This is a genomic window from Serratia entomophila (assembly GCF_021462285.1).
Lineage (GTDB): Bacteria > Pseudomonadota > Gammaproteobacteria > Enterobacterales > Enterobacteriaceae > Serratia > Serratia entomophila.
Map to the genome: position 1 here is coordinate 2150599 of NZ_CP082787.1, position 55763 is coordinate 2206361.

A 55763-nucleotide genomic window follows, 5' to 3' on the forward strand; every position below is an offset into this window, starting at 1 on the left:
GTCTCTGCCGCCGCAACCCAGCCAGGAGATCGCAATGGAAAAGAAGATGAAAGCCGTGGTAATGACGGGCGCCAATCGCCCCTGGGAAGTGTGGCAGGTGCCGATGCCCAAAGCCGAACCGGGCCAGGTATTGGTGAAAGTGCGCGCTTCGGGCATGTGCTACACCGATGTGTGGTCAACGCAAGGTTACGGCGGGGACATCTACCCGCAGACGCCTGGCCATGAAGTCGTCGGCGACGTGATCGAAGTAGGCGCCGGCGTGCATACGCGCAAGGTGGGCGATCGCGTCGGCACTACCTGGGTTCAGTCCGCCTGCGGCCGCTGCGCCTACTGCCGCGAGAATCGGCCTCTGACGGGGCAAACGGCGATGAACTGCGTTTCACCGCGCACCACGGGGTTTGTCGCGCAGGGCGGGCATGCCGAATATATCGCCATCGCGGCGGAAGGCACCGTCCTGCTGCCGGATGAGCTGTCCTACGTAGACGCCGCGCCGATGATGTGCGCCGGTTACACCACCTGGAGCGGGCTGCGCGACGCGGCGCCGCAGCCCCACGAGAAGGTCGCCGTTCTGGGCATTGGCGGCCTGGGGCACGTTGCGCTGCAGCTTTCGCAAGCCTGCGGCTTCGAAACTATCGCCATCACGCATTCACCGGATAAACACGCGCTGGCAATGCAGCTGGGCGCCGATCGGGTGGTCGACTCGGGAAAGGCGCTGCTGGAGAGCGGCGGCGCGGACATTCTGTTGGTGACAACCAATGATTTTGACTCCGCGCAGGAGGCGATGACGGGGCTGAGGCCGGATGGCCGGGTGGTGCTTTGCGGGCTGGACTTCAGCAAGCCTTTTGCCATTTCGTCCGAGGGGGTGCCGTTCCATATGATGCGCCAGCGGGTGATAGGATCGACGCACGGCGGGCAGCAGTATCTGGGGGAGGTTCTCAACCTTGCGGCCAAGGGAAAAGTGAAACCGATCGTCGAGACGTTCTCGCTGGATCAGGCGGGGGAAGCCTATGAGCGCCTCGCCGCCGGCAAGATGCGTTTTCGCGGCGTGTTCGTGCCTTAAGCGGCGCGCAGGCAAAGGAAAACCAGGGCGCCGCCGGCGCCCTGGTCGAGAGCGGGTTAAGGTTTGTCGCCCTGCAGCAGCGCGGGCGGCGAGGGCAGGTTGGCGTCGGCGCGCAGTTTCCGCACCCGTTCGGCGCTGACGGTGGCGGCGGCCGGGTTGCCGAACTGGCGGCTGACGTAGTTGCTCAGTTCGGCGATCTGCGCGTCGTTCAGCTCTTCGGCGAACGACGGCATCAGGATCTCGCCCTGCCGCATGTCGCGATGCACGCCGTTGAGGATCACCGACACCAGATTCTTGCCGTCGGCGGCGCCGGTGCTGCCGTGGTTGAACAGCGCCGGGTAAGCGTGGAAGCCGCTGCCCTTGCCGGCGCCGTCCATGCCGTGGCAGGTCGCGCAGTTGCCGCTGAACAGCGTGGCGCCGGTTTGCGGATGTTCGCCGCTGCCGCGCAGCGCAAACACCGCCTGCGAAGGACTGCCCCAGCGGTCGCGCGGCCGGGTTTGCCGCTCATCGGCGATGGCCGGCACGCTGCGCAGATACACCGCCATCGCCTGCAGATCGGCTTCCGGCAGATACTGCAGGCTGTGCTCTATGGCTTCCGCCATCGGGCCAGAGGCCGAAGCGCGGCCCGGCACATGGCCGGTCTTCAGGTAGTTGACCAGATCCTGCTGCGACCAGCTGCCGATGCCGGCGTTGCGGTCCGGCGTGATGTTATAGGCGATCCAGCCGCCGAGATCGCCGCCGGCGAACGCTTTGTCCTGGTCCATGCCCATGGTCAGCGTGCGCGGGGTATGGCAGGTGCCGCAGTGCGCCAGCGCCTCCACCAGGTAGCGGCCCTGGTTCCACTGGGCGCTTTGCGTCGCGTCCGGGCGCAGTTCGCCAGGCTCGAAGTTGAACCACTTCCAGAAGCGCATGCCCCAGCGCTGGTTGAACGGGAAGGCGAGATCGGTTTGCGGCGTGGCCTGGGCCACCGCCGGCTGCGCCAGCAGGTAGGCCTTGATCGCCAGCACGTCTTCGCGGCTCATTTTGGTGAAGGCGTCGTACGGCATCGCCGGATACAGCTGCTGGCCGTCTTTGCCTACGCCGTCGCGCACCGAGGCGACAAATTCGTCGTCGCTCCAGCCGCCGATGCCGAACCGTTTATCGGCGGAGATGTTGGTGCCGTAAATCACGCCGAACGGCGTGCTGACCGGGTAGCCGCCGCCGAACGCCGGGCCGCCGGGCGCGGTGTGGCAGGCGGTGCAGTCGGCGGCGCGCGCCAGATATTCGCCGCGCTTGATAAGCTCGGCGTCGCTTTGCGCCCACAGTTGGCCGCTGACCAGCAGCGGCAACAGCGCCAGTAAGGTCTTTTTCACGCCATGCCTCCTTTCAGGCTGTCCAGCACCCGGTCGGCCATGTGCAACGCCAGCGCCACGCCGGTCAGGGTGGAGTTGACGGTGGAAGCGGAAGGCATGACGCCGGTGCCGGCGATGAACAGGTTCGGGTGATCGTGGCTGCGGCAGTCGCCGTCCACCACCGAGTCGCCGCCATCGGCGCCCATGATCATGGTGCCGGTGATATGCTGGTTGTTGTCGTAGACGCCGCGTTTGCTGTAGGCCGCTTCGGTGCCGCCCATCTGTTTGACGATGCGTTGGAAATCGAGCATCGACTGGTCGTAGCCGCGGTGCACGTATTCGGGGAATTGGTAATACACCTCCAGCTTGGGAATGCCCCAGGCGTCTTTTTCGGTCTTGCTCAGCTGCACGCGGTTTTCCGGCTCCGGCAGCATCTCCAGCAGGCACTTCAGCAGCACGTAACGTTCGGCCTGAAACGCCAGCTTGTCGTTCAGCGCCTTGCCGTAATAGCCCTGGCGGATCAGCCGTTCGGTGAGATAGCGCACCGGCGAGGTATTGGCCACGTCGACCCGCAGCGCCGAGCGTTCGGCACGGAAGGCACCGTCGCGCAGGTTGTTGATGCTGCCGGGGCGCATCGGCCCGCGGCCGAACCAGACAGGTTCGTCGGCGTAGAACTCCACCGAGCTGCCGGGATGGTCCATCAGGTTGCGGCCCACCATGCCGGAGCCGTTGGCGATGCCGTTCGGGTAGCGCTCGCTGCTGGACAGCAGCAGGATTTTCGGGCTTTCGATGCCGTTGGCGGTCAGCACGAAGCGCTTGCCGGTGACCCGGTGACTGGCCTTGTTGCGGTCGAGATAGTGCACCGCCACGATATTGCCCTGGCCGTCGGCCTCGATGCGGTGCACCACCGCATTGGCCAGGATGCGCACTCCGGCCGCCAGCGCCTTGCGGGCCGAGATGCCGCCGTGATACTGGGCGTCTATCGGGCACACCGGCATGCAGTTGTTATTGCCGCAGCAGGCCGGGCGGCCGTCGTAGGGCACGCTGTTGCGCGCCTGCGGGCCAATGCCCACTTCGTAGCCCAGGCCGGCGATGCGCTGTTTCAGGCGTTCGAAGCCGTAAGGCAACGGAATGCCCGGCAGCGGATACGGGCGCGAACGCGGCGAATCCAGGCTGCTGTCGCCGGAAACGCCCATCTGGTATTCCGCCTCGCAGTAATAGGGCTCCAGCTGTTCATAGCCGATCGGCCAGTCGCGCCCGACGCCATACAGGGTTTTCATCCGCATGTCGTTCGGCAGCAGACGGAACGCCTGCCCGGCCCAGTGCCAGGTGGTGCCGCCAACGCCGCGCAGATACTGGGCGCGGTAAGGATCCGGTCCCTTTTGAATCAGATAGTTGTTATCGCTCGGCACAAACTTCGGCTGCGGCGCCCAGGGTTCGGGCGGGAAGGGCTCGGTGAAATCCCCTTTGAACGGCGAATTGCGGAACAGCTCGACCGCCTCATCGCGCTTGATCTCCGGCCCGGATTCCAGCATCAACACCGAGGCGCCGGCCTGCGCCATTTTCAACGCCGCCAGGGAACCGGCGATGCCGGCGCCGATCACCACGATATCGGCACTTAATGAATCAGACATGGGCGTTCTCCTTGCGGGGCGGTTGCGTCCAGAAATCGGGCTCGCCGGGGCAGTAGCTCGGCGGCGTCAGAGAGCCGCGCACCAGCTGATAACTGACGATGTTCTCAAAGGCGATGCAGATCCGTTTGGTCGGGGCGCCGACCACGCCGAGATACCAGCCGCTCATCAGCGCCTCATACAGGTCGGCGAGGCGTTGCGGCTGCCGTTCAATCAGCGCATGCAAGGCTTCGCCGCGCAGATCGGCATGCTGAGCCAGCAGCTCGCCAAGCAGGGTTATTTGATGTTCAAGCTGTGGAAACAGCGGCCGTAACGCGGCGTGCAGCCGCTGCGCCAGCCGCGGGTCCGGCAGCGGTATGCCGGTCAGCAGGCGGGAAATGGCCAGGAAATTTTCCGGCATGGCGGCCGGTTGCGGCAGGGCGAAAGCGACGCGGCCCAGCAGGCTCTGGCCGACGGCGCCAGCCATCAACAGGCCAGCCGAACCGAGCACCAGCCGGCGGCGAGAAAGTGCGATCATCAGGGGCGGCTCCTTGAACTGAGTAGTAGGTCCGTGGTTATTTCAGCGCGCCGGCCGCGGTGGCGGACGCCTGGTTGTCAGTCTCCTGCTTCGGCGTGCTGACGCCGACTGCGCCGACCACTTCACCGTTCAGCGTCAGCGGGTAACCGCCGCCCAGCGCGACCGCGTGCGGAATGCTCAACACGGTGGTTTCGCCGCCCTGCAGGCGCTGCATAAATTTCAGCGAAGGGGTGCGGTACAGCGCCGACGTGCGCGCTTTGCCGATCGACGCGTCGACGCAGCCGGGGGGCGCGCCATCGAAGCGCTGGAAGGCCAGCAGGCTGCCGGCGCTATCGACTACCGCCGCACAGCCGGTGCTGTTTTGCGCTTTCAGGCTGGATTGCACGCTGGCGATCGCCAGGTTGGCCTGGGCGTTGTCCAACTGCGGGTGCAGGGCGGCTGCGGCATGGCCGCTGGCCAGCGCCAGCAAGGCTGCGGCGCTCAGAGGGATGAGATGTTTCATGCGTTGTTTTTCCAGTGCAAAGGGAAGGCAGCTTCCCTGGGGGTAATGTTATAGTTAGCTTGCTATGAATCTTTTGGTACAAAATACGCAGTTGCTGAGTTGTTAACAATGATTGGCGTATGAAAAATTATGGTTTTTTTGATGTTAATCACCGGGTGGGTAAATTTTGTTCAGCGCCGTCTGCCAAACGAAAGGCGTCAGTTGCGAATAGGCGAGATCTTGCGCCCGCATGGCGTCAACCAGCCCCTGCTGCGTTTCGACGGTAGCCAGGCTCTGGTGGGGTTCTATCCCGACGTCGCGCAGCGTCTGCACCACCTCACGCATCTCTTCGGCCCGCCGCTTGCCGTGTTCCGCCACCCGGCCGATCAGGTAGTGGGGAAGCTGCTCGTCCCAGCCGAGCGACGGGAAACTGGCGTGCAGCGACGCCAGCACCGGCTGATCCACGCCGTAGCGCTGGGCGGCGCGCAGACACTCGGTAGTCAGCGCCTCCAGCCCTTTGATCATCACGCTGCGGCACATTTTGATCGCCGAAGCTTCACCGACGCTGGCGCTGTAGACCCGGCTGTTGAACCCCAACGCATTAAGCCGCGCGCCGATTTCCGCCGCATCGGCACCGCCCAGCAGCAGCGGAGTTTTGAGGCGTTGCGGCGGCACCGGCGCCATCACCGCCACGTCGATATAGCCTGCGCCGCCGGCGGTCACCGCCTCCGCGGCGGCGCGTTTGGTATTGGGTGCGACGGAGTTGAGATCCAGCCAGGTTTGCCCCGCCCGCAGCAGCGGCGCGCACTGCTGCGCCACCGCCAGCGCGTTGGCGGCGGTGACGGCGGAAAACACCAGGTCGGCGCCTGCCAGCGCCTGCGGGAGCGAAGAGGCCAGCACGGCGCCGCAGGCCGCCGCTTTCTGCGCCATGGCAAGCGAAAGTTGGCTGTCATAGGCGCAAACGGCGAGGTGCTGCGCCCGCAGCTCCTGCGCCAGAATGCCGCCCACTTCGCCGAAGCCGATCAGCGCCACTGAAGGTAGAGTCGGGTTCATAGATTCTCCTGGATTATTCTGGCCATACCGCGCCGGGTATGCAGACCTGGCCGGCAAATATCAGCCGCGCGCTGCGCAGCAGCCCGGCACCCCGCAGCGAATCGGCGCCTTCGCGCGCCGGATCGCGCTGCAGCAGCACGCCGAACTCGCCGCTGGGATGCTCGACGCTCAGGCGCAGCTCGGCGGCGTCGCCAACGCGGGCCAGCCCCTGCGCCACGCTGCCGGGGATCAGGCAGGCGGTGGCGACGCTGACCGCACCGAGCACGCCAATCGAGGCATGGCAGCGGTGCGGGATGAAGGTACGGCTGCTGATCGCGCCGCCGTGGCGCGCCTCGGCGATCAGGGTCATTTTCGGTACCGTGCGTTGGCTGACGTCGCCCAGGTTCATTAGCGGCCCGGCCTGCAGGCGAATGCTTTCCAGCCGCGCCTTCAGTTCCGCATCCGCATCCAACTGCTCGCGGCTTTCATAGCCGCTGCGGCCCAGATCCGCCGCGCGCACCAGCACCACCGGCATGCCGTTGTCGATACAGGTCACGGCGACGCCGTCAAAACTGTTTTGCGGGCGGCCGGTCGGCAGCAGGGCGCCGCAGCTGGAGCCGGCGATGTCGTTGAAGGTCAGCGCGATTTCCGCCGCGCGGCCGGGAACGCCGTCTATCGCCAGCTCGCCGTCGTACCGCACTTCACCGGCGGGCGTGGCGATGCGCGCCAGCGCAGTCTGGCCGGTGTTCTGCATGAAGATGCGCACTTCGGTCACTTCGTCGCCGGCGCTGACCAGCCCGCGCTCAATGGCGAAGGGGCCGACCGCCGCCAGAATGTTGCCGCAGTTCTGCCCGTAGTCGACCTGCGGACGATCGACGCCGACCTGAGCGAACAGGTAGTCGACGTCGGCGTCCGGGCGGGCGGAACGCTTGACTATCGCTACCTTACTGGTCAGCGGATCGGCGCCGCCGAGGCCGTCGATTTGCCGCAGATCCGGCGAACCCATCACCGCCAGCAGCACGGCGTCACGTTGCGCGGGCTCGGCGGGCAGATCGTCTGCGAGGAAGAAGGCGCCTTTTGACGTGCCGCCGCGCATCAGCAGGCAAGGGATTCGGCGTTGGCGCATATCAATCCTCCAGCAGGTCGGCTGAGTCGTAATATTTCAGGCCTTTTTCCGCCAGCCGCGGCCGCATCCGGTAGATATCCAGCCCCAGTTCACCGTTGGCCATGCGCAGCCGCTTGCTCTCTTCCAATTCCGCGCGTTGGCGGCTGGCCGCCAGCACGCCCTCGGCTTCCGGCTGGCGCACCACCACCACGCCGTCGTCATCGGCGACGATCGCATCGCCGGGGTAGATAAGCTGCCCGGCGCACACCAGCGGCACGTTGACCGAGCCGAGCGTCTCCTTCACCGTGCCCTGGGCGTAAACCGCCCGTGACCACACCGGGAAGCCCATTTCGCGCAGCGTGCGGGTATCGCGCACGCCGAGGTCGGCCACCAGGCCGCGCACGCCGCGCGCTTTGAGCGAGGTGGCCAGCAGGTCGCCGAAGTAGCCGTCGCCACAGGGGGAGGTCGGCGCGACCACCAGAATATCGCCCGGCCGGCACTGTTCCACCGCCACGTGGAACATCCAGTTATCGCCCGGCGCCACCAGCACCGTCACCGCGCTGCCGGCGATGGCCAGATCTTGCTGAATCGGGCGAATGGCCGGATCCAGCAGCCCTTTGCGGCCCTGCGCTTCATGTACCGTCGCCACGCCGAAAGCCGCCAGCCCATCAAGGGTGCTGCCGCCGGCGCGCGGAATATTGCGGATAACCACGCCTTTTTTGCCGATGATGCTCATGCCAGCTCCCCCGTAACCCGAGGGAAGATGCTCTGATAGCCTTCGCCGTAGATGATGTTTTTGCTGCTGGTGATGCCGACGTTGCGCTTGGCCTGCACGCCACGCTGTTGGGCGACGCGGGTGTAGTATTCCCACAGGTGCTCCTGGCCGGCCATGCATTGGATGGCCTGGTACTTTTTGTCCCACACCTCGGTGATGTCCAGCAGCACGTCCGGTTTCCACTCGCACTGTTCCGGCTGGTGCGGTTCGAACAGGTAGACCGGCGGCGCGCCGACGATCGGCTCACCCGGCCGGTAGCCTTCGGCCTGGGCGATGATGCGCGCCTCCTGCGTCAGGTGGGTGGCCAGCGGATGGTCGTAGTTATAGGGATCTTTCAGTGAATGCGTCAGCACGAAGTGCGGCTGCACCCGGCGGAACACGTCCGCCAGGCGGAACAGCGCCTCTTTGTCGGCGCGCAGCGGGTAGTCGCCCATGTCGAAAAATTCGATGCTGGCGCCGAGGATCTCGGCGGCGGCCTGCGCCTCCTCGCGGCGTGCAGCCTTCACCCGTTGTTCGGTCATTTCGCCCTTGCGCCACAGTTTGGCGGATTCGCCGCGTTCGCCAAACGACAGGCAGACCACGTGCACCTGATAGCCGAGCCGGCCGTGCAGCGCGATAGCGCCGCCGGCGCGCCAGACAAAGTCGGCGGAATGGGCGCTGACCACCAGGGCGGTTTTGTTCGGGGTTGCATCACTCATTTTCGGGTTCCTTCGGTCTCGGGGATTCACTCCATGCTGGCAGCTCCGGCCGGCGGCGGATAATTCATTTGATTGCAGCAGGTATGCGTTTTATTTATATTGCCAGCAGGCCGAAGCGGGGAGGATAGAATGGAATATGACGAAAGTGCGCTGACAAACCTGATGCAAATCAGGGCATTCAGCCAGGTGGTGGCGCAGGGCAGCGTATCGCGCGCCGCCGCCGAGCTATTCAGAACTCAGTCGGCCATCACCCGTTCGATCCGCGATCTGGAGCTGCGGCTGGCGGTGCCGCTGTTCGAGCGCCATGCCAGCGGCATGCTGTTGACCGACTTCGGCAAGTGCGTGCTGCCGCGCGCCCGGCGGGCGATAGCCGAGCTGCATCAGATCCCGGCGCTGCTGCACCGCCTGCAGGGCAAAGGGACGGCGCGCGGCGACGCCGAGCCGCTGTACCTGTTCAACGTGCGGCGGCTGCAGATTTTTGTCTGCCTGTGCGAAACCCGCCATATGCAAACCGTCGCCACGCTGCTCGGCCTGAGCCAGCCGGCGATCAGCGCCGCGCTGAAGGTGCTGGAAAACGGCGCCGGCGTGGCGCTGCTGGAACGCACGCCGCACGGCATGGTGCCGTCGCTGGCCGGGCGCGAGATCGAACCCAACGTGCGCCGCGCGCTGAATGAGCTGCAGCACATTCCCGCCGACATCGCCGCGCGTCGCGGGGTGCTGGAAGGGCGGGTGCGGGTCGGCGCGCTGCCGCTGGGCCGCACGCGGCTTCTGCCGCAGGCCATTGTGCAGCTGACGTCGCGCTACCCCGGCGTCAGCGTGGTCACCAACGAAAGCGCGTTTGACGCGCTGGCCAGCGAGCTGCGTTCCGGCGATATCGACTTCATCTTCGGTGCGCTGCGGGCCAGCGACTACGCCGCCGATGTCTACAACGAGACGCTGTTCACCGAGGCGATGGTGCTGCTGGCGCGGCGCGGTCATCCGCTGGCGCAGCCGGGCCTGCAGCCAGGGCAGCTGAAGGAGGCGCGCTGGGTATTGCCGCGTTCGGCCACGCCGGCGCGGCGTTTGCTGGATGATTGTTTTCTGGCGATGGAGATACCGGTGGCCAACCCGGTGGTGGAAACCGGCGATCTGGCGCTGGTGCGCGGGCTGCTGCTGAATTCCGACATGCTGGCTGCGGTCTCCGCGCATCAGCTGGAGCATGAGTTGGCCTCCGGCGAACTGGTGCGGCTGCCGCTGGCGCTGCCCGATACCGAGCGCGCCATCGGGCTGACCTGCCGCACCGGCAGCCTGCACTCACCGGCGGCGCAGGCGCTGATCGACTGTCTGCGCCAGGTGTGCGCCGCTTAGAGCTGCGCAGCCTGCATCAGCGCGTAGCGGTAGCCCTGAATGCCGAAACCGCAGATCACGCCGTGGGCCACGTCGGACAGATAGGAATGGTGGCGAAACGGCTCCCGCTTGTGCACGTTGGTGATATGCACTTCGAACAGCGGCAGCGCCACGGCTGTGACGGCGTCACGTATCGCCACCGAGGTGTGGGTCCAGGCCGCCGGGTTGATCACCAACGCCTGCGCCTGGCCGCGGGTTTGCTGGATCCAGTCAATCATTTCCCCCTCGTGGTTGGTCTGGCGAAACTCGAGGTTAACCTCCAGCTCGGCGGCGGTGTCGCGGCACAGCCGTTCGATGGTCGCCAGCGTATTATGGCCATAGGTTTCCGGTTCGCGGGTGCCCAGCAGATTGAGGTTGGGGCCGTTGAGCACGTAAATGGTCTTCATGGTTTTTCTCCGGGTTAATCGGCAAAGCCAAACAGCCTCTGCGGCGTTTGCCATAAAATCTGTCGGCGGGTGGGGGCGTCAGGGAACAGCTGCTCCGCCAGCATCAGCAGCGTGCCCATGTCCATCCGTTCGGTGGCGCGCAGGAATGGCCAGTCCGACCCCCACATGCATTTTTCACCGCCGTAGGCGCTCAGCAGCGCCTGCAGGTAAGGCTGGCCGTCGCTGAACGGATAGCGCTGACGGGAAAACTTCGCCAGCCCCGACAGCTTGACGTAGGTGTGTTCACGCTGCGCGAGCGACAGCAACGCCTGAAACGCCGGCTGTTGCAGGCCGGCGCGCACGTCCGGCCGCCCCGAGTGGTCGAACAGCAGCCGGGTGCGGCTGCGCGCCAGCAGCGGCATCAGCGCCGGCAGTTGGTCGTCCTGCACCTGAATTTGCGCGTACATGCCCAGCTCCGCCAAACGGCCCATCAGCCCGTCCAGCCGCAGAAAAGGTTCGACGCCGAGCATCGCCACGTTGAGCGCGATGCCAACCACCCCCTGCGCCTGCAGGCTCGCCAGCGTCTGGCTGTCGGCGTCGCGCGGCACCACCGCGATGCCCTTGTGGCGGCCTTCGCCTTCTGCCAGCGCCGCCAGCAGATAGCGGTTGTCGGTGTTGTAGGCCGAGGTGGGGCCGACGATCAGCGAATGGCGGATGCCGTAGGCCTGCATCACCGCGCGGTAATGTTCGAGCGTAGCCAGCTCGTGGCCCGCCGGGTGATAGCCGCTGTCCGCCGCGTAGGGAAAGCGCTGCGGATCGAAGATGTGATGGTGACAGTCGATTTTAGGCTGATCGAAAATGCTCATTTCGCCGCTTTCCCCGCTACCGAATACAGCACCTGTTGATTGCGCGTTTGCTGGAACTCCTCCAGCGTCTGGCCGCGCATCGCCGAGTAGATATGCAGATTGGAGACGCCGACTACCGCACCGAGTTTTTCCAGCAGGAAGAAGCTGACGCCGTAGTGGATCAGCCCGCGCCAGTCGAGGTCGCGCAGCAGCCGCTGTTCCTCGGCGCTGAGTTGCGCTTCGTCGAACAGCGCCTGTTGCGCCGTATTGAAGCGCTCGCGCCAGGCTGGCTGAATCAGCCGGTGCAGGAAGCGATTGATGCGGATCGCCTTCAGGCTGCGGGCGTGGGTGAACGGATAGGTGCCCGGCAGTTGCTCCACGCCCGCCAGCTGCAGGTTGATTTTGTCGCGCTGGCGCTGGTGCACGTCAACCGGCGCTTCGCGCGCCTGGTTCTCGAGGATCAGCGTGGCGATGCCGGTCATCGACGGCAGGTAATAGGCCTGATGGAGTTTTTCGACGTTGGCCGACAGCGCGCCGCGCATAATCAGCCACATGATCACCTCGGCGCCCTCCAGCCCGCCCAGGGTGGCGTATTCCGCCAGGGTAATTTCGGTCAGACGTTCCGGATCGTTGACCAGCATGTCGATAAACTGCGCGTCCCATTCCGGGTTGTTGAAACCGCAGCGTTCACCGTGCACCTGGTGCGAGACGCCGCCGGTGGCCACCACCGCCACGCGCAGCTCCTCGGGGAAGCTTTCGATCGCCCGGCGCAGCGCCTGGCCGAGTTTAAAACAGCGGCGGGCGGAGGGAATGGGGAACTGCAGTACGCCGACCTGCAGCGGCACCACCTGCATCGGCCAGCCGTCCTGCCAGGGCAGCAGGGCGGAAAGCGGCGAAAACAGCCCGTGGTCGAGCGGCTTGTCCTGGAAAAACGACATGTCGAATTCGTCTGCCATCAGGCTGGCGCCGATATGCTGGGACAGCGCCGCATGGCCCTGAATGGGCGGCAGGTCGCGCGGGCCGCCGCCTTCATCGGCCACCGCATAACTGTCGTCGATGCCCAGCACGAAGGCCGAATAGTGATCGAAGAAAAACGAGGTGACGTGGTCGTTGAACACGTACAGCAGCACGTCGGGCCGTTTCTCTTCCAGCCACTGCCGCATCGGCGCGAAGCCGTCGAAAATCGGCGCCCAGGCGCTCTCGTGCTGCTTGTTGTGGTCCACCGCAAAACCGATGGTCGGGGTGTGAGACACCGCCAGTCCGCCAATGATCTTAGCCATCCTGTACCTCTGTTTGCAAAGAATTACCGGTTGTTCATGGTGCGCGACAGCGCGGGCAAATCGTTGAGCCCGATGCCTTTGACCATTTCCGCCGGATGCGCTTTCTGATGATTAATGATAGTGATCGCCGCCAGCAACGCCGGGATCGCCAGAATAATGAAAATGCTGGTGGCGCCGGGGAAGATTCCCAGCAGCACGCCGCCCATCGACGAGCTGATGATCGCGCCGCTGCGGCCGATGCCGTGCATCCAGCTGACGCCGGTGGCGCGCATTTCGGTGGGGTAAAACGCCGGGGAGAACGCCTGCAGGCCGGTTTGCGCGCCGTTGATGCACACGCCGCTGGCGAACACCAGCGCCGCCAGCACCGTCGGGCCAAAGCCCCAGATGCCCTGCGACAGCAGGCAGCACATGCCCATCAGGTAGAACAGACCGATCACCCGTTTGGCGACGAAGCGGTCCATCAGCCCGCCGACCATCAGCCCGCCCAGGGTGCCGCCCAGCTGGAACAGACCGGCGATGATGGCGGCGCGCTCCAGCGAGAAGCCGGCGCCGCGCACGATGGTCGGCAGCCAGCCGTTCAGCAGGTAGATAACGAACAACCCCATAAAGTAGGTCAGCCACAGCACCAGCGTGCCTTTGGCGTAGCCGTTGCTGAACAGCTGCAGCACCCGGGCCTTTTTCGGCATCACCGGCGTTTTCAGCACGAAGGTGGTGCCGGCGCTGAACACCCCGCCGGCACGGCGCAGGATCTGGGCGATTTTGTCCTTGTGGTGGTTGCGTACCACCATGTACAGCGTCGATTCCGGCAGGATCCAGATCAGCAGCGGCAGCATCAGCAGCGGCATGATGCCGCCGAGGAACAGTACCGCCTTCCAGCCGTAGTGCGGCAGCATGCCGGCGGCGATAAACCCGCCGGCGCCGGAGCCGATGTTGAAGCCGCTGTACATCAGGGTGATCATCAACCCGCGGCGGCGTTCCGGCATGTATTCCGACACCAGCGTCACGCAGTTGGGCATCACTGCGCCCAGCCCCAGGCCGGTAAGAAAGCGCAGCAGCGCCATTTCCAGCGGGGTGCGGGCGAAGGTGCTGAGCAGGCTGAACAGCGCGAAGCACAGGACCGACAGCAGCAGCACTTTTTTGCGGCCGAAACGGTCGGAGTAGGGGCCGGCGATCAGCGCGCCCAACGCCACGCCGAACATGGCGGCGCCGAGGATCGGGCCCATTTCGGCGCGCGAAATGCCCCAGTCTTCGATCAGCGCAGGCGCAATAAAACCCATCACCGCGGCGTCATATCCATCGAACATGATGATGATGAAGCACAGCAGCAGCACCAGCCACTGATAACCGGAGATGGGGCGGGAATCGATCCACGCTTTGACGTCGACAATGTTGTGGTTGCTCATCGGGTACGCTCTCTGTTTTTTTTATTAATCTGTGATCGGATTAAAACTTTGGCCGCAGGCCGGAAACGTAAGAAATGAGCGCCAGTGCGTGTCGTTAGAATATTTATATCATTTTATTTATTTAAAACATGTAATTATAAAAATAATTGTCGGCAGCTCAGCTACCAACTTAGGGACTGTGGCGGTGAGTGTCTGCCGGAAAATGATTAACGAGGTATGAGTTTTGTTTATTTATGGGGAGTGAAAATAAAAAAGGGCGCCATCAGGCGCCCGGATAAAACGGTGGGGAATTTACAGCTTGGGCCCGGCGCTTACCAGCTTTTCGCCCGCCGGGGTGACGGTGTATTTGGCGAAGTTGTCGATAAAGCGCTGCGCCAGATCCTGTGCCTTTTCCTGCCACAGCGACTCGTCAGCGTAGGTTTTGCGGGGATCGAGAATCGACGGATCGACACCCGGCAGCGCAGTCGGCACTGCCAGGCCGAAGATAGGCAGGGTGAAGGTCTCGGCGTTTTCGATTTCCCCGTTCAGGATGGCGTCGATGATGCCGCGGGTATCCTTGATCGAGATGCGTTTGCCGCTGCCGTTCCAACCGGTGTTCACCAGGTAAGCCTGCGCGCCGGCGGCTTCCATGCGTTTCACCAGCACTTCGGCGTATTGGGTCGGGTGCAGCGTCAGGAACGCCGCGCCGAAGCAGGCGGAGAAGGTGGGCGTCGGCGTCGTGATGCCGCGTTCGGTGCCCGCCAGCTTGGCGGTGAAGCCCGACAGGAAGTGATACTGAGTCTGTTCCGGCGTCAGGCGCGATACCGGCGGCAGCACGCCGAAGGCGTCGGCGGTCAGGAAGATTATCTTGCGCGCGTGGCCGGCTTTCGACACCGGTTTGACGATGTTGTCGATATGGTAGATCGGATAAGAGACGCGGGTGTTTTCGGTTTTGCTTGCGTCGTCGAAGTCGATGCTGCCGTCGGCCAGCACCTGCACGTTTTCCAGCAAGGCGTCGCGACGGATCGCCTGATAGATTTCCGGCTCGGCCTGTGCAGACAGCTTGATGGTCTTGGCGTAGCAGCCGCCCTCGAAGTTGAATACCCCGTCGTCGTCCCAGCCGTGCTCGTCGTCGCCGATCAGTTGGCGGTTGGGATCGGTGGAGAGGGTGGTTTTGCCGGTGCCGGACAGGCCGAAGAATACCGCTACGTCGCCTTCCTCGCCCACGTTGGCCGAACAGTGCATCGATGCGATGCCCTGCAGCGGCAGCAGATAGTTCATGATCGAGAACAGGCCCTTTTTCATTTCGCCGCCGTACCAGGTACCGCCGATCAGCTGGATGCGCTCGGTCAGGTTGAAGGCGACGAAGTTCTCGGAATGCAGGCCCTGCTGCTGCCAGTCCGGGTTGGTGCACTTGGCGCCGTTCATCACCACGAAGTCCGGTTCGAAATCGGCCAGTTCTGCATCGGTCGGCCGGATAAACATGTTTTTGACGAAGTGCGCCTGCCAGGCCACCTCGGTAATAAAGCGCACCTTCAGGCGGGTATCGGCGTTGGCGCCGCAGAAGGCGTCCACCACGAACAGGCGCTTGCCGGACAGCTGATTGCCCACCAGGGTTTTCAGCCGTTGCCACACCTCCGGCGACAGCGGCTGGTTGTCGTTTTTACCGGTGCCGTTATCGGACCACCACACGGTGTCGCGCGTGGTGTCGTCGCGCACGATGTATTTATCTTTGGGCGAGCGGCCGGTGAATTCGCTGGTGTCGACATTGACCGCGCCCAGCTGGGTCAGGGTGCCGCGCTCCAGCGGCGGCAGGTCGGCGCGGGTTTCCTCGGCGAACAGCTGCTCGTAGCTGGGGTTATGGACGATCTCGGTGGCCTGGGAAATGCCGTAACGGGTGAGAGTCTGTGGGGTAACAGCGCGTGAAGACATATTCTACTTCCTTATTAGTCATATTATGCCTTAATGCTGAGCGGTGCCGCGCGCAGGATTAAGGTTCGGATAAAGCTGACCGGATTCAGCTAATTGCGTTTCCGGTTCTCATTAATAAACAGGGGGCTTTGACGTCCCCCCTATAGCATAGCAGCGAATTTAAGCCTGCTTACTTTAATTACAAAATGCTGACGATAATTAATTAAAACTAACATTAGCTGAAGGTCACAATATTGAATTCCTGCGGCGTAATTTAGTTCTGCTATTTTATTTTTTATCATATCTTCGGTGCTGTCTAGCGTTTTATTCCTTATTAGAAAAACCAAAATTCGCAATGGGATTTTTCATAATTAGCTGTTTTGACTTGATAAAATTTTTTCATCACGGTGAGGCAATGCCTACCGTACCCAACAGGTGTCAGCAGGGTGAATAATGAAACAGATAAATGCAGAAATGGCCTGTGAGAAGAATGTGCCGTCGCCTGACTCATCAGGAATAATTAACCAAATCCGCCAGATAGATATCGGTGCGGTGCCGATTGCGCTGTTTGTCACTATTTGCGCGATTGTTGCCGTTTCGGCCTACGCTAACTTCCTGCCGAAGAATATGATCGGCGGCCTGGCGGTGATTATGACGCTGGGGTTTGCGCTGGCGCAGCTGGGCAAAAGTATGCCGTTGCTGCGCGATATCGGCGGGCCGGCCATTTTGTGCCTGATGGTGCCGTCGGTGCTGGTGTATTTCAATGTGTTCCAGCCAAACGTGATGGCGACGGTGCATCTGCTGATGAAAGACGCCAATTTGCTGTATTTCGTCATCGCCAGCCTGGTGGTCGGCAGCATACTCGGCATGAACCGGGTGATCCTGATCCAGGGCATGGTGCGCATGTTTGTGCCGTTGGTGGTGGGGACGGTGACGGCGGTGGTGACCGGGCTGCTGGTGGGCAAGCTGTTCGGCTTCACCTTCTATCACACCTTCTTCTTTATCATTGTGCCGATCGTCGGCGGCGGCATCGGCGAGGGTATTTTGCCGCTGTCGCTGGCCTATTCCGCCATTTTGGGCGGCGGGCCGGACCTGTACGTCGCGCAGTTGGCGCCTGCGGCGGTGCTGGGCAATATCTTCGCCATCGTCACCGCCGGAGTGCTGGCGCGCATCGGTATGCAGCGCAAGGCGCTGAGCGGCGACGGCATGCTGATTCGCTCCGCCCAGGAAAATGCGGTGTTCGCCATCAAGGAAACCGGCGGCAACGTCGATTTTCAGCTGATGGGCGGCGGGTTGTTGGTGATTTGCGCTTTCTTTATCGTCGGCGGCCTGTTTGAGCATATCCTGCATATTCCCGGACCGGTGCTGATGATCCTGTTTGCCGTATTGTGCAAATACTGCCGCGTGATACCGGCTTCGATGGAAACCGGGGCGCACAGCTTTTACAAGTTCGTCTCCACGGCGCTGGTATGGCCGCTGATGATTGGCCTGGGCATGCTGTACGTGCCTTTGGAGAGCGTGGTGGCGGTGTTCTCGCTCGGCTACGTGGTGGTGTGCGGTTCCGTGGTGCTGTCGATGGGGTTGGTGAGCTTCCTGATCGCGCCCTATCTGAAGATGTTCCCGGTAGAAGCGGCGATCGTTACCTGTTGCCACAGCGGCCTGGGCGGCACCGGCGACGTGGCTATCCTGTCGGCGTCCAACCGCATGGAGCTGATGCCCTTTGCCCAAATCGCCACGCGCATCGGCGGCGCTTCCACCGTAATCGGCGCGACGTTATTGCTTGGTTGGTTAGTTTGAGCCCAGAGAAACTTATGGTTCACCGGGGTTGGATTGCCCCGGTTTTGCGGTTCCGGTTCTCATTAATAAAACGGGAGGCCTTAGCTTCCCGCTATAATATAGCAGCGAATTGAAGCTTGCTTACTTTAATTACAAAATGCTGACGATGGTTAATTAAAACCAACATTGGTTTAGGGCGTAACATGGAATTTCCGCGGCATAATTCACTGCTCCATTTTTATCATCTCTTCGGTGCCGTCTAGCGTTTTATTCCTTATTGGGAAAACCAAAATCCGCCATGGGATTTTTCATAATTCGATGTTTTTACTTGATAACATTCTTTCTTCGCGCTGAGCTGCAGCCTGCCGTACCCCACGCTGGTCAGCAGGGTGAATGATGAAACAGATAAATGCAGGGATGGCCGCCGTGCGTCATGCTGTTTACCGGATGACGATAATGTTCATTTTCGGACGATCTCGATAGAGATTAGGATTTCTTTGCATTCAAAGTGCACAGTATATCCATCACGATGCCAATCGGATGCTGCAGCTGCGCGCTGTCAGCAAAAATTCGAACACGTGGAAGGCTTCGAACATTTGGAGAGGTTGATCTATGGGTGAACATGTGGATGTACTAATCATCGGCGCAGGGATCTCGGGTATAGATGCGGCCTACCATTTGCGGCAAACATGCCCTGATCGAAGCATTCTCATGCTGGATGCCATGGATGGCTTTGGCGGTACCTGGTGGACGCATCGTTACCCAGGAGCGCGTTCCGATAGCGACTTGTTCACCTACGGTTACTCATTCAAACCCTGGCGCGGCGCTTCTATTGCGACTGCCGAGGAGATCCGCAATTACCTCGGTGAAGTCATTGCGGAAAATGATCTGGGCCGACATATCCGTTACGGGCATCGGGTGATGGCAGCGAACTGGTCGACCCAAGACAGGTGTTGGAGCGTGGAAGCGATCCGAACCGATACCGGCGAAATATTGCAATTCACGGCCGGGTTTCTGTGGCTGTGTCCTGGTTACTACCGCCATCAGCAGGGACATGTTCCAGACTGGCCGGAGCTGGAGCGCTTCGCGGGGGCGGTCATTCACCCGCAGAACTGGCCGCAAGATCTGAGTTGGAAGGGGAAAAGAATCGTCGTGATAGGTTCGGGCGCCACGGCGGCGACCCTTATTCCTGCGTTAACCGGGGAGGCGGAGCACGTCACGTTATTGCAGCGGTCGCCCACATTTTTTGTCGTCGAGCCAGCGGAACACGCGCTGGCGGCACCGCTGCGTGCGCTGGGGATCCCTGAGGAGTGGACGTACGAGATCCTGCGCCGGGCCTATATCGCACAGAATCTCGAGCTCAACAGGATGTCGCTGGAGCAACCAGAAGATCTGCGCAAGCAGCTGCTGGATGCGGTCCGCGCCCAGCTCCCCGACGATTTCGACGTAGAAAAGCATTTTAGCCCTCGCTACCGGCCACAGCAACAGAGGCTGGCATTTGTTCCCGGAGGCGATTTTTTTGTGCCTTTGCGTGACGGCAAGGCCTCCGTTATTACGGACAGGATCGTGCGTTTCAACGAAAAGGGGATCGTCCTGTCTTCGGGGGAATTTCTGGAGGCCGATATCGTGGTGACGGCGACGGGCTTCAACCTTTGTCTTTTCGGCGATGTGCTCTTCAGTATCGATGAGAAACCGGTGGACTTTACCGAGCACGTTACCTATCGGGGATTGATGATCAACGATGTTCCAAACATGGCGTACACCCTGGGCTATTTGCGTACCAGTTGGACCATGCGCGCGGAACTGGTGAGCGAGTTCGTTTGTCGACTGCTCGGATACATGGACGAGCGAGAGGCAAAGACGGTCGTTCCCGTACTGCGCCCTCAGGAAGAGAACATGCCGCATCTGCCATTCTGCGACCCGAATAATTTCAATCCGGGGTACATCATGCGCTCCCAGCACATTATGTATCGGCAAGGCGACCACGCCCCCTGGCAGAGTCTGCGCGAATACGCGGAAGAACGCCACGAGTTTCCTGCAGCGACGCTGGACGATGGCATTCTGACTTACGGTTGAACCGAGTATAAGGAGGCCAAATGTCCGTAGATCCACATATTGCCGCTTTCCTCGATGCGTTGGCGAAGTCCGGCGAAAAGAAGTTATATGAAGGCACGCCTGAAGAGGCGCGAGCCGGCTATCGTGCCTTGGCGGCCAGCTTGCATCCGCCTGGCGCGACGGTTCCCGTTGGCAGCGTTGAAAATATTGTTGTTGATGGTGCATCTGGGGAGTTGCATGCAAGAGTCTACCGTCCCGATGGAAGCGGGCCATTTCCTACCACTGCATTTTTCCACGGCGGTGGCTGGGTTATCGGCGATCTCGACACGCACGACAACGTCTGCCGAGAGATCTGTCGATGGAGCCGGGTCGTTGTCGTGTCGGTAGCGTACCGACTGGCGCCAGAGCATCCGTTTCCGGCGGCGGTCGACGACGCCATCGCCGCGATGCGGTGGGTGGTTGACCATGCGCCCGCTCTCGGGGGCAATCGCCTTGTGGCCGTCGCCGGAGATAGCGCGGGAGGCAATCTGTCGGCGGTGGTGGCTCAAGCTTTCCATGCGGACGGCGTCGAATTGGCCGGCCAATTCTTGATCTATCCCGCGACCGATCTACCGGGTATCCATCATCAATCCTGGCGGCAGAATGCGACGGGCTATCTGCTCGATAAACCGTTGATCGAATGGTTCCTGCGCCATTATTCCGCTGAAGCGCGAAACTTTGAAGATCCCCGGATAACGCCTATTCATGCCGGTGATTTTTCCGGACTCTGTGCGGCAGTCATCGTAACCGCGCAATTTGATCCATTGAGGGACGTCGGCCTGGACTATGGAGAAGCGTTGCGTGCTGCGCGAGTGCCCGTTCATATCGAGCGGTGTCAGGGGCTAATACATGGCTTTTTCGAAATGGGGCAGCTATCGCCAGAGGCCCGGCGCGCGATCGAACGTAGTTGCAAGCGATTTGGCGAAGTGATTCGTGCAGCGCGGTGAACCGGCATGTGCAATCGAATTATGTTGGCGACGCCCGTACCCGCGGAGCGATCGGCCTGGTCAGCCGCTTTAAGCGGGTGATTTCGTGCTGGCATAACGGCTACAGGCAACAAAAATAGTGCAATTAGGGTAAAAACCCGACAATTCCTATTAATATCGTCATATTAGCCTGACATAGTAGCGCGCAGAAGGCCGGGCTTGCATACCTCGGGCTTCTGCCGAATCGCCAACCATTCCGGTTGGCGATTCACTTTCCGTCTTTCAACATGTTAATCGCCGCGCCGATCAGAATACGGTGTTCGATGTCGTGGCTCTCCGCCAACTGCTGCGCCAGATATTTTGCCAGCGTTTCTACCGATAAAACCTCGCCGCGATGACGCAGCTGCATCACACCGTCGCCGATCAACCGGGCGACTTCATCCCAGACCGGCTTTATCTCCTGTTCCGAGAACATCATCATTTACCTCGGCTGGTTGATTTTTGGTCAATGTAGCAGTTGAGCCGGGGCTTCGCCACCGCAGCGGTCGCAGTATCTAAAACAGGAAGTATAAAAAACAAGGCATCAGTATTTCTTCTGCTTTTTACGTTCAATACTTGATGTGAGGAATATCAGGAGGGCGAATGATGAAACTGGTCGATCAACTGGCGGAGTACTACCGCCTGAGCCGCAAGGCCGAAGTGCAAAACCGGCTATGCCGGCTGTGGCTGCCGCAGGGGGAGGCGCGCGTTGCGTATCTGCGTGAACTGTTGGAACCTGAGGCGCGGCGGCATTAACCGAAGGCTATCGCCGCCCAACGCAACAGCAGCAGCGCCAGGCAGATCAGCAGCAGGATCAGGAACATTTTCCAATGTTTGGTGCGCATTCGTTTGGTTGCCAAGCGGACCCCCTTAGCTGAAATACCAACCGGCAATCGCCACGATGGCCACCACTACCACCAGCGCAATGACTTTTAACAGATCGCTGAAGGTGTCATCGGGATCTTTGTCGTCTTGCTTCATTTTACCGCCTGGCCGTCCGCCATGAGTGGATATGCTTCACAGTATGCCTGCTGCGCCGGCCCAGGCCCAGCGCTTTAGGGTAAAAACCCGTAAAGCCGCTGAACACAAAACCTGCGGCCGGTGATGCGGCAGGTGCAGGCGGCGGTGAATACGTTGTACTATCCTGTCTGCATTAATGATTCACTCAATAAGGTAAAGCAATGGCGACGGCAATTCCGCAAAAATACGAACACACAGAGCGTTGGGCATTCGGCGACACCGAGCAACAGGCCGACGAGGTGGTGCAACTGATCCTCAACGGCACCAAGACCGCGACCTGCTCCAATCTGGACGGGGAAGGCGTTCCGCTGGCCGGCGACGTGTTCCTGGTGGTCAATGGCAAGGGCGATCCGGTGTGTGCGGTAGAGCTGACCGCCGTAGAGATGCAAACCTACGATCAGGTCGGTGAGGCGCATGCCTATGCCGAAGGCGAGGGTGACCGTTCGCTGGCGCACTGGCGTAAAGAGCTGCAGCGTTTCTTTGAAGAATACGATCTGTTCTCGCCGGATATGACGCTGGTGCTGATGAACTTTAAAGTCGTCGACAGGTTTTAAATCATGCGGGCCGTGCCCTATGTTTGCCAGTGGGCAACGCCGGAATTGGCGGCCGATCTGATTGCCGGGCGCGCAACCCTGGCGCAAGACGCCAACTGGGCGCGCAGCGGCGCCCGCGATCGGGCGGAATACGTCGAGTGGGCTAACCACGTGTGCGGCATGGCCTGTTTGAAAATGGTGTTGAGCCACCGCGACGGCGAAGCGCCGCCCCTGCTGGAGCTGGCGCGCCGCAGCCTGCCTTACGGCGCCTATGTGCGTGAGGGTGAGCGGATCAAGGGGCTGATCTATGCGCCTTTCGTCGACTACGTGCGCGAGCAGTTTGCGCTGCAGGCGGAGGTTAAGGTGGGGGTGCCGGCGGAGGAATTGCCGCAGTTGCTGAACCACTACGGCTATTTTATCGCTTCGGTGCATCCGTCCATTCGCCGGCCCGAAAGCGCGCCGCCACAGCGGGGCGGTCACCTGGTGTTAGTCACCGCCGCTGAACGGGGCTGCGTTACCTTCCACAATCCTTCGGGCGACAGCCCGGCGACTCGCCAACAGGTAACGCTCTCGTTGGGGCAGTTTGGCCGCTTTTTCGCCGGCCGCGGCATCGCCATCACATAAAAAAACGCGCTGTTTTCATCGAGGACAGCGCGTCGTCAGTTTTGCCGGTAAGCCCTCATTCCAGCCGCATCACCCAGGCGTCCGCCTGGCGATCATAATGCTGCTTGTACAGCAGCGACTGCTTGCCGTCGAGCGTGGCCGGAATGCTGGTATGTTCATCCCATCCGTCCAACTGCATGCACAGATCGGGATCCGACTTGCACGGGATGGCCAGGGTGCTGGTCCGTTCGGTTGAGGCGCTCAGATGGGCGTCATCGACCTCAAAGCTGCCTATTTTTACGACGGTTTTGCTCATGGAAACTCCTTGCTCAATCAAGTGGTAGGAGGTAAGACCAGTTAAGGGTCGTCCGTATGAGCATAGCTAAATGAGCAAAAAATGCCACATAAAAAATACAGTCTGGCAACAATTGGCTTTCGCGACTAGCAGTGGCGCTTAATATTCAACCACAAAGCTGAGGTTGTCCTGATAGGTGCCAACGGCCCTTTCGGTTTGCGCCGCGTTCACCGCGGCCTTATACGGGATACTCTGCGCCAGCCCGCTCCCCGCGCCGCTTTGTTTGTTGGTGCTGTCCCAGACGGTGGTGCTGTTGGGCAGGTAGATTTGATACTGCATAAAGTTGGCGGTGCCGCTTTTCATCTGCCGCCAGCCGGTGACCGGATTATTGCCGTTGGTAAAATAGGTGACGTAGCCTTCGGTTTTGGTGCAGGTCAGGGTGATGCTCTGGTTCACCGGGTTGAACTGGCCCACCAGGGCCATGCTGCCGAAGTTGACGTTCGGCGCGGTGCCGATCAGGCAATCTTTGGTGATCGCCACGCTAACGGTCACCGTGCTGGTTTTGTTGACGCCGTCCCACCAGATGCAAAGCCCCAATACGCCCAGCCCACAGATATGGTAATTCCAGGTCAGGTTGACGGTATCGGTATAGGTGCCGGCGCGCACGTTGGCGCCGGCGGTGGTTCTGGCGTACATCGGGAAGTTGACGTTGGAGGAGATGAGGATCAGCGACAGCAAATTCAGCGAGCTGTAGTCGATAGTCTGCCCGACGGTGTAGGGGTATTGGTAATTGGCGTCCGGATAAATCAGATAAGCGATTTGATCGCCGGAGCCGTCGGTATTGGCCATCGCCATATTGTGGGTGGTGGAGGCGATTTTCACCGTCACGGTATTTTGCGACAGCAGCGACAGCCCCAAACCGGTGCAGTTAAGCCCCGCGGTGCCCTGGGCGCTGATTTGGCCGTTATACACCACGAAGGAGCTGCTGCCGGGCAGGGTAATGGTGCCGTTGGTGGTGGCGCAGTCGGCCAGCGCGCGCTGGCAGGTGAACAGCAACAAACTCAGCAGTATGGCTTTCAATCCCCGAAACATGATGATTCTCCGTAGTGGGTTTACCGGCAGACGATCGGGCCGACGCGCTGAATACCCTGGCTTTTCGCCAGGCTGAATTCCGCCTGGCAGGCCGGGCCGCCGTCGGCGGGGATCACGCTTAACCGGTTATGCTGTTGCACCGGATCGATATAGGCCATGCCGTCCCAGCCGACATAGCTTTGCTGATTGCCGCCGATCACCGCCACCTGGCTGCCGTTGGCCAGCGGTTGGCCCTGCGCGTCCACCAATTCGACGTCTGCGGCGGAGATAGGCTGGATCGGGAATTCAACCAGGAAGCCGCTGTGGTCGCGGATCGCTACGGTTTTTTCCACCGTTGGCAGGGCGACGTCGGCGGGCAGGGTCAGCGGATCGATCTGGAACCTGGCGTGGTAATAAGAGGTGACCGTCGGCACCAGCAGGTAGCCCTGGGCATTGGTCACGCCGATAAGCTGGTTTTCGTAGCGCACCGGGATATCGGGGTAGCCCTGGGTGGAAACCAGCGCAAAGGCATCGTTAATGGTGTTGGTGGCGTACAGACCACCGTTCATCGCCACCAGCGAACCGCTGATTTCTCCCCAGCGGTTGTAGTCGTCGCGCGTGCCGTACATGCCGGCCCGGGCTTCCAGCGTGCGGGCGCGCCAGGTCAGGTCGGCCTGCCGATAAGCGCCGCTGTCCTGGCCGTCGGCATAGGCCAGGTTCCAACCCAGGCCGCCGTCGGTCGGTGCGGCGCGGCTGTAGCTGACGCGCTCGCTCCAACGGTTGCGATTGTCGCGGGCGGCGCCGAGGCTGGCGGTGCCCCAGCTGTCGAACGGAATGGAGAGTTGCAGCTGCGCGCTGTAGCCGCTGCTGCCTATTTCGCGGTTGACCGAGGCGTACAGGCTGGTATTGCCCCACAGCGACAGGCTATAGGAAAAATTCACCAGCCGGGTGCGCTGGCCGATGGCGTCGCGCACGTCGAAATAGCCGGCACCAATGCTGCCCAGGCGGCTGAGGCTGACGCTGCCGGTTAGCTGGTCGGTACGGCGGCTCAGCCGATAGTCGCTCTTATACACCGAGATATCGCCGAAGCCGGCGCTGCGCAGCACACGCTGTGCGTTGAGGCTGAAGCGCTGATTGCTGTAGGTGTAGCCAAAGCTGCTTTGATCGCCGTGCGTGCTGGCATAGCGGTAAACCGGCTGCGGATCCGGCGAGGGCAGAGGCCTGCCGGTCAGCGGATCATATTCATTCTGCCGCACGATCGGCGGGCCGCCGTCGAAGGCGTTATCGCCCGCCTGGCTGTAGCTGTAAGAAGCGTTGAATACCCCCAACTGACCGACGCGAAAATCCGCGCCCAGGCCGCCGACCGCCAGCGCCGCCGCGCCTTCCGCTCGGCCTTCCATCGTTAACCAATCAGTGACGCCGTAACGGCCACTGGCGCTGGCCACCCATTGCCCGTAGTCTGCTGATTCAATGCCGTAATTGCGCCGCAGCGCGCCGGCGGAAACGCTGAAGTCGCTCATACCGGTTTGCAGCAGGTTGCTGGCGACGTAGAACGGCACTGTGGTGCTGACCTGGCGGCCCAGCGCATCGGTGGTGACCACCGTCGCCTGGCCGGCGCCGTTGATGTAGGGCACGCTGTCGAGGGTGAACGGCCCGGGATTGATGCTGGTGGTGCTGTTTTTGTAGCTGTTGATATACAGATCGACGCTGCTCGGTAACGCGGCCTGGCCGGAAAACTGCGGCAGCGGGTAGGTGATGAGGTCCGGGCGCACCGCGAAGTTGCGCGACAGCTGCAGGCCGCCGATGCGCACCGCGCTGCTCCACGGCAACGACCCGGTGGTGAGATCGCCGGCGGTGAGGCTCAGCAGCCGCCGATCGTCATTGTAATGCCACTGGCTGTCGTAGCGGATGTAGCGGCCGCCGCCGCTGTCGCCGGCGGCACCGTTGAAGGCGCTGCGGAAAATGCCGGTATTGGCAATCACGCCGAAGCCGTCGAACAACCGCTGCTCGCTCCAGGCGGACAGGTAACCGGGGCGCCCGTTGGCGTTGCTCTGGTTGGCGTAGACGTCGTAGTTGAACAGCATGCCGAGGCTGCTTTGCGCCGGCAGCGGCTGCATCGGGTGTTGAGCGCCGATTCTTTGCTGCGGCAGCCAGTCGTTGGGCACGTTGATCAGCAGCTGCTGGCTTTCGCCGCTGTAGCTGACATCGACCTTGTTCAGCAGATCGACCGCGACGTCCTTCGCCTGTTGGTCGGCGACCGGCAGCCCGGCGTCAATCAGCTGTTGCGGCGTCATGTAATAATGGCCGCCGCGGTAATTGACCGGCACCACCTTCCCGGTCTGGCGGCCGTTCACCACCGGCTCCAGATACAGCGTGGCGTCCGGCATGGTGATGGCGCTGGGCGGCGGCGGCAGGTCGTCGGCATGGCCAAACGGCAGCCAGACGCCGGCCGCTATGCCCAGCACGACGAGCGCCAGCGGCTTCAGCCTGAATTGCCGCATCGACAGCATCCCTGTTAACCGCACTTGAGCCTCAGTGGGACGAAAGGGTTACGGGCTGTTTGTTGTCATTGACCGTCGCCTGCAGCGCGCCGCCGCTAAAGTTGCCGGCGGGCGGCAGGGCGAAACGCATCTGCGATCCGGGCAGCACGTAGCCCATTAGCCCGGGATTCAGGGTCTTGCCCTGCAGCGTGACTTTGGAAATGCGCGCATGCACCGCACCCTGGTTGCGCACCTCCAGCCAACGCTGGCTGCTTTGCTGCAGCAAGCGGTAGCTAAGCTGCGGTTGGCTGGCGCTGGCGTAGTCGCGCGGTTTTTCGCTGTCCTGTTTGGTCCAAATGCCTTTGCCGCTGACAAACAGCGGCACCGAGTAGCGCATCTGGAACTTCAGCCCCATCTGCGCGCCGTCGGGCGTAGCGCCGCTTGACTGATCCTTGATCGGCACTTCATCGATCAGCACGCGATAGGCGCGTTCCTGGCCGGCAGCGGGCGCAGACTGTTTGATCAAACGGATAAGCTGGCGCTTGCCCGGAGCGATCGAGGCTACCGGCGGGCTGGCGATCACCTCGCTCTGGTTGCGATAATCGTCTTTGCCGGCGGTTTGTTGCCAGCCAAGCACGCGGATTTGCATATAGACCGGCTTGCTGTCGCGATTTTCCAGCCACAGCGCGGTAGCCTGTTGTTGATCCTCAATGACCGGATCAATGGGCCAGATCAGAATGGACGCGGCGGCCAGCGCCTGCGACGAACCTGCCAGCAGCAGCGCCGCGGTCAGCGGCAGACGGAAGGAATTGCGCATAACTAAATCCTTATTCCAAAAAACTTAATAAGTTACCGTCAGTAAGACCGTATCGCTGTATACGCCACTGGTGGGCAGGATACTGGTCGAAAACAGACGGGCGTAAACCTTGATTTCCTGGGTGCTGCCGGTGGCGGAAAGGGTCTGCGCCGTTCCGCCGTTGCCGCCATCGCCCCACAGGGTGGAGTAGTTGCTGTCCTGATAGAGCTGGTAAAGCAGGGTTTCGGCCGTGGTGGCGTTCTGCAATTTGCGCCCGGCGGCAATGGAGCCGGTGATATGGTTGCCGATGCCCAGCGCCAGCGTGACGCTCAACCCGGGGTTGCAGCGCAGCTGCACCGAACCGGCGCCGACGCTGGAAACGATGCTGACGTTGCTGCTCAGAGAGGATATTTGGCCGAAGTTCAGGCTGCCGAAGGTGGTGACGTCGCTGACGCCGCTGCCCAGCACGCAGCCTTTCACCACGGATGCGTTGACGGTAAACGGCTGGCTCTTGCTCAGATCGTTGACGCCGGTGTCAGCCAGGGCCGCGGACAGCGGCAGACAGAATGCCAACCCGTAAATTGAAACGCGCATCGCCATTACCAATTGATCGTAACCTGTACCGTATCGGTGTAGCTGCCGACGGCGGGAGTGGTTTGAACCGGGATCATGCCATACACCGGCAGCCAGTTATCCGCGCCGTTGGCGGTTTGCGCTACCCCGGTCAAATTGTCCCAGACGGTGCTGTGGGCGGCGCTGGTGTACAGGTTGTAATACACCCGCTGCCCGGCGCCGCTCTGCAGGTAGCGGGCAGCGGTATTGCCGCTTTGTCCGCCGTCAAGCAAAACGCTATAGCTGGTGCCGTTGTTGCACTTAACCCGAATGGCGCCGGCGTTTTGCTGCCCGGCGACGCTGACGGCGGTGCTGAGAAAGTACAGCGTGCCGAAGTTCAGCGAGCCGAAACTGATGCTGCCGCCCGACGAACTTCCGGCCTCGCAGGCGCTCACCAGGGTAGCGCTGACGCCAATAGTGGCGGTTTTGCTGTCAGCCATCGCCGCCAGGCTGAACGCCAGCGCGCCGCAGCAGAAAAGCGCCCGCCGCACCTTTACCAGGTGACCGTCATGGTGACGGTATCGTCATAGGTGTCCGCGGCAGGCGTGGCTCCGGCGGCCGGTACGCGGCCATAGACGATCAGCGGCACCGCCGCCCCGGTGCCGGTGCCGCTCAGCGCCGCGGCGCCGGAGCCCCAGGCGGTTGAACGCGCGGAGTCCTGATACAGGTTGTAATTGATGAAGGCGCCGGCGCTGCTGGCCATGCGGCGTTGGTTGCCGGTGGTGACGTGCAGGCCATTGTTCAGCGCCACCGTATAGTTGGTGCCGGTAGTGCAGGTGAGCGACAGCGTGCCGGCGCCGCCCGAACCGGTGGCGCTGGCGTCGATAATGTTGGCCAGCGAAGAATAGGTGCCGAAGCTAATGGAGCCGAAGTCGTTGACGGAGCCGCTGCTGTTTCCGCCGCCCACCACGCAACCGGCGCCGATGGTTAAGGTCACCCCCAGATTGCCCTGAATGGTGCCCGCTGCATTGGCCGCGCCGTTGGCGCACAGCAGGGTGGCCACCGAGGTCAATGCCATCAGAGTTTTTTTCATATTATTTTCCTTGCCGTATTAAGAGAAGCCCGCAAAGACGCCACCCAGAGCTGAGTTAAACGCATTAATTTACCTACAGCTTAATTAATAGGATAAGAATTAGGAATTGTCTTGATAAAAGGCTAAAAACTTTCTTTATTTTGCACGAATGCCGCATTTAGGGGACTGCGACGGGGAAATACTGACGGGGCTAAATGATTAGAATAATAATAGATGAGAGTAGGAATATTATTAGCGTTATTTTTTTTCCGGGAGCAGTGCCCCCGGCATTTAAAATGGTTACAGATGAAAATCCAATGCGCCGTCGCGTACCAACTCACGCGGCAAATTGTTTTTTATCCGGCTGCCGATGCGTTTGGCGATACCCAGCGGCTGTTGCTGATAGGTGACGATGCACTCGTCTCCTTCCGGCGGGTGTTCCGGGTACAGATCGCGGCCGTGGTACCACTCCTGCGCCAGCGCGGCGTCCAGTTCAAAGCACCGTTGGCTTTCGGCGCTCGCCAGCGCAATCACCGCCTCATGCTGCCAGCGGAAGCCTTTGGGGAAACGCTCAGCCAGCTTCAGGCCGATGCGTGAAAAACGCACTTTGGCCGTCAGCGGTTCCAGCTCCGCCGGGAACAGCCAGATTTCTTTGTCGCGCGCCCACAGCCGGCCGGCGTCGTCCCAGGCCAAGCCCGATGCCGCCGCGGCCGAGGCGACCTCGGCGGAGTCTTTGCCGGACAGCGGGCTGAACGGGAATTTACCCAGCTTGTAGTTCGGTTTCGCCAACGGCGCGACGCTGTGGTTCTTGCGCAACCGCGCCACGAAAAAGCCTTCGCTGTCGTAGATCTGCGGGAAGACGTGCAGGAAGCCTTCTGCGGTCAGCGCCTGGCGCGCGCCGGGGAACAGTTCGCCCAGCGGTTCTACGCTCACCGCATCGCCATAGGTCGCCAGCAGCCATGCCACCACCTGCTGGTTTTCCTGCGCATTAAGCGTGCAGGTGGAATAGACCATCACGCCGCCCGGCGCCAGAGCGTGGAAAGCGCTGTCGATCAGCTCGCGCTGGGTATCGGCAATGGCGGCGACGCTTTCCGGCGACCAGTTGCTCATGGCGTCCGGATCCTTGCGCACCACACCTTCGCCGGAGCAGGGGGCATCCAGCAAAATGGCGTCAAAGCTTTCCGGCAGCGCCGCGCCGAACACCCGGCCGTCAAAATGGGTCAGCGCGGCGTTTTTCACGCCGCAGCGGCTGATGTTGGCGTGCAGCACCTTCACCCGGCTGGCGGAGTATTCGTTGGCGACGATGCCGCCCTGGTTGTTCATCAGCGCGGCGATCTGGGTGGTTTTGGAACCCGGCGCCGCCGCAACGTCCAGTACCCGCTTCGGTGTCTCGCGGCCGGCGAACAGCGCGCTGACCGGCAGCATGGAGCTGGCTTCCTGAATATAAAACAGGCCGCTCAGGTGTTCGGCAGCGCTGCCCAACCGCAGTTCTTCATCTTCGCGTTCGATCCAGAAGCCCTCGGCACACCAGGGGATCGGCTCCAGCCGCCAGTCGTAGCCCTGCACCAGCGTCAAAAAATCGGCGACGGCGATCTTCAGAGTATTAACCCGCAGGCTGCGGCGCAGCGGGCGCTGGCAGGCGGCGATAAAATCGTCCATCGACAATGCGGCGGGCATGATGGCGCGGGTCGCGTCGAGGAAAGCGGGGGGCAGAAAAACGGAGGCGGATTTGGCCACGGGGCGAACTCTCAGGCAGCAATATAGATAAGGGCGGGAGTGTACCACAAAGCGGAAAAAAACAGGGGCCCGGCATGCCGGGCCCCTGCGGAAATACGGGGTTAATTGCGCGGAATGGCGGTGCCCCAGGTTCTCCAGTCTTTCGGCTCTTCCGGATTCAGCAGGAAGTGCTTGTTCGGTACCGCCTGCGGCGCCACCGGAATGGTCGGCGGCGTAGCGAAGGCGATGCCGCCGCGAATAAACTGTTGGAAGGTGCCGCTCTTGATCACGCCGCCGGTCAGGCCGAACTGCAGGTTATAACCCGAGGCCAGCCAGAACACGCTGTTGTTGCGCACCAGATATTGGTATTTCTTGCTGATGCGCAGCGCGACGTGCACCCGGTCGGACATGGCGCCCAGGTAGAATCCGGTAATGGTGCCAACCTCCACGCCGCGGAACAGCACCGGCGTGCCTATCTGCAGCGAGCCGGTCTCAGCGGCGTCGAGGATCACGCTCAGGCCGTCGAGATAGCGCGAGTCGGTGATGCTGGCCTGCTGCAGCTCGAAGGTGCGCAGTTCGCGGCCGCGGCCCGGTTCCACGTTGATATAAGGCTGCAGCAGGGTATCGAGGTTGCTGACGCCGGCGGCGGAGATTTCCGGCGAAACGATCGAGAAGCGGCTGCCGAAACGCGCGAAGTTCTGCACGTATTCCGGATAGAGCACCGCTTTGGCCAGCACTTCGTTGCGTTCCGGCGCCAGCTGCAGCGATTCCACCTGGCCGACGTCGATGCCGAGATAGCGCAACGGCATGCCCGCCGACAGCTTGCTGGCGTCGTAGGTTTTCAGGATAATCTGGCTGCCCACCGCGCGTGCGGCGGTTTCGCTGGCGTACAGCACCCGGTTTGCGCCCTTGTTCAGGGTTACGCCCTGCAGGTTATCGAAGCTGATGGCGCCTTTCAGCGCGCGGTTAAGCGGCGAAGCCTGCACCGTCAGTCCGTTGCCGTTCAGCTGCACTTTGGCGCCGCCCTCGGCCCAGAAGATGCTTTCGCGGGTCAGCAGTTTGCGATATTCCGGGCTGATGTAGACGTCCACTTCGAATTCATTGGCCTTCGGGCGCACGTTGACGATTTCGCCCACCTGGAACTTGCGGTACAGCACCACGGAGCCGGCCTGCACATCCGGCAGGCTGACGGCGCTCAGCGTCAGGGTTGGAGCAGGGTTGTTGCCGACGATGCCGGCCTCGGCTTTCTCGGCGTTGGCGTACAGCGGGTACTGGCCGCCCGGTTCACCTTTGCTGCCGGGAATAATGCGCACGCCGCCGTCGATCCACTCCTGTGCGCTGGCGCCGAGCACTTCCATACCGTCCAGCCCCAGCTTGACGTCGACGCGGCTGTTGACCACGAACTTGCTGTCCTTGTGCAGCAGGCTGCGATACTGGGCGTCTACCGCGGCGGTGAACACCACGCCGCTGCCGGTCAGGGTGCGGCTCATGATTTGGCCGACCTTGACGCCGTGCACGATCAGCGGCTGGCCGACGTCGATGCCGTAGCTCTGCGGCGCATTCAGCGTCACGGTCAGCACGCCCGGCTGCTGCAGCAAGGTCTCGTTGCTGTCCAGCACGTTGAAATGCTGCTGCGGCTCGCCGTCGCCCGGCACCAGTTCCAGAGTGGTGCCGGTCAGCAGTTGGCTGAGCTTGGCGTCGCTGAGGCTGATGCGTGGGCTGCGCATCACGATGCGGGTGCCGCTGCGCATCAGATCCACCACCGACGGATCTATGGTCAGTTCACCGGTGACCTTGCTGTCCTGCTGCAGCGTCAGCTTGGTCAGCGTGCCCACCTGCAGCCCCTGATACATCAGCGGCGTGCGGTTTTCGCTCAGGTTGTTGCCGCTCGGCAGATCCAGCTGAATGTTGACGCCGCGCTGGCTGTGGGCCAGATCGGGATACAGGGTGTAGCTTTGATCGGCCTTGGCCTGTTGGCCGTCGGGCGGGGAGTCGAAGGCGATGGCGCCGTTGACCAGCGCCGCCAGGCTTTCCATCTGCACCGACGCGCCGGACAGGCTGAAGTCGCCCTTAAAGCCGGACACGTTCCAGAAACGGCTGCTGCCCTTCACCAGGTTGGCGAAGCGGCGATCGATCAGTACGTCGATGGTCACGCCCTTGTTGTCTTCGGCGATGGTGTAATCATACACCTTGCCGACCGGGATTTTGCGGTAGTACACCAGCGAACCGGTATTGAGCGAGCCCAGATCGCTGGCGTGCAGGTGGATCATCAGCTCGCCGGTGTTCAGCCGATATTTCGGTTGGGTATCGAGCGCGGTAAAGTGGGTCTGCGCTTTGCCGCTGCCGGGCATCATGCCGATGTAGTTGCCGCCGACCAGCGCATCCAGCCCGGACACCCCGGCCAGTGAAGCCTTGGGGGTCACCAGCCAAAACTGGGTGCCGTCGCGCAGCGAATCTTCCAGATCGCTCTTGATGCTGGCTTCCACCACGATGCTGCGCAAATCCTTGCTCAGGCTGATCTTCTGCACCGTGCCGACGTCCACCCCCTGGTAACGCACCGGGGTGCGGCCGGCGACGATGCCCGCCGCCGACTGGAAGTCGATGGTGACGGTGGCGCCGCGCTCCTGGACATTGTTATAGACCAGCCACCCGGCGATCAGCAGGGCGATAAACGGCAGTAACCAAAATGGTGAAATGCGGCGCTTGTTTTTGACCCGCGCTTCAGTCGGTGTAGTCGGCGTTTCCTGTTGCATGTGCATCCCAAATCAATCGGCTATCCAGCCACTCAGCGGCAAGAATAGTTAAAATGACCGCCGAACCAAAGTAAAAGGCGGCCGGCCCCATAGTAAAAGATAACAGCTGGTCGCGATTGACCAGTGACATCATCAAAGCGATAACAAACAGATCGAGCATCGACCAGCGGCCGATCCAGGTCACCAGCCGCAGCAGGCGAATGCGCGTCTTCAGGCTGTGCGACGTCTTGAAATGGATGCTGAACAGCAGAGTGAGCAGCACGAGCACCTTGGTAAACGGCACCAGCACGCTGGCGATAAACACGATGGCGGCGATCGGCACGTTGCCGGAAGTCGCCAGCGAGACCACGCCGGAGAAGATGGTGTCTTCCAGGCGCGCGCCGTTGGCGTAGATGATTGAGATCGGCAGCAGGTTGGCGGGGATCAGCAGAATCATGGCCGAAATCAGCGCCGCCCAGGTTTTTTGCAGGCTGTAAGGCTGGCGATGGCACATCGGCACATGGCAGCGCGGGCAGCGGCCGCGTTCATCAGGGTAGCCGGTGTAGTGGCACGACAGGCAAACGTGCAGCGCCGCCGGCGGGCCTTCCGGTTGTTCCTGCGGGTAGTAGCGCTCCCACAGCTGCTCGAGGTTGATGTGGATCAGCGTCAGGATGCTCAGCAGCGTCAACGACAGGTAGGCGATCAGTGCGCTGCCCGCTTGAATATCGGCGTAGTCCTGCACTTTAATCGCCGCCACCGCCATGCCGATCAGGTAAATGTCGAGCATCACCCATTCTTTCAACCGTTCCAGCATCAGCATCACCGGGCGCAGGTTCATGCCGAGCGCGTGGCCGAAGCGCAGATAAAGCAGCGACAACGCCAGCGTCAGCGGCGCGCCGATGGTGCAGAACGCCACCATGCTGGCGGTGATGGGATCGCCCTGGCGGCTCATCTGCCAGATGCCTTCCAGCAGGCTGGCGTCGATGCGGGTACCGAGCAGGCGGATGCTGATCAGCGGTTCGGCAAAGGCGAACGGCATCAGCAACAGCATGGCGATCGCCATGGCGGTCAGGCGGGTCATCGACCAGTCGCGGCCGTGCACCACCTTGGCGTTGCAGCGCGGGCAGTAGGCCGCCTGATTGCCGCTCAGCGGTGGCAACACAAACAGCAGGTCGCATTCGCAACAACGCTGGTGGCGAGCCTTGGAAAGGGGGCCGGTGATCGCGTGTATCTTCATCATGACAAAAGCTGCTCTGAAGCTCGCCGGAGTTCTTAGCGTAGCTGAAAAATAAGCCTGCCAGTGCCTCATAAGGTAAAGCGCCGGGCGGCAAAACAGGGTAAACAGGGTTTCTGAGCGGCAAACATACCCTGACCGACGGGGTTTTGTGAAGCGGCAGATGAATAACCTTGTGGCTATACGCATTTAATGCTTATTTTATAGAGCCTAAGCGTTAGGCTTCTGGCCATCTCTATTGTTTTAATGGTTAACACATGACAAAAGAACAATTCTACGCGGAATTAAAACGTGATTTGAGCGCGCTGTTAGACGGGGAAACCAACTTTATCGCCGCGCTTTCCAACGCCAGCGCGTTGATCAACGAACGGCTGGACGACGTGAACTGGGCCGGTTTTTACCTGATGGAGGGCAACCAGCTGGTGTTGGGGCCGTTCCAGGGCAAAATCGCCTGCGTGCGCATTCCGGTCGGCAAAGGGGTGTGCGGCACCGCAGTGGCGGAAAACCGCGTGCAGCGCGTCGGCGATGTCCATGAATTTCCGGGCCATATCGCCTGCGACGCGGCCAGCAATGCAGAAATCGTACTGCCGCTGCACGTCGGCGGCCGGGTTATCGGCGTTCTTGATATCGACAGCACAGTTTATCAACGCTTCGACGAAGCGGACGAACTGGGGCTGAAAGCAGTGGTGGCGGGGCTTTGCGCGCAGCTGGAACAGTGTGATAGTGCGAAATATGTCACTGTAACGGCAAGTTGATCTACGGTTAACGTGGCATTTACCGATGGCGTCATTATAATGACGCCTGTTCATGCCTGCGCTGGTTGGCAAACCCGTTGTAATCAGGAAATTTCATGGAAAATCAACCTAAGTTGAACTCTAGTAAAGAAGTCATTGCTTTTCTTGCCGAGCGTTTTCCGCTCTGCTTTAGCGCCGAAGGCGAAGCTCGCCCGCTGAAAATCGGTATTTTTCAGGATTTGGTAGAGCGCGTGCAGGGGGAAGAGAACCTCAGCAAAACGCAATTGCGTTCTGCCCTGCGCCTGTACACCTCAAGCTGGCGGTACCTGTACGGCGTCAAGGTTGGCGCGCAGCGCGTCGATCTGGACGGCAACCCGTGCGGTGAACTGGAGCAGCAGCATGTCGATCATGCTCGCCAGCAGCTTGAAGAAGCCAAAGCGCGCGTTCAGGCACAGCGTGCCGAACAAAACGCCAAAAAGCGTGAGGCCGCCGGTGAATCCGCCGAGGCAGAGCCACGCCGCGCGCGCCCAGCCGGTAAAAAGCCCGCTGCACGCCGCGAAGGCGGAGCCGCGCCGGAGAACCGCAAGCCACGCCCACAAACTCGCCCACAGCAAGCTCGTCAACCTCGTGCAGCAAAAGAGGAAAACCAGCCGCGTTATGCGCCAGTCACGGATATCTCTAAACTGCAAATTGGCCAGGAAATCAAAGTCAGAGCAGGTAAGAGCGCGATGGATGCTACCGTACTCGAAATCGCTAAAGATGGCGTACGTGTGCAGCTCTCTTCCGGTCTGGCGATGATTGTGCGCGCAGAACACTTGCAGTTCTGATACGGAGGCCAACCAAGGCATGAACAAATTTGTCAGATTAACAGCGGTCGCGGGTCTGTTGTGGGCGGGTGTCAGTTACGGAGCGGAACCAGCCAACATCCGCCTCGATCAGCTGCCTCAACTGCATCAGGAACCTCAGCACGCTACGGTGAGTGAGCGCGTAACCTCGCGCTTCACTCGCTCCCATTACCGCCAGTTTGCCCTCGACGCGGACTTTTCGGGCAAGATCTTCGATCGCTACCTGAATATGCTGGACTACAGCCATAACGTGCTGCTGGCATCCGACGTGGCGCAATTCGCCGCCAAACGAACCCAGGTCGGCGAAGAGCTGAAAAGCGGTAAGCTGGATACGTTTTACGCCCTGTACAATCTGGCACAGAAACGCCGTTTTGAGCGTTATACCTATGCGCTGTCGTTGCTGGAAAAGCCAATGAACTTTACCGGCAACGGCACTATCGATCTCGACCGCAGCAAAGCGCCGTGGCCGAAAGACGCGGCCGAGCTGGACAGCCTGTGGGACGCCAAAGTCACCTATGACGAGCTGAACCTGAAGCTGACCGGCAAGACCGAAAAAGAAATCCACGACACGCTGGCCAAGCGCTATCAGTTCGCCATCAAGCGCCTGACGCAAAGCAACAGCGAAGACGTGTTCCAGCTGGCGATGAATGCCTTCGCGCACGAAATCGACCCGCACACCAACTATCTGTCTCCGCGCAACACCGAACAGTTCAACACCGAGATGAGCCTGTCGCTGGAAGGCATCGGCGCGGTGCTGCAGATGGACGATGACTACACGCTGATCAACTCTATGGTGCCGGGCGGCCCGGCGGCGAAGAGCAAGGCGATCACCGTGGGTGACCGCATCGTCGGCGTCGGCCAGGCGGGCAAGGCCATGGTGGACGTGATCGGCTGGCGTCTGGACGACGTGGTGTCCCTGATCAAAGGGCCGAAGGGCAGCAAGGTGCGCCTGGAAATCCTGCCGGCCGGTAAAGGCACCAAGACCCGCGTCGTCACCCTGACTCGCGAGCGCATCCGCCTGGAAGACCGCGCGGTGAAAATGACCATCAAGACCGTCGGCAAAGAGAAGGTGGCGGTGCTCGACATCCCCGGCTTCTACGTCGGCCTGACCGATGATGTGAAAGTGCAGCTGCAGAAGATGGCCAAGCAGAACGTCAAGAGCGTGATCATCGACCTGCGCACCAACGGCGGCGGCGCGCTGACCGAAGCGGTGTCGCTGTCCGGCCTGTTCATTCCGAGCGGCCCGGTGGTGCAGGTGCGCGACAACAACGGTAAAGTGCGCGAAGACGCCGACACCGACGGCGTGACCTACTACAAAGGCCCGCTGGTGGTGCTGGTTGACCGCTTCAGCGCGTCCGCTTCCGAGATCTTCGCGGCGGCGATGCAGGATTACGGCCGTGCGCTGATCGTCGGCGAACCGACCTTCGGTAAAGGCACCGTGCAGCAGTACCGTTCGCTGAACCGCATTTACGATCAGATGCTGCGCCCAGAGTGGCCGGCGCTGGGTTCGGTGCAATACACCATCCAGAAATTCTATCGCGTGAACGGCGGCAGCACCCAGCGTAAAGGGGTGACTCCGGACATTCTGATGCCGACCGGCGTCGATCCGGCGGAAACCGGCGAAGCGTTTGAAGACAACGCCATGCCGTGGGACAGCATCAATGCGGCGACCTACAGCAAAACCGGCGACATGACGACGTTCGAACCCGAACTGCTGAAAGATCACGAGCAACGCATCGCCAAGGATCCTGAGTTCCAGTACATTGCGCAGGATATCGCGCATTACAAGGCGCTGAAGGACAAACGCAACATGGTGTCGCTCAATCTGGCCGTGCGCGAGAAAGAGAACCATGACGACGACGCGACCCGCCTGCAACGCATTAACGATCGCCTGCAGCGCGCCGGCAAGAAACCGCTGAAGTCGTTGGACGATCTGCCGAAGGATTACCAGGAACCGGATCCGTACCTGGATGAAACCGTGCATATCGCGCTGGACCTGGCGCATCTTGAAAAAGATCAGCCGGTTCAGCAACCCGCGGCAGCCAAGTAAGGCCGAGGCACTATCACTAAAAACGCACCCGAGGGTGCGTTTTTTTATGGCGGCGGCCAGGCCGCAGGAGAGAGGCAATGAGAGGCGAAATGACGAGTGCCATGCGCAATACGCTGCGGCTGGAGGCCCTGCTGGTGCTGGCCGTCTGCGTAGCGGCTTATCAGCACCTGCATTTGGGCTGGGGCCGGTTTGCGCTGTGTTTCCTGTTGCCGGATCTGTCTTTTGCCGGTTACCTGCTTGGCAAGAAGGCGGGGGCGCTGTGTTACAACCTGGCGCACAGCTATGTCGGGCCGGCGCTGTGCGGCCTGCTGTTTATACTCGGCGGCAACGTCGCCTGGCTGATGGCGGCGCTGATTTGGAGCGCGCACATAGGTTTTGATCGCGCGTTGGGTTATGGGCTGAAATACGCCACCGATTTTACCGATACCCATCTTGGGCGGTTGAAGGGCAAACGGCGCTGATTTATGGTAAAAAATCCGTCGCCATGCGCAACAATCGTTTACAATTCGCCAGGCCTGATGGGCGCGCCGTTTTTGTAAAGTTTCGTATTTTTAGTAGGTTAATGGCGCGCAACTCTTGAAACTGTGGCGAATGCCCATACGATCTAGGGTATCGCAGACAGCGTTTTGTTAACATTTATGAGGAAGTAAACATTTTATGATGCGTATAGCTCTGTTCCTGCTCACCAACCTGGCGGTGATGTTGGTTTTCGGGCTGGTGCTCAGCCTGACAGGAATCCAATCCAGTAGCGTTCAGGGCCTGATGATTATGGCCGGTCTGTTCGGCTTCGGCGGCGCCTTCGTGTCGCTGTTGATGTCCAAATGGATGGCGCTGCGCTCCGTTGGCGGGGAAGTGATTGAACAGCCGCGTAACGAAACCGAAAACTGGCTGCTGGAAACGGTGCGCCGCCAGTCGCAGCAGGCGGGCATCGCCATGCCGCAGGTCGCCATCTATCACGCACCGGACATCAACGCTTTCGCTACCGGCGCGCGCCGCGACGCCTCGTTGGTCGCCGTCAGCACCGGCCTGCTGCAAAGCATGAGCCGCGACGAGGCGGAAGCGGTCATCGCGCACGAAATCAGCCACGTCGCTAACGGCGATATGGTGACCATGACGCTGATCCAGGGCATCGTGAACACCTTCGTCATCTTCATTTCGCGTCTGATCGCACAGGTGGCCGCCGGTTTCCTGGGCAACCGCGACGGCGAAGGGGAAAGTAACGGCAACCCGATGATCTACTTCGGGGTGTCGATGGTGCTGGAACTGGTGTTCGGCATCCTGGCCAGCATTATCACCATGTGGTTCTCGCGCCACCGTGAGTTCTACGCCGACGCCGGCTCCGCCAAGCTGGTGGGCCGCGAGAAGATGATCGCCGCCCTGCAGCGCCTGAAAACCAGCTACGAACCGCAGGAAGCGGGCAGCATGATGGCGTTCTGCATCAACGGCAAATCCAAGTCGTTCAGCGAGCTGTTCATGTCGCACCCGCCGCTCGATAAGCGTATCGAAGCGCTGCGCACCGGCCAGTACCTGAAGTAATCGCCCGAATGTGAAAAACCCCGGCAAGCCGGGGTTTTTTTATGTCTGTTATTTGCCTGGCTGGCCGGCTTCGGCCTGCTGCGCGCGCGGTTGGGTGATGCGCAGACCGCTTACCGCCGCCGCCAGGGTGGCGAACACCCCGGCCAGGATCAGCGAAGCGTGGGTGCCTGAAGTGGGAAACAGGTTGAACATCAGCGCCACCAGCGCTGCGCCGGAGGTTTGCCCCAGCAGGCGAGCGGTGCCGAGCATGCCGCTGGCGCCGCCGCTGCGGTTGCGCGGCGCGGCGGAGATAATGGTGTGGTTGTTGGGCGACTGGAACAGCCCGAAACCGGCGCCGCACAGCACCATGCGCCAAATGATGTCCAGATCCGATGGGTGGTTCGGCAACAGCGCCAACAGGAACAGGCCCAACGCAAACACCGCCAGGCCGATGCAGCCCAGCAGCCCGGCGTGCACCCGTTCCACCAGCCGGCCGGCGATGGGGGCCATCACCACGATGGCCAGCGGCCAGGGTGTCAGCAGCAGCCCGGTGGCCACTTCGTCGCGCCCCAACGCGCCCTGCAGAAAGAACGGCAGCGAAACCATCGCCAGCATTTGAGCGGCGAAGGAACAGATTGAGGTGCCCATCGACAGCGCGAAAATTGGAATGCGCAGCAGATCGACCGGCAGTAAAGGGAATTCCTGCCGCAGCTGGCGGCGCACGAAAAACCAGCCTACCGCCAGCAGCGCCGCGATTTCGCAGAAAATCAGCGTCAGGCTTTGGCCCTGGGCGAAGCCGCTGATGGCGGTGATCAGCAGGCCAAAGGTCAGGGCGTTCAGCAGCGCACTGGTGGGATCGAAACGCTGGTTGCCGCTCTTCTGGCCGTTGGCAGGCAGGAACTTCATACCCAACAGGAGCGCCACTATGCCGATAGGCAAATTGATGGCGAACAACCACTGCCAGGAAGCCACCGACAAAATTGCCGCCGCCACCGTTGGCCCGGCGGCGGATGAGCAGGCGACGATCAGCGAGTTAATGCCCATGCCGCGGCCGAGGAAGCGCTGCGGATAGACGATGCGGATCAGCGCGGTGTTGACGCTCATGATGGCCGCCGCGCCAAAGCCCTGCAGCACCCGGGCGATGGTCAGCGTGACCAGCGAGTCGGACAGGGCGCAGAACAGGGAGGTGATGCTGAACACCAGCAGGCCGCCCTGGTAGATGCGGCGGTAGCCGACCAGATCGCCGAGCGAAGCCAGCGACAGCAGGGAGATGGTGATCGCCAGCTGGTAGGCGTTAACCACCCAGATCGAGCTGGCCGGGCTGGCGTTGAGATCGCGCGCAATGGTCGGCAACGCCACGTTGGCGATGGCGCCGTCGAGCACGGAAACGGTAATGCCGAGCGCGATGGCGACAATCGCGCCGTAGCGTTGCGGGACGGGAAGGCCGTCGGTACAAGAACGCATGTTGGTCTCGAAAGCGTTAATCCGGGGGAGTATTACCATGCTAATCATATTCGTCTGCGATTGCATGCGCATTATCCGCATAATTGTAAGCGACAATGAGGCGCCAGGTTTTAAGCCTTTTGGCCTCAGCCATTTATCTCGGCCGCGCATTGCGTGGCGCCAAACGTTCCGTTTATACTGAAACCCTTGTTCAAATTTCCTAAAACAGAAACAGCTGAGTAGGGTATTCATCATGGCTAACGCAGATCTAGATAAACAACCGGATTCTGTTTCATCGGTAATGAAAGTGTTCGGTATCTTGCAGGCGCTGGGCGACGAGCGCGAGATCGGCATTACCGAGCTTTCCCAGCGGGTGATGATGTCCAAAAGCACCGTCTACCGTTTCCTGCAGACCATGAAGTCGTTGGGCTACGTGTCGCAGGAGGGGGAGTCGGAAAAATACGCGCTGACGCTGAAGCTGTTCGAACTGGGCGCCAAGTCGCTGCAGAACGTCGATCTGATCCGCAGCGCCGATATTCAGATGCGCGAGCTGTCGAACCATACCCGCGAGACTATTCACCTCGGCGCGCTGGATGAAGACAGCATCGTCTACATTCATAAAATCGACTCGATGTATAACCTGCGCATGTATTCGCGCATTGGCCGCCGCAACCCGCTGCACAGCACGGCGATCGGCAAGGTGCTGCTGGCCTGGCGCGATCGCGCCGAAGTGGAAGAAATCCTGTCACAGATTGAGTTTACCCGCAGCACCGCGCATACCCTGACCAGCGCCGCCGAACTGCTGCCGGTCCTGGATCAGGTGCGCGCGCAGGGCTTCGGCGAAGACGTGGAAGAACAGGAAGAAGGGCTGCGCTGCATCGCGGTGCCGGTGTTCGACCGTTTTGGCGTGGTGATCGCCGGGCTGAGCATCTCATTCCCAACCCTGCGCTTCTCTGAAGACGCCAAGGCGGACTATGTGAAGCGGCTGCATACCGCCGCGCGCAATATCTCCGAGCAGCAGGGCTATCACCACTATCCGTTCTGACGGCCGGCATGGCAAACCCAGGGGCGCTGCATTTGCAGCGCCCCTGGTCGTTTAAGACCGGCGCAAAGCGGAAGGGTTACAGCGTGTCGACTTCGATGCGCAAGCTATCGTGGCGCCAGTATTCAATGTCGAAATCGAGAATGCGGCCGTGCTGGTCATAATTAAGCCGCCGCAGCAGCAGCGCCGGCAGGCCGACCATGGCTCCCAGCGCGGTGGCTGCGCCGTATGGCAGGGCGGTTGGGTAAAACGACAGGTGCATGCTGCTATAGCGCAGATCGTAGTGCTGCTGGTACACCTCGGTCAGGCTGCCGTTGAGATCCCGGCTGAGCAGCTCCGGCACCCGCTGCGGCAGGCAGTGGTTTTCGCAGTAACAGATCGCGCGTTCATCGGCGTAGCGCACCCGGCGCAACAGGTAGATCTGATCCCCCGGCTCCAGCGCCAGCGGCGGCATTACCTCGGACGGCACCCTGGTTTTCTCGGCGGACAGCAGCAGGGTGCGCGGCGTGCGCCCCTGTTCCAGGCACAGCCTGTGGAAGTTGGTGTTCTGCGTCGGATCCAGCCACAGCCGTTCCGGCGTGACAAACCAGCCGCGGCGATCGGCGCGGTAGATGGCGCCAGTGGCCTCCAGCTGCGCCAGGCTCTCGCGAATGGTGACGCGGGTGGTGGAGAAGATAGCGCACAGTTCGCGCTCCGAAGGCAGCTTGTCGCCGGCCCGCAGCCCGCCGCCGCTGATGCGCGCCTGAAGCTGCTCCTTGATCTGCAGGTAGTGGGCCATCTCGCCCTGAAGTTGTTTCATTTCATCTCGCTATGGCATGCCGGCACGCGCCCATTATACATGCACAGATGAATTTTTTGTTTCACCGCGCTTTGCCGTTTGACCCGCAGGCGAATTTACCGCCACAATCACCGCAATCTGGTATAGACCAAATGGTGATTGACATGTCCGATCATAACTATCTGCTGTTAACCCCCGGCCCGCTGACCACCTCGAAAACGGTGAAGCAGGCGATGCTGTTCGACAGCTGCACCTGGGATGAAGACTACAACCTTGGCGTGGTGCAGAGTATCCGGCAAAAACTGGTGGCGCTGGCTACGCCGTCGTCCGGCTACACCTCGGTGCTGCTGCAGGGCAGCGGCAGCTTTGCGGTAGAGGGCGTGCTGGGCACGGTCATTGGCCCACAGGATAAGCTGTTGATTATCGACAATGGCGCCTATGGCGCGCGGATGGTTGAAATGGCGCGGTTGATGGATATCGACCATCACGCCTTCCACTGCGGCGAGGTGAATGAACCGGACACCCTGGCGCTGGAAGCGGTGCTGAAAAACGATGCACGCATCAGCCATATCGCCATGGTGCACTGCGAAACCACCACCGGCATGCTCAATCCGTTACATAAAGTCGCCGGGCTGGCGGCGCGCAACGGCAAAACCTTCATCGTCGACGCCATGAGCAGCTTTGGCGGTATTCCGCTGGATGTGGATGCGCTCGGCATCGACTTCCTGATCAGCTCCGCCAACAAATGCATTCAAGGCGTGCCGGGGTTCGCCTTTGTCATCGCACGCCGCTGTGAGCTGGAGAAGTGCGCCGGCCGCTCGCGTTCGCTGTCGCTGGATCTGTATGCGCAATGGCGCTGCATGGAGGAGCATGCCGGCAAATGGCGTTTCACCTCGCCGACCCACACGGTGCTGGCTTTCGCGCAGGCGCTGCATGAGCTGGAGCAGGAGGGTGGTATTGCGGCGCGGCACCGGCGCTACCAGGCCAATCAGCGGCGGCTGGTGGCCGGCATGCGCGCGTTGGGCTTTACCCCGTTGCTGGATGAGGCTTTGCATTCGCCGATCATCACCGCATTTTATTCGCCTGAGGCGCAAACTTACCGCTTTGCCGAGTTTTATCAGCGGCTGAAGCAGCAGGGGTTCGTGATTTACCCCGGCAAGGTGTCGCAAAACGACTGCTTCCGCATTGGCAATATCGGCGAAATTTACCCGCAGGATATAGAACGTTTGCTGGACGCGGTCGGGCAGTCGATGTACTGGAATCGATAAGGATAAACATGAACAAGATTAATGCGGTAGTGCTCGACTGGGCCGGCACCACGGTGGACTTCGGCTCTTTCGCGCCGACGCAGATTTTCGTCGAGGCGTTCAAGCAGACCTTCGATATCGACATCACGCTGGCCGAGGCGCGTATTCCGATGGGGTTAGGAAAGTGGCAGCATATTGAGGCGCTGGGCAAGCTGCCGGCGGTAGACGCACGCTGGCGGCGGCAGCTGGGGCGTTCGATGAGCCGGCAAGACATCGATGCGCTGTATCAGGCTTTTATGCCGCTGCAAATCGCCAAGGTGGTCGATTTCGCCGAGCCTATCGCCGGTGTGCCGCAGGTGATTGCCGGGCTGCGTGAGCAGGGGATCAAGATCGGTTCCTGCTCCGGTTACCCGCGCGCGGTGATGGAGGTGCTGGCGCCGGCGGCGGCCGAGCGCGGCTATGCGCCGGATTATTGGGTGGCGACCGACTCTCTGGCGGCCGGTGGCCGGCCGGGGCCCTGGATGGCGCTACAGAACCTGATAGCGTTGGGCGTCGATGCGGTGGCGCACTGCGTGAAGGTGGACGACGCCGTGCCCGGTATCGCCGAGGGGCTGAACGCCGGCATGTGGAGCGTTGGCCTGGCGGTGTCCGGCAACGAGTTTGGCGCCACCTGGCAAGAGTATCAACGGATGGCGGCGGTTGAGGTTGCGCGGCGGCGTGCGGCGGCGGCGGATAAGCTGTATGCCGCCGGGGCTCACTATGTGATAGACACGCTGGCGGAACTGCCTGCGGCGATTGCCGATATCAACCGGCGGTTGGCGGCGGGTGAACGGCCATAGCGTTATTTGGCAGGCAATAAAAAGCCGGGGCGATGGCCCCGGCTTTTTTTAGTGCTGAACTCAGACCGCTTAGCGGTGAGCCAGCTCCACTTCGTCTTCGCTGTCCATAATCGCTTTGTCGGTCTGCTTCATCAGCTGGCTGGTGATGGTGCCGGCAGCCATGGAGCCATTAACGTTCAAAGCGGTGCGCCCCATGTCGATCAGCGGCTCGACCGAGATCAGCAGGGCGACCAGCGTGACCGGCAGGCCCATCGCCGGCAGCACGATCAGCGCGGCGAAGGTGGCGCCGCCGCCAACGCCTGCCACACCGGCGGAGCTGATGGTGACGATGCCGACCAGGGTGGCGATCCACAGCGGATCCAGCGGGTTGATGCCAACGGTTGGCGCAACCATCACCGCCAGCATGGCCGGGTACAGGCCGGCGCAGCCGTTTTGCCCGATGGTGGCACCGAACGAAGCCGAGAAGCTGGCGATGGATTCCGGCACGCCCAGGCGGCGGGTCTGCGCTTCAACGTTCAACGGAATGCTGGCGGCGCTGGAGCGGCTGGTAAAGGCGAAAGTGATGACCGGCCACACCTTGCGGAAGAACTTCATCGGATTAACGCCGGTGAAGGCCAGCAGCACGGCGTGCACCGCAAACATGATCGCCAGCCCCAGGTAAGAAGCGACCACGAAGCTGCCGAGCTTGATGATGTCGTGAACGTTAGAGCCGGCCACCACTTTAGTCATCAGCGCCAGTACGCCATATGGGGTCAGCTTCATCACCAGACGTACCAGCTTCATCACCCAGGCCTGCAGGGTGTCGATAGCCACCAGCACGCGCTCGCCTTTCGGTTTGTCGTCTTTCAGCAGCTGCAGCGAAGCCACGCCGAGGAAGGTGGCGAAAATCACCACGCTGATGATCGAGGTCGGGCTGGCGCCGGTCAGATCGGCAAATGGGTTTTTCGGAATGAACGACAACACCATTTGCGGCACGGTCAGGTCGGCCAGTTTGCCAACGTAGTTGGTTTGGATAGCGGTCAGCCGTGCGCTTTCTTGCGCCCCTTGCACCAGGCCTTCGGCGGTCAGGCCGAACAGGTTGGTCACCAGCACGCCCACCAGCGCCGAGATAAGCGTAGTGAACAGCAGGGTACCGATGGTCAGAAAGCTGATTTTACCCAGCGACGACGCGTTATGCAGCTTGGCGACCGCGCTCAGGATAGAGGCGAATACCAACGGCATGACGATCATTTGCAGCAGTTGCACATAGCCGTTGCCGACGATGTTGAACCAGCTGATGGACTCTTTCAGCACCGGGTTGTCCGAGCCGTAGACCAGCTGCAGCGCCAGGCCGAACACCACGCCCATCGCCAGACCGACCAGCACTTTTTTCGCCAGGCTCCATTGCTTGTGGCGGGTTTGCGCCAACAGCAAAAGGAGGGCGACAAAGACCACCACGTTAATTACGAGCGGAAGATTCATCCCCAATGTCTCCAATAATCTTTTCTTATATAAAAATGGCTACGGACCTGCATGTAGCGATGTAAATATCCTAACAGTTTGGTGAATGGCCTACTTATATCCAAATGGAATTTGATATAGCTTTTTGTTTATATTTGTTTAATTAATATTCTTTCTGGTGATTAATTGGCCAGTGATCGCGATCACAGTTTGATATTTTTTATCTGCTCGAAATACGACTGCACCGGGATGGTGCACCCGCCCTGCCAATAGATGGCAAAAGCCACCAGGCAGAGACACAGGACGCGCTCCAGCTGGTTGCCTTTCTGAGAATTTAGCAGCGGCAGGCGGAAACGCCAGCGGCAGGGCCACAGCAGCGGCACGCCGGCGGGGGTGAGCATGTCGGCCAGCAGGTGGCTGAAGTAGCCGATGATCATGGCGTGCAGCACGTCGGGAGGAATGGGCCAGCTGCGAGGCACGTCCAACTGAAACAGCGCCATGCCGCCGGCGATCGCCAGCAGGCTGTGGGTGAAGCCGCGGTGGCCGAAGGCGCGGGCGATAGGGATGGCGATCCAGCGCAGCCGTTGGCCCAGCACCGATTTGGGGTGGTCGATGTCGGGCAGCAGCGAGGTCAGCAGCGCGGCCGGAATGATGTGCCACCAGTCGCCGGTGGCCAGTTCTGGCGTCACCTCGGCCTTCTTGGCGAAGATCGCGCAAGCGACAGAGAATATGAGATGTCCTTCCGCGGTCATGCAGTTGCTATTCCGGCTGGTAAACTGTTAATTTATCCAGTATATGGGAAAATTAACAGTAGCGGAAGCAGTTACCCTGTAACCAATTGTTTATTTTCCCCGGTTTTACAACAGCTTGTTACGCGATCCGCTGAGGTGAGGTGCGTTTTTTGCGCTGCGGCCATAAAAAAGGCCCTGCATGCAGGGCCTGAAGCGATAGCGGGAAGAGACATGGCTCAGCGCGCCAGCCAGCCGCCGTCCACCGCCAGCGTATAACCGTTGACGTAATCTGAGGCGGGCGACGCCAAAAATACCACTGGCCCCATCATGTCCTGCGGCAACCCCCAGCGCGCGGCGGGAATGCGTTCGAGTATTTCCTGATTGCGTTCTTCGTCGGCACGCAGCTGTTGCGTGTTGTTGGTAGCCATATAGCCGGGCGCAATGGCATTGACGTTGATGCCGTGCCGCGCCCACTCATTGGCCAGCAGGCGCGTCACGCCCGTCACCGCGCTTTTGGAGGCGGTGTAAGACGGCACCCGGATGCCGCCCTGGAAGGACAACATCGAAGCGATATTGATTATCTTGCCACCGCCACCCTGGCGAATAAACTGGCGCGCCACCGCCTGAGCCATAAAAAACAGCGTTTTGATGTTCAGGTTCATCACATCGTCCCAGTCTTTTTCGCTGAAATCGATGGCGTTTTCACGACGGATAATCCCGGCGTTGTTAACCAGTATATCGATGCGGCCGAATTCGCCGACCGCCTGCTCCAGCAGCGGCGCGATGACCTCAATGCTGCTCAGATCGGCCTGTAAATTGAGGAAGCGGCGACCGAGCGCATTGACCTTTTCTAGGGTCTGCTGCGGATGGCTGCGGTTGACGCCGATGATGTCGCAGCCGGCCTGCGCCAGCCCGATCGCCATACCCTGGCCCAGGCCGGTATCGCACCCGGTCACCAGCGCCACTTTGCCGCTTAAATCGAAGGAATCAAGGATCATGCTCAGGCTCTCTTACCGCGCGGCCAGGCGCCGCGCAGTCGGTTATCGGGGGATCAGCGCAGTTCGCTGACGGCAAGGTGGTCCATGTCGCCGAAGACCTGGTTTTCGCCCACCATGCCCCAGATAAAGGCGTAGCGTTTGGTGCCGACGCCGGAATGAATCGACCAGCTGGGCGAGATCACCGCCTGTTCGTTGTGCACCAGCAGATGTCGGGTTTCCTGCGGTTGCCCCATCATATGGAACACGGCGGTTTCGTCGTCCATATCGAAATAGAAATAGACCTCCATGCGCCGTTCGTGGGTGTGGCACGGCATGGTGTTCCACAGGTTACCTTCCGCCAGCTTGGTCAGGCCCATGGTGAGCTGACAAGTGGGCAACACCTCCGGCACGATAAGCTTGTTGATGGTGCGGCGATTGCTGGTGGCGTCATCGCCCAGCGTCTGCGGCGAGGCTTCGGCCAGGGTGATTTTTCGGTTGGGGTAATGGGTGTGGGCCGGCGCGCTGTTGTAGTAGAACTTGGCCGGCCGGGCCGAATCTAAGCTGCTGAATTCGACGTTTCTGGCGCCCTGGCCAACGTACAGCGCCTCTTGCGGCCCAAGTTCGTAGGCTTCACCGTCGACGACAATCAGCCCGGCGCCGCCGATGTTGATGACACCCAGTTCACGCCGCTCCAGAAAGTAGCTGACGCCCAGCTGCTTGCCCACTTCACTGCCGATACTCACCGTTTTAACCACCGGTTTGATGCCGCCGACGATAATGCGGTCGATATGGCTGTAGGTCATGGTGCAGGCGTCGGCCTCGAAGATTTTCTCGATAAGGAATTCACGCCGCAGGCCGGCGGTGTCGAGCTGACGCGCATGATCGCTATGAATGCTTTGACGGACGTCCATCTCATTGCCTCTCTGAGTGAAGGAGTGCGGGAGAAAGCGCCGGGCAAACGGCGGCGCTGCGTGGCAGTGACAGCGCGTGTCGCTCGCCCGGCGCTTTCTTTGTGCCTTCAGCATAGAGATGTTGATATGTTAATTCAATAAAAATGAAATAATGTTTTATTTATTTTTAAAGCGTGTTTTTTGCTGGAAAGCGCGGGTGAGATTGAGGAGGGCGCCGGCGGCGTGCCGGCGCAGGCGAGTCAGGCGAAGTGCACGGCGCTTAACTGTTCCAGGCTGTCCAGTTTATGGTCGGCCAGCGCCCAGCGCGGGTCCTGACGCAATTCGGCGGCGGGAATGACAATGGAGCGCATGCGCGCCGCCTTGGTGGCGATCATGCCGTTGAACGAGTCTTCCAACGTGATGCAGCGCAACGGGTCGCTGCCCAGCCGCTCTGCGGCGATCAGATACACTTCCGGATGCGGTTTGCTGTACGGCAGGTACTCGGCGGACACCAGCTGATCGAAGTAGCCTTCGAGGTCGAACATTTTCAATACCTGCCGCTGCATATGCAGCGGCGAGGCGGAGGCCAGGCCGATGTTCAGGCCTTGGGCGCGGCACAGCTCCAGCGCCTGCCGCACGCCGGGCAGCAGCGGGCGCGTTTCATGCACCAGCTCAATGGCGCGCTCGATGATGCGTGCGGAAACCTCGTCCTGCGATGCGCCTTGCCACGGCATCGCCTGGTACCACATCTTCACCACCAAATCGATGCGCAGCCCCAGGGTGTCCGGCAGCCGGTGGCGATCGGACAGGTCCAGCCCCAGCGCGCCGAAGATATCCAGTTCGGCCTGCAGCCACAGCGGCTCTGAGTCGATCAACAAGCCGTCCATATCAAAAATTGCGGTTTCAATGCGTTGCGAATAGGCCATTAACGGTTAACTCCTGCCGGTGCCGGTGAATGTGCCCGTTACTTTAGCATCGACACCGGTGGGTTCAAATGGCATAACGCTTTTGGCGGCGCGGTTGCAGGCGTTAAGCGGTTGATTTCGAATTCTCCGGCTACGCGTGCAGCACAGCCGAAATAAAGAAAACGGTGGGCGAGTCTTGCCAACTGCAGGTAGACTTAGCCGATTAGGTTACGTCGCTAACAAGGGGAACACATGACGTATCAACAGGCCGGGCGCATCGCCATTGTGAAACGCATTCTCGGATGGGTCGTTTTTATCCCGGCGTTGCTGTCGACGCTGATTTCACTGTTGGGTTTTGTTTATCAGCACAGTGAAAAAACCAAAGGCATTAATGCGGTGATGCTGGACTTTGTGCACGTGATGGTGGACATGGTGCGGTTCAATACGCCGTTCCTGAATGTTTTCTGGTACAACTCGCCGGTGCCGGACGTCGATAAGAGCTTGTTCAGCGGCGCTAATCTGATGTTCATCATTATCTATATTCTGATCTTCGTCGGTCTGGCGTTGCAGGCTTCCGGCGCGCGCATGTCACGCCAGGTCAAATTTATCCGCGAGGGGCTGGAGGACCAGATGATTCTGGAACAGGCCAAGGGGGCGGAAGGGCACACGCGCCAGCAGCTGGAAGAACGCATCACGCTGCCGCATCACACCATCTTCCTGCAGTACTTTCCGCTGTATATTCTGCCGGTGGCGATCGCCGTGGTCGCCTGGTTTGTGATTAAGCTGCTGGGGCAGCTGGCAGGCGCCTCCGTGTAACCTGGGCGGGGCGCCGGCGGCGCCCCCGTCGCTTTAGGGCGTTTCCGGGTGCAGCAGCGCATCAACCGCGCGCTGGGCGATGACCAGATGCTGGCCGCCGAACAGGTTGCTGCGGTTGAGCAGGTAATACAGCTGGTAAAGCGGTTGCCGCTCGATAAACCCGGCGCCTAACGGCCAGACGCTCTGATAGCCGTCATAAATTTGCGTCGGCAGCTCCGGATACAGCGGCAGCATCGCCAGATCGCACTCACGATCGCCCCAGTAGCTGGCCGGATCGAACAGGATTGGGCCGTTGGCCGTCATGCCGCAGTTGGCCGGCCACAGGTTGCCGTGTAGCAGCGAAGGCTGCGGCTGGTGGTGGTGCAGACGCAGATATACCCGATCGACAATCTCTTCGATATCGCCGAAGGTCATGCCTTTTTCCGCCGCCAGCTGCAGCTGCCAGCCGATGCGCTGTTCGGCGAAGAATTCCGACCAGCGGCGCTGCCAGGCGTTGGGTTGCGGGGTGGTGGTCAGATCGTTGTCGAAGTCGAGGCCGAACTGCGGCTGTTCGCTCCACTGGTGCAGATGGGCCAGCTGTTGGCCCAGGCAATAGGCGCCATGGGCGTCGAGGGGTTTTAGCTGCTGATACTCCAGCAGCAGGAAGCTGTAGTCGCGATCGCTGCCGACGCCGTACACCTCCGGCACCCGCACGGTCTTGCTGCGCGCCAGCAGCGCCAGCTGATCGGCTTCGGCGGTAAATATCGGCAGCTGTTCGCGGGCGTCGCATTTCACAAACACCTCGTTGTCACCGTAACTCACGCGCCACGCCGGGTGGATGTCTCCCCCGGGCAGTTCAGTCCTTTCGCGGATCTCTGCGCTGCCAAGATGTTCACTTAACAGACGGCTAACGGCTTGCCACATGGTATCCCCCTCTGTGCTGCCTGTGAATTCATTAGGTTAGCGTCTTTCCCATGGTGAAAACTCGACGTGGCGCACAGCTGGCGCCAACGGGCGGTGATTTTTTCATCAGCGCGCCTGCACAAAGTATATACCCTATTGATTAATTTAGACGCAACTCCGGTTGCAACTTATGGGCGGGGAGGTTGAAAGGCGCGGCGGCGGGCCGCCGCACCTTAATCAGGGCTGGTTGCCGATCAAGGCTTCCTGGTGACGCCGTAACGGGCGTAATTTGCTGTAAACCAATGCGATAACGAACAGCACCGCCTGAACGATCACGATGCAGGGGCCGGTCGCGCCGTCGATGTGAAAGCTGATCAGCGTGCCCAGCACGCAGGAGAATACCGACACCGCCGTTGCGACGAAAAGCATGCGGTCGAAGCTGCGGCACAGCATAAAGGCGATGATGCCCGGCGCGATCAGCATGGCGATCACCAGGATCACCCCCACCGCCTGCAGCGAGGCGACGATGGTCAGCGCCAGCAGGCACAGCAGCCCGTAGTGCAGCAGCTTCACCGGCAGGCCAATCACCCGCGCATGATTCGGATCGAAGCAGTACAGCATGAAGTCTTTGCGCTTGAGCAGCACCACCGCCAGAGTGACGCCGGCGATCAGCAGCGTCTGCTTCAGCTCGCCGTCGGTAATGCCCAGCATGTTGCCGAACAGGATATGGCTTAGGTGCTGGTCGGTGTCGATGCGTGAAAACAGCACCAGCCCGAAGGCGAACATGCCCGAGAACACGATGCCCATCACCGTATCCTCTTTCACCCGGCTGTTTTCTTTCAGGTAGCCGGTGGCCACCGCGCAGAAAATGCCGGACAGAAAGGCGCCAATCGCCAGCGGAATGCCGAGCACAAACGCCACGACGATGCCGGGCAACACCGCGTGTGAAATGGCGTCGCCCATCAGCGACCAGCCCTTGAGCACCAGGTAGCACGACAGCACCGCACAGACCACGCCGGTGACGATGGCGGCGAGGATAGCCCGCTGCATAAACGGGTAGGCGAAGGGTTCACTGAGCAGTTGATACAGGTTTTCCATCAGTGGCCTCCGGGTTGTTCGCGCGCCACGCGGCGTTTAGACGCCAGCAGACCGTGTTTCGGGGCAAAGAAGAACGCCGCCAGGAACACCAGCGTTTGCAGGGTGACGATCACCCCGCCGGTCGCGCCGTCGAGGAAGAAGCTCAGGTAAGCGCCGAGGCCGCTGGTCAATGCGCCGATGGCGATGGCGATGAGCAGCAGGCGGCTGAAACGGTCGGTCAGCAGGTAAGCGGTGGCCCCCGGGGTGATCACCATAGCGATCACCAGAATGGCGCCCACGGTCTGCAGTGCGGCCACGGTGCAGGCGCTGAGCAGGGTGAAGAACAGGATCTTCAGCCGCAGCGGCGACAGGCCGATAGACACCGCGTGGTTCTCATCAAAGAACACCGCCAGCAGGTCTTTCCACAGCAGGCACAGGATAATCAACGATACGCCGATGATGATTTCCACCTGCAGTACGTCTTCGTCGGCGATGCCGAGAATGTTGCCGAAGATGATCGACTGCACGTTGACCGAGGTCGGATTAAGGGAGACGATCAGCAGGCCGACGGCGAAGAAGGTGGAGAAGATAAAGCCGATAATCGCGTCTTCGCGCAGGCGGGTGACGTGGCGCACCAGCGTCATCGCCAGCGCCGCCAGCATGCCGGTAAAGAAAGCGCCGGCGGCGTAGGGCAGGCCGAGCGCGTAGGCGCCGGCTACCCCGGGCACCACCGAATGCGACAGCGCGTCGCCCATCAATGACCAGCCCTTCAGCATCAGATAGGCCGACAGGAACGCACAGGCGGCGCCGACGATGGCGCTGACCCAAATGGCTTTCACCATGTAGTTGTAGTCGAAAGGTTGCAGCAGAAGTTCCAGCATCAGGGTTGTTTCTCCTTTGGCTGGCTTTGCGCCGGCGGATCGCTCTTGGTGTGACCGTAGAACACCGCAGGGCGTTCGTCGTCGGTCAGTACCGTAACGGTGCGCGGATCGTTGTCGTCGTGCAGATCCGGCCCGGACAGGTTGATATGGCGCAGCACGCCGCCGAAGGCCTGCTCCAGATTGCTCTGGGTAAAGGTGGTTTCCGTCGGCCCGGCGGCCAGCACCGTGCGGTTGATCAGGATCACCCGGTCGCAGAACTCCGGCACGCTGCCGAGGTTATGGGTGGATACCAGGATCAGGTGGCCTTCGTCGCGCAGCGCACGCAGCAGGTCGATAATCGCATTTTCGGTCTTGACGTCAACGCCGGTGAAGGGCTCGTCGAGCAGCAGCACCGTGCCCTGTTGCGCCAGCGCGCGCGCCAGGAACACGCGCTTCTTTTGCCCGCCGGAAAGCTCGCCGATCTGCCGGGCGCGCAGCTCGCTCAGCCCGACGCGCTCCAGCGCCTTGTCGACCCGCAGCCGGTCTTCTTTCGAAGGGATGCGCAGGAAGTTCATCTTGCCGTAACGGCCCATCATCACTACGTCTTCCACCAGCACCGGGAAGTTCCAGTCGACGTCCTCGGTCTGCGGCACATAGGCGATCAGGTTCTTTTTCAGCGCGTCCGCCACCGGTTTTTCGCTTAGCTGCACCCGGCCGGTGGTGGGTTTGACCAGCCCCATAATGCTTTTAAACAGGGTGGATTTACCGCTGCCGTTAACGCCGACCAGCGCGCAGATCGAGCCGCCGCTGAGGGTAAAGCTGGCGTTGTGAATGGCGGTATGGCCATTGTTGTAGGTGACTGTCACATCGTCCACGCTCAGCTCAGGGCGGACAAACAGCTCGGTGGTCATTGATCAAATCCTTTGGCGATGGTTTCTACGGTGACCTTAAGCAGATCGATATAGGTCGGCACAGGGCCGCCCTGGGCCGACAGCGAGTCGACGTATAGCACGCCGCCATATTTGGCGCCGGTCTCTTTCGCCACCTGTTTGGCGGGCTTGTCCGAAATGGTGCTTTCGCTGAACACCACCGGGATTTTGTGTGCGCGCACCGCGTCGATCACCCGGCGCACCTGCTGTGGCGAACCCTGTTCGTCGGCGTTGATCGGCCACAGGTAAACCTCCTGCAGCTGATAATCTTGCGCCAGATAGCTGAAGGCGCCCTCGCTGGTGACCAGCCAGCGCTGCGCTGCCGGAATGCGCGACAGGCGTTCGCGCAGCGGGGCGTCCAACGCGCCAATTTTGGCGGCATAGGCTTTGGCGTTGCGGTTATAGGTCTCTGCGTTGGCCGGATCGTATTGCACCAGCGCCTTGCGGATGTTTTCGATATACACCAGCGCGTTGCCTGGCGACATCCAGGCGTGTGGATTCGGGTTGCCGTTATACGGGCCTTCGCGGATCGGCAGCGGGGTGATGCCTTCGGTCACGACCGCCGCAGGCACCTGCTTGATGTTTTCGAAGAAGCGCTGGAACCAGCGCTCAAGATTCATGCCGTTCCACAGGATAAGATCGGCGTGCTGGGCCTTGACGATATCACGCGGCGTGGGTTGATAGTCGTGGATCTCCGCCCCCGGTTTGGTGATGGATTCCACCACAGCGGCGTCACCCGCCACATTTTGGGCGATGTCCTGAATAATGGTGAAAGTGGTCACCACGCGCAGCTTTTTCTCGGCCAGCGCGGCTTGGCTTGCCAGGCCGGCGCTCAGCAGCAGGCACAGCAGGGCGAAAGGGCGGAAAAAAGCGGCGGCCCGAGTGAAGGGGGTGTGGGGAAAGACACTAACTTTCAATAGCATGGTGACGTCTCCTGGCTCAAATGAAAATGATTATCAATATCAATTAGAGCAAAGTCAAGCGTCACCTGAAGGTTGACGGCAGGTTATTCTCTCAACTGAAAA

At 61.0% G+C, this 55763-nt stretch carries 54 protein-coding genes; 17 read left to right on the forward strand and 37 right to left on the reverse strand.

Annotated features, from left to right (window positions below):
• Positions 1-34: 34 nt before the first annotated feature.
• The gene (locus KHA73_RS10565) at positions 35-1060 is read left to right on the forward strand and encodes an alcohol dehydrogenase catalytic domain-containing protein (RefSeq protein WP_234590754.1); all 1026 of its coding nucleotides are present in this window, start codon (positions 35-37) and stop codon (positions 1058-1060) included.
• Between the two features lie 56 nt (positions 1061-1116).
• On the opposite strand, the gene KHA73_RS10570 is transcribed toward KHA73_RS10565, so the two are convergent.
• The 8 genes from KHA73_RS10570 to galB all read right to left on the reverse strand — a co-directional run bounded on the left by KHA73_RS10570 (position 1117) and on the right by galB (position 8630).
• Positions 1117-2412 (reverse strand): c-type cytochrome, encoded by a 1296-nt coding sequence (locus tag KHA73_RS10570; RefSeq protein WP_234590755.1) that lies wholly within the window; start codon positions 2410-2412, stop codon positions 1117-1119.
• Positions 2409-4025, reverse strand: coding sequence for a GMC family oxidoreductase (locus tag KHA73_RS10575; protein ID WP_234590756.1), 1617 nt, complete (start codon positions 4023-4025; stop codon positions 2409-2411). Before KHA73_RS10575 ends, KHA73_RS10570 begins: the two co-directional genes overlap by 4 nt.
• Positions 4018-4539 (reverse strand): sorbitol dehydrogenase family protein, encoded by a 522-nt coding sequence (locus tag KHA73_RS10580; protein WP_234590757.1) that lies wholly within the window; start codon positions 4537-4539, stop codon positions 4018-4020. The genes KHA73_RS10575 and KHA73_RS10580 overlap by 8 nt, the downstream gene beginning before the upstream one ends.
• A gap of 37 nt (positions 4540-4576) precedes the next feature.
• Positions 4577-5041, reverse strand: a complete 465-nt coding sequence (locus KHA73_RS10585) for a GlcG/HbpS family heme-binding protein (RefSeq protein WP_234590758.1) — start codon at positions 5039-5041, stop codon at positions 4577-4579.
• Between the two features lie 144 nt (positions 5042-5185).
• Positions 5186-6073, reverse strand: a complete 888-nt coding sequence (locus KHA73_RS10590; RefSeq protein WP_234590759.1) for an NAD(P)-dependent oxidoreductase — start codon at positions 6071-6073, stop codon at positions 5186-5188.
• A 13-nt stretch (positions 6074-6086) separates the two neighbouring features.
• Positions 6087-7178, reverse strand: a complete 1092-nt coding sequence (locus KHA73_RS10595) for a 4-oxalomesaconate tautomerase (RefSeq protein WP_234590760.1) — start codon at positions 7176-7178, stop codon at positions 6087-6089.
• Position 7179: 1 nt separating this feature from the next.
• Complete coding sequence (locus tag KHA73_RS10600; RefSeq protein ID WP_234590761.1) at positions 7180-7893, reverse strand: 4-carboxy-4-hydroxy-2-oxoadipate aldolase/oxaloacetate decarboxylase; 714 nt, start codon at positions 7891-7893, stop codon at positions 7180-7182.
• The gene (gene galB, locus KHA73_RS10605; RefSeq protein ID WP_234590762.1) at positions 7890-8630 is read right to left on the reverse strand and encodes a 4-oxalmesaconate hydratase; all 741 of its coding nucleotides are present in this window, start codon (positions 8628-8630) and stop codon (positions 7890-7892) included. The genes KHA73_RS10600 and galB overlap by 4 nt, the downstream gene beginning before the upstream one ends.
• Positions 8631-8759: 129 nt before the next feature.
• On the opposite strand from galB, the gene KHA73_RS10610 reads away from it, so the two are divergent.
• Positions 8760-9977: a LysR family transcriptional regulator gene (locus KHA73_RS10610; protein ID WP_234590763.1), complete on the forward strand. Its 1218-nt coding sequence runs from the start codon at positions 8760-8762 to the stop codon at positions 9975-9977.
• On the opposite strand, the gene aroQ is transcribed toward KHA73_RS10610, so the two are convergent.
• The 5 genes from aroQ to pckA form a co-directional block, all read right to left on the reverse strand.
• Positions 9974-10402 (reverse strand): type II 3-dehydroquinate dehydratase, encoded by a 429-nt coding sequence (aroQ, locus tag KHA73_RS10615; protein WP_234590764.1) that lies wholly within the window; start codon positions 10400-10402, stop codon positions 9974-9976. The genes KHA73_RS10610 and aroQ overlap by 4 nt on opposite strands.
• 14 nt (positions 10403-10416) lie before the next feature.
• Complete coding sequence (locus KHA73_RS10620) at positions 10417-11247, reverse strand: amidohydrolase family protein (RefSeq protein ID WP_234590765.1); 831 nt, start codon at positions 11245-11247, stop codon at positions 10417-10419.
• Positions 11244-12506, reverse strand: coding sequence for a gallate dioxygenase (locus KHA73_RS10625; protein WP_234590767.1), 1263 nt, complete (start codon positions 12504-12506; stop codon positions 11244-11246). Before KHA73_RS10625 ends, KHA73_RS10620 begins: the two co-directional genes overlap by 4 nt.
• 23 nt (positions 12507-12529) lie before the next feature.
• Positions 12530-13909, reverse strand: coding sequence for an MFS transporter (locus tag KHA73_RS10630; RefSeq protein ID WP_234590768.1), 1380 nt, complete (start codon positions 13907-13909; stop codon positions 12530-12532).
• A 291-nt stretch (positions 13910-14200) separates the two neighbouring features.
• Positions 14201-15820: a phosphoenolpyruvate carboxykinase (ATP) gene (gene pckA / locus KHA73_RS10635; RefSeq protein ID WP_234590770.1), complete on the reverse strand. Its 1620-nt coding sequence runs from the start codon at positions 15818-15820 to the stop codon at positions 14201-14203.
• 432 nt (positions 15821-16252) lie between these two features.
• Here pckA and KHA73_RS10640 point away from each other — a divergent pair, with 432 nt between their 5' ends.
• The 3 genes from KHA73_RS10640 to KHA73_RS10650 all read left to right on the forward strand — a co-directional run bounded on the left by KHA73_RS10640 (position 16253) and on the right by KHA73_RS10650 (position 20616).
• Positions 16253-17596, forward strand: a complete 1344-nt coding sequence (locus KHA73_RS10640; RefSeq protein WP_234590772.1) for a 2-hydroxycarboxylate transporter family protein — start codon at positions 16253-16255, stop codon at positions 17594-17596.
• A 591-nt stretch (positions 17597-18187) separates the two neighbouring features.
• Entirely contained in the window at positions 18188-19651 is a 1464-nt protein-coding gene (locus KHA73_RS10645) for a flavin-containing monooxygenase (RefSeq protein WP_234590774.1), read from the forward strand.
• A gap of 20 nt (positions 19652-19671) precedes the next feature.
• Complete coding sequence (locus tag KHA73_RS10650) at positions 19672-20616, forward strand: alpha/beta hydrolase (RefSeq protein WP_234590775.1); 945 nt, start codon at positions 19672-19674, stop codon at positions 20614-20616.
• A 247-nt stretch (positions 20617-20863) separates the two neighbouring features.
• On the opposite strand, the gene KHA73_RS10655 is transcribed toward KHA73_RS10650, so the two are convergent.
• Positions 20864-21073 carry a hypothetical protein gene (locus tag KHA73_RS10655; RefSeq protein ID WP_234591243.1) on the reverse strand — a complete coding sequence of 70 codons (210 nt, stop codon included), beginning with the start codon at positions 21071-21073 and terminating at the stop codon, positions 20864-20866.
• A 164-nt stretch (positions 21074-21237) separates the two neighbouring features.
• Here KHA73_RS10655 and KHA73_RS10660 point away from each other — a divergent pair, with 164 nt between their 5' ends.
• Positions 21238-21390: a hypothetical protein gene (locus tag KHA73_RS10660; RefSeq protein ID WP_234591395.1), complete on the forward strand. Its 153-nt coding sequence runs from the start codon at positions 21238-21240 to the stop codon at positions 21388-21390.
• On the opposite strand, the gene yniD is transcribed toward KHA73_RS10660, so the two are convergent.
• Positions 21387-21494, reverse strand: a complete 108-nt coding sequence (gene yniD, locus KHA73_RS10665; protein ID WP_234590777.1) for a small membrane protein YniD — start codon at positions 21492-21494, stop codon at positions 21387-21389. The two genes, KHA73_RS10660 and yniD, sit on opposite strands and share 4 nt — an antisense overlap.
• 321 nt (positions 21495-21815) lie before the next feature.
• Here yniD and KHA73_RS10670 point away from each other — a divergent pair, with 321 nt between their 5' ends.
• Together KHA73_RS10670 and KHA73_RS10675 are read left to right on the forward strand one after the other, a co-directional pair.
• Positions 21816-22208, forward strand: coding sequence for an ASCH domain-containing protein (locus KHA73_RS10670; RefSeq protein ID WP_234590779.1), 393 nt, complete (start codon positions 21816-21818; stop codon positions 22206-22208).
• A gap of 3 nt (positions 22209-22211) precedes the next feature.
• Positions 22212-22811 carry a hypothetical protein gene (locus KHA73_RS10675; protein ID WP_234590780.1) on the forward strand — a complete coding sequence of 200 codons (600 nt, stop codon included), beginning with the start codon at positions 22212-22214 and terminating at the stop codon, positions 22809-22811.
• 55 nt (positions 22812-22866) lie between these two features.
• On the opposite strand, the gene KHA73_RS10680 is transcribed toward KHA73_RS10675, so the two are convergent.
• The 10 genes from KHA73_RS10680 to yebS form a co-directional block, all read right to left on the reverse strand.
• Positions 22867-23106, reverse strand: coding sequence for a DUF1480 family protein (locus KHA73_RS10680; RefSeq protein WP_234590782.1), 240 nt, complete (start codon positions 23104-23106; stop codon positions 22867-22869).
• Between the two features lie 138 nt (positions 23107-23244).
• Positions 23245-24177, reverse strand: coding sequence for a Csu type fimbrial protein (locus KHA73_RS10685; protein ID WP_234590784.1), 933 nt, complete (start codon positions 24175-24177; stop codon positions 23245-23247).
• Between the two features lie 20 nt (positions 24178-24197).
• Positions 24198-26657 carry a fimbria/pilus outer membrane usher protein gene (locus KHA73_RS10690; protein ID WP_234590786.1) on the reverse strand — a complete coding sequence of 820 codons (2460 nt, stop codon included), beginning with the start codon at positions 26655-26657 and terminating at the stop codon, positions 24198-24200.
• A 31-nt stretch (positions 26658-26688) separates the two neighbouring features.
• Positions 26689-27453: a fimbrial biogenesis chaperone gene (locus KHA73_RS10695; RefSeq protein WP_234590788.1), complete on the reverse strand. Its 765-nt coding sequence runs from the start codon at positions 27451-27453 to the stop codon at positions 26689-26691.
• A 24-nt stretch (positions 27454-27477) separates the two neighbouring features.
• Positions 27478-28026, reverse strand: a complete 549-nt coding sequence (locus KHA73_RS10700; RefSeq protein WP_234590790.1) for a Csu type fimbrial protein — start codon at positions 28024-28026, stop codon at positions 27478-27480.
• Between the two features lie 5 nt (positions 28027-28031).
• Positions 28032-28484, reverse strand: a complete 453-nt coding sequence (locus KHA73_RS10705) for a Csu type fimbrial protein (protein WP_380740654.1) — start codon at positions 28482-28484, stop codon at positions 28032-28034.
• 53 nt (positions 28485-28537) lie between these two features.
• Positions 28538-29077 (reverse strand): Csu type fimbrial protein, encoded by a 540-nt coding sequence (locus KHA73_RS10710; protein ID WP_234590793.1) that lies wholly within the window; start codon positions 29075-29077, stop codon positions 28538-28540.
• 279 nt (positions 29078-29356) lie between these two features.
• The gene (gene rsmF, locus KHA73_RS10715; protein WP_234590794.1) at positions 29357-30793 is read right to left on the reverse strand and encodes a 16S rRNA (cytosine(1407)-C(5))-methyltransferase RsmF; all 1437 of its coding nucleotides are present in this window, start codon (positions 30791-30793) and stop codon (positions 29357-29359) included.
• 101 nt (positions 30794-30894) lie between these two features.
• Positions 30895-33525, reverse strand: coding sequence for a PqiB family protein (locus KHA73_RS10720; RefSeq protein WP_234590795.1), 2631 nt, complete (start codon positions 33523-33525; stop codon positions 30895-30897).
• Positions 33494-34741: a membrane integrity lipid transport subunit YebS gene (gene yebS / locus KHA73_RS10725; protein ID WP_234591245.1), complete on the reverse strand. Its 1248-nt coding sequence runs from the start codon at positions 34739-34741 to the stop codon at positions 33494-33496. Before yebS ends, KHA73_RS10720 begins: the two co-directional genes overlap by 32 nt.
• 254 nt (positions 34742-34995) lie before the next feature.
• Between yebS and KHA73_RS10730 the strand changes: the two genes are divergently transcribed.
• The 5 genes from KHA73_RS10730 (at position 34996) to htpX (ending at position 39903) form a co-directional block, all read left to right on the forward strand.
• Complete coding sequence (locus KHA73_RS10730; RefSeq protein ID WP_234590796.1) at positions 34996-35493, forward strand: GAF domain-containing protein; 498 nt, start codon at positions 34996-34998, stop codon at positions 35491-35493.
• Between the two features lie 95 nt (positions 35494-35588).
• Positions 35589-36299 carry an RNA chaperone ProQ gene (gene proQ, locus KHA73_RS10735; protein ID WP_234590798.1) on the forward strand — a complete coding sequence of 237 codons (711 nt, stop codon included), beginning with the start codon at positions 35589-35591 and terminating at the stop codon, positions 36297-36299.
• 19 nt (positions 36300-36318) lie between these two features.
• Positions 36319-38367 carry a carboxy terminal-processing peptidase gene (prc, locus tag KHA73_RS10740; RefSeq protein WP_234590799.1) on the forward strand — a complete coding sequence of 683 codons (2049 nt, stop codon included), beginning with the start codon at positions 36319-36321 and terminating at the stop codon, positions 38365-38367.
• 89 nt (positions 38368-38456) lie between these two features.
• Positions 38457-38828 (forward strand): DUF4260 domain-containing protein, encoded by a 372-nt coding sequence (locus tag KHA73_RS10745; protein ID WP_234590802.1) that lies wholly within the window; start codon positions 38457-38459, stop codon positions 38826-38828.
• Between the two features lie 196 nt (positions 38829-39024).
• Complete coding sequence (htpX, locus tag KHA73_RS10750; protein ID WP_234590804.1) at positions 39025-39903, forward strand: protease HtpX; 879 nt, start codon at positions 39025-39027, stop codon at positions 39901-39903.
• Between the two features lie 48 nt (positions 39904-39951).
• Here the strand turns inward: htpX and KHA73_RS10755 are convergent, their stop codons facing one another.
• Positions 39952-41346 carry an MFS transporter gene (locus KHA73_RS10755; RefSeq protein WP_234590806.1) on the reverse strand — a complete coding sequence of 465 codons (1395 nt, stop codon included), beginning with the start codon at positions 41344-41346 and terminating at the stop codon, positions 39952-39954.
• A 232-nt stretch (positions 41347-41578) separates the two neighbouring features.
• On the opposite strand from KHA73_RS10755, the gene kdgR reads away from it, so the two are divergent.
• Positions 41579-42370, forward strand: a complete 792-nt coding sequence (gene kdgR, locus KHA73_RS10760) for a DNA-binding transcriptional regulator KdgR (protein WP_234590808.1) — start codon at positions 41579-41581, stop codon at positions 42368-42370.
• Positions 42371-42446: 76 nt separating this feature from the next.
• On the opposite strand, the gene phnR is transcribed toward kdgR, so the two are convergent.
• Complete coding sequence (gene phnR, locus KHA73_RS10765) at positions 42447-43166, reverse strand: phosphonate utilization transcriptional regulator PhnR (protein ID WP_234590809.1); 720 nt, start codon at positions 43164-43166, stop codon at positions 42447-42449.
• Positions 43167-43309: 143 nt separating this feature from the next.
• On the opposite strand from phnR, the gene phnW reads away from it, so the two are divergent.
• Both phnW and phnX read left to right on the forward strand, forming a co-directional pair.
• The gene (phnW, locus tag KHA73_RS10770) at positions 43310-44413 is read left to right on the forward strand and encodes a 2-aminoethylphosphonate--pyruvate transaminase (RefSeq protein ID WP_234590811.1); all 1104 of its coding nucleotides are present in this window, start codon (positions 43310-43312) and stop codon (positions 44411-44413) included.
• Between the two features lie 8 nt (positions 44414-44421).
• The gene (gene phnX, locus KHA73_RS10775; protein WP_234590813.1) at positions 44422-45231 is read left to right on the forward strand and encodes a phosphonoacetaldehyde hydrolase; all 810 of its coding nucleotides are present in this window, start codon (positions 44422-44424) and stop codon (positions 45229-45231) included.
• A gap of 69 nt (positions 45232-45300) precedes the next feature.
• Here phnX and KHA73_RS10780 read toward each other — a convergent pair whose 3' ends face one another.
• The 5 genes from KHA73_RS10780 to hxpB form a co-directional block, all read right to left on the reverse strand.
• Positions 45301-46692, reverse strand: coding sequence for an L-cystine transporter (locus tag KHA73_RS10780; RefSeq protein ID WP_234590814.1), 1392 nt, complete (start codon positions 46690-46692; stop codon positions 45301-45303).
• 182 nt (positions 46693-46874) lie between these two features.
• Positions 46875-47423, reverse strand: a complete 549-nt coding sequence (locus KHA73_RS10785; protein ID WP_234590816.1) for a metal-dependent hydrolase — start codon at positions 47421-47423, stop codon at positions 46875-46877.
• 215 nt (positions 47424-47638) lie between these two features.
• The gene (gene kduD, locus KHA73_RS10790) at positions 47639-48400 is read right to left on the reverse strand and encodes a 2-dehydro-3-deoxy-D-gluconate 5-dehydrogenase KduD (protein WP_234590817.1); all 762 of its coding nucleotides are present in this window, start codon (positions 48398-48400) and stop codon (positions 47639-47641) included.
• A gap of 53 nt (positions 48401-48453) precedes the next feature.
• Entirely contained in the window at positions 48454-49290 is an 837-nt protein-coding gene (kduI, locus tag KHA73_RS10795) for a 5-dehydro-4-deoxy-D-glucuronate isomerase (RefSeq protein WP_234590819.1), read from the reverse strand.
• 239 nt (positions 49291-49529) lie between these two features.
• Positions 49530-50195: a hexitol phosphatase HxpB gene (hxpB, locus tag KHA73_RS10800; protein ID WP_234590821.1), complete on the reverse strand. Its 666-nt coding sequence runs from the start codon at positions 50193-50195 to the stop codon at positions 49530-49532.
• A gap of 231 nt (positions 50196-50426) precedes the next feature.
• Between hxpB and KHA73_RS10805 the strand changes: the two genes are divergently transcribed.
• Positions 50427-50990 carry a YniB family protein gene (locus tag KHA73_RS10805; RefSeq protein WP_234590822.1) on the forward strand — a complete coding sequence of 188 codons (564 nt, stop codon included), beginning with the start codon at positions 50427-50429 and terminating at the stop codon, positions 50988-50990.
• Between the two features lie 33 nt (positions 50991-51023).
• On the opposite strand, the gene KHA73_RS10810 is transcribed toward KHA73_RS10805, so the two are convergent.
• The 5 genes from KHA73_RS10810 to KHA73_RS10830 all read right to left on the reverse strand — a co-directional run bounded on the left by KHA73_RS10810 (position 51024) and on the right by KHA73_RS10830 (position 55661).
• Positions 51024-51893 carry a fructosamine kinase family protein gene (locus KHA73_RS10810; protein ID WP_234590823.1) on the reverse strand — a complete coding sequence of 290 codons (870 nt, stop codon included), beginning with the start codon at positions 51891-51893 and terminating at the stop codon, positions 51024-51026.
• A gap of 216 nt (positions 51894-52109) precedes the next feature.
• Entirely contained in the window at positions 52110-52970 is an 861-nt protein-coding gene (locus tag KHA73_RS10815; protein ID WP_234590825.1) for a metal ABC transporter permease, read from the reverse strand.
• Positions 52970-53830, reverse strand: a complete 861-nt coding sequence (locus KHA73_RS10820; RefSeq protein ID WP_234590827.1) for a metal ABC transporter permease — start codon at positions 53828-53830, stop codon at positions 52970-52972. Before KHA73_RS10820 ends, KHA73_RS10815 begins: the two co-directional genes overlap by 1 nt.
• The gene (locus tag KHA73_RS10825; protein ID WP_234590828.1) at positions 53830-54720 is read right to left on the reverse strand and encodes a manganese/iron ABC transporter ATP-binding protein; all 891 of its coding nucleotides are present in this window, start codon (positions 54718-54720) and stop codon (positions 53830-53832) included. The genes KHA73_RS10820 and KHA73_RS10825 overlap by 1 nt, the downstream gene beginning before the upstream one ends.
• Entirely contained in the window at positions 54717-55661 is a 945-nt protein-coding gene (locus KHA73_RS10830) for a metal ABC transporter substrate-binding protein (RefSeq protein WP_234590830.1), read from the reverse strand. Before KHA73_RS10830 ends, KHA73_RS10825 begins: the two co-directional genes overlap by 4 nt.
• Positions 55662-55763: the final 102 nt, after the last annotated feature.

Excerpts from the sequence above, each read along its gene's own strand:
- KHA73_RS10645 (WP_234590774.1), top strand. The coding sequence starts at position 18,188 with ATGGGTGAACATGTGGATGTACTAATCATCGGCGCAGGGATCTCGGGT.
- KHA73_RS10630 (WP_234590768.1), bottom strand. The coding sequence starts at position 13,909 with ATGAGCAACCACAACATTGTCGACGTCAAAGCGTGGATCGATTCCCGC.
- KHA73_RS10620 (WP_234590765.1), bottom strand. The coding sequence starts at position 11,247 with ATGAGCATTTTCGATCAGCCTAAAATCGACTGTCACCATCACATCTTC.
- KHA73_RS10585 (WP_234590758.1), bottom strand. The coding sequence starts at position 5,041 with ATGAAACATCTCATCCCTCTGAGCGCCGCAGCCTTGCTGGCGCTGGCC.
- phnR (WP_234590809.1), bottom strand. The coding sequence starts at position 43,166 with ATGAAACAACTTCAGGGCGAGATGGCCCACTACCTGCAGATCAAGGAG.
- KHA73_RS10710 (WP_234590793.1), bottom strand. The coding sequence starts at position 29,077 with ATGAAAAAAACTCTGATGGCATTGACCTCGGTGGCCACCCTGCTGTGC.
- KHA73_RS10815 (WP_234590825.1), bottom strand. The coding sequence starts at position 52,970 with ATGGAAAACCTGTATCAACTGCTCAGTGAACCCTTCGCCTACCCGTTT.
- KHA73_RS10805 (WP_234590822.1), top strand. The coding sequence starts at position 50,427 with ATGACGTATCAACAGGCCGGGCGCATCGCCATTGTGAAACGCATTCTC.
- KHA73_RS10565 (WP_234590754.1), top strand. The coding sequence starts at position 35 with ATGGAAAAGAAGATGAAAGCCGTGGTAATGACGGGCGCCAATCGCCCC.
- KHA73_RS10745 (WP_234590802.1), top strand. The coding sequence starts at position 38,457 with ATGACGAGTGCCATGCGCAATACGCTGCGGCTGGAGGCCCTGCTGGTG.
- KHA73_RS10580 (WP_234590757.1), bottom strand. The coding sequence starts at position 4,539 with ATGATCGCACTTTCTCGCCGCCGGCTGGTGCTCGGTTCGGCTGGCCTG.
- KHA73_RS10685 (WP_234590784.1), bottom strand. The coding sequence starts at position 24,177 with ATGTTTCGGGGATTGAAAGCCATACTGCTGAGTTTGTTGCTGTTCACC.
- KHA73_RS10780 (WP_234590814.1), bottom strand. The coding sequence starts at position 46,692 with ATGAATCTTCCGCTCGTAATTAACGTGGTGGTCTTTGTCGCCCTCCTT.
- KHA73_RS10755 (WP_234590806.1), bottom strand. The coding sequence starts at position 41,346 with ATGCGTTCTTGTACCGACGGCCTTCCCGTCCCGCAACGCTACGGCGCG.
- KHA73_RS10660 (WP_234591395.1), top strand. The coding sequence starts at position 21,238 with ATGATGAAACTGGTCGATCAACTGGCGGAGTACTACCGCCTGAGCCGC.
- KHA73_RS10595 (WP_234590760.1), bottom strand. The coding sequence starts at position 7,178 with ATGCGCCAACGCCGAATCCCTTGCCTGCTGATGCGCGGCGGCACGTCA.
- KHA73_RS10640 (WP_234590772.1), top strand. The coding sequence starts at position 16,253 with ATGAAACAGATAAATGCAGAAATGGCCTGTGAGAAGAATGTGCCGTCG.
- proQ (WP_234590798.1), top strand. The coding sequence starts at position 35,589 with ATGGAAAATCAACCTAAGTTGAACTCTAGTAAAGAAGTCATTGCTTTT.
- KHA73_RS10590 (WP_234590759.1), bottom strand. The coding sequence starts at position 6,073 with ATGAACCCGACTCTACCTTCAGTGGCGCTGATCGGCTTCGGCGAAGTG.
- hxpB (WP_234590821.1), bottom strand. The coding sequence starts at position 50,195 with ATGGCCTATTCGCAACGCATTGAAACCGCAATTTTTGATATGGACGGC.
- aroQ (WP_234590764.1), bottom strand. The coding sequence starts at position 10,402 with ATGAAGACCATTTACGTGCTCAACGGCCCCAACCTCAATCTGCTGGGC.
- kdgR (WP_234590808.1), top strand. The coding sequence starts at position 41,579 with ATGGCTAACGCAGATCTAGATAAACAACCGGATTCTGTTTCATCGGTA.
- KHA73_RS10675 (WP_234590780.1), top strand. The coding sequence starts at position 22,212 with ATGCGGGCCGTGCCCTATGTTTGCCAGTGGGCAACGCCGGAATTGGCG.
- galB (WP_234590762.1), bottom strand. The coding sequence starts at position 8,630 with ATGAGTGATGCAACCCCGAACAAAACCGCCCTGGTGGTCAGCGCCCAT.
- KHA73_RS10670 (WP_234590779.1), top strand. The coding sequence starts at position 21,816 with ATGGCGACGGCAATTCCGCAAAAATACGAACACACAGAGCGTTGGGCA.
- KHA73_RS10690 (WP_234590786.1), bottom strand. The coding sequence starts at position 26,657 with ATGCGGCAATTCAGGCTGAAGCCGCTGGCGCTCGTCGTGCTGGGCATA.
- KHA73_RS10655 (WP_234591243.1), bottom strand. The coding sequence starts at position 21,073 with ATGATGTTCTCGGAACAGGAGATAAAGCCGGTCTGGGATGAAGTCGCC.
- KHA73_RS10705 (WP_380740654.1), bottom strand. The coding sequence starts at position 28,484 with ATGGCTGACAGCAAAACCGCCACTATTGGCGTCAGCGCTACCCTGGTG.
- KHA73_RS10830 (WP_234590830.1), bottom strand. The coding sequence starts at position 55,661 with ATGCTATTGAAAGTTAGTGTCTTTCCCCACACCCCCTTCACTCGGGCC.
- KHA73_RS10810 (WP_234590823.1), bottom strand. The coding sequence starts at position 51,893 with ATGTGGCAAGCCGTTAGCCGTCTGTTAAGTGAACATCTTGGCAGCGCA.
- kduI (WP_234590819.1), bottom strand. The coding sequence starts at position 49,290 with ATGGACGTCCGTCAAAGCATTCATAGCGATCATGCGCGTCAGCTCGAC.
- KHA73_RS10785 (WP_234590816.1), bottom strand. The coding sequence starts at position 47,423 with ATGACCGCGGAAGGACATCTCATATTCTCTGTCGCTTGCGCGATCTTC.
- yebS (WP_234591245.1), bottom strand. The coding sequence starts at position 34,741 with ATGAAGATACACGCGATCACCGGCCCCCTTTCCAAGGCTCGCCACCAG.
- KHA73_RS10625 (WP_234590767.1), bottom strand. The coding sequence starts at position 12,506 with ATGGCTAAGATCATTGGCGGACTGGCGGTGTCTCACACCCCGACCATC.
- KHA73_RS10720 (WP_234590795.1), bottom strand. The coding sequence starts at position 33,525 with ATGCAACAGGAAACGCCGACTACACCGACTGAAGCGCGGGTCAAAAAC.
- KHA73_RS10610 (WP_234590763.1), top strand. The coding sequence starts at position 8,760 with ATGGAATATGACGAAAGTGCGCTGACAAACCTGATGCAAATCAGGGCA.
- KHA73_RS10680 (WP_234590782.1), bottom strand. The coding sequence starts at position 23,106 with ATGAGCAAAACCGTCGTAAAAATAGGCAGCTTTGAGGTCGATGACGCC.
- KHA73_RS10575 (WP_234590756.1), bottom strand. The coding sequence starts at position 4,025 with ATGTCTGATTCATTAAGTGCCGATATCGTGGTGATCGGCGCCGGCATC.
- KHA73_RS10600 (WP_234590761.1), bottom strand. The coding sequence starts at position 7,893 with ATGAGCATCATCGGCAAAAAAGGCGTGGTTATCCGCAATATTCCGCGC.
- KHA73_RS10700 (WP_234590790.1), bottom strand. The coding sequence starts at position 28,026 with ATGCGCGTTTCAATTTACGGGTTGGCATTCTGTCTGCCGCTGTCCGCG.
- htpX (WP_234590804.1), top strand. The coding sequence starts at position 39,025 with ATGATGCGTATAGCTCTGTTCCTGCTCACCAACCTGGCGGTGATGTTG.
- KHA73_RS10820 (WP_234590827.1), bottom strand. The coding sequence starts at position 53,830 with ATGCTGGAACTTCTGCTGCAACCTTTCGACTACAACTACATGGTGAAA.
- phnX (WP_234590813.1), top strand. The coding sequence starts at position 44,422 with ATGAACAAGATTAATGCGGTAGTGCTCGACTGGGCCGGCACCACGGTG.
- KHA73_RS10825 (WP_234590828.1), bottom strand. The coding sequence starts at position 54,720 with ATGACCACCGAGCTGTTTGTCCGCCCTGAGCTGAGCGTGGACGATGTG.
- pckA (WP_234590770.1), bottom strand. The coding sequence starts at position 15,820 with ATGTCTTCACGCGCTGTTACCCCACAGACTCTCACCCGTTACGGCATT.
- KHA73_RS10695 (WP_234590788.1), bottom strand. The coding sequence starts at position 27,453 with ATGCGCAATTCCTTCCGTCTGCCGCTGACCGCGGCGCTGCTGCTGGCA.
- phnW (WP_234590811.1), top strand. The coding sequence starts at position 43,310 with ATGTCCGATCATAACTATCTGCTGTTAACCCCCGGCCCGCTGACCACC.
- prc (WP_234590799.1), top strand. The coding sequence starts at position 36,319 with ATGAACAAATTTGTCAGATTAACAGCGGTCGCGGGTCTGTTGTGGGCG.
- kduD (WP_234590817.1), bottom strand. The coding sequence starts at position 48,400 with ATGATCCTTGATTCCTTCGATTTAAGCGGCAAAGTGGCGCTGGTGACC.
- KHA73_RS10650 (WP_234590775.1), top strand. The coding sequence starts at position 19,672 with ATGTCCGTAGATCCACATATTGCCGCTTTCCTCGATGCGTTGGCGAAG.
- KHA73_RS10730 (WP_234590796.1), top strand. The coding sequence starts at position 34,996 with ATGACAAAAGAACAATTCTACGCGGAATTAAAACGTGATTTGAGCGCG.